Here is a 57,671-nt window from a genome sequence, read left to right as displayed (position 1 = left end):
CTCATCGTTAATATTCCCTAACCAAATTAAATCCCATCCTTGTTTTTCCATTATAGTATCCTCCTACTTTAATCTTAGACCTTGCGGTAAAGACGATACTCCACCCTCTAATTTATTATTAGCCCAATTATTAAGTCGTCTAACAAATGTATCATAGTCGCTAGAAGTATCTATTATTGCTAAAAATTCATTATGTGCTTTACTTGAGCCTAATGAAAATTGGGAGTCATTAACGGAAATCAAGTTTAAGCCTTGTTCCTTACAATATGCTTTAATTTCCTCTTCTTGATATTTCCAGCTATATCCATCACTTGCCTGCCCTTGAGTCGAGACCCGTATATACCCAACAACGTTCAACTTTTCACCCTCCCGTTACATAAATTGTAATTTTCGTAACGCTTTTTTTATGAATAGCGAGTATTATACGACCGTCTCTAGTAAAAATACAACCCAATTTTTGTCTGCCCTATTGCTAAACTAGGAACTTTCTTATGTAACCTAACGTTTATCGCCACGAACTTTGTCATTCTCGTTAGTTTTTCATCCATTCCCTGTCATAACTACCCCTGCCATATTATCGTACTTTTCTTACTATCCAAGTATTAAAACGATACTCCTTGATGGTACAACCATCATGAGCTTTCGATTTTCATGTAAATCATTTTCTTTTTGTCTCACTCAAAAATCCTCACTTTCTTTTTACTAGATTTATGTATCTGTATCGTTTAGCACTACGAGCTTTGTCATTGTTGTCTTTAGTTTGTGGTTTTGTAGTATAATAAGTCCTCTTTGAATGTAAAATGTAGTCTCACCTATTTATCTTATTATTTTCACAAACACAGTATTAAAACAGAATGCCTTGATGGTATAACCATCATGAGTTATGAATTTTCATTAGCATTTTTCATGTAGACCCAAGCATAAATTTCTCACAAAAAACAAAAAGCACCTGTTGCCTATTAGACAATCAAGTGCTTAAAGTAAATTAAATAAGTGTTACTAACTTAAGGGCATTATATCAAGGTTTAGATACTACCGACAAGTATCTATTCTGTTAACATATTTAGAAATTCTTCAAAGCTATTACTTACAATATATGTTATAGGATTTAAATCTGAAGACTCTTCATGATTCCAAACGCATACAATAGGCTCTTCAACATTGTTACGATAGTCTAAGCAAACAAAGTCACCTGCAAATAAAACAGCTATTGGTAGCAGTTCAGTACCTACTAAATTTTCATCAAAAACAATTCTTTCGTCTAGTTGTGTTCTAACTACTCCTATATCGTAATACTCATCATCTCTTTCCCCGGTTACTTTTAAAATACATAAAAACCTATCAATCGCATAAATATGGCTAATACACTTAAAACTATCCTTTATAGGAGTACTACCATTATATTTTTTTATAAATTCTTTATACGTCTCTGGTAAATTTATTCTCCACTTACCTTCCTTTTCAGAAAGCAAAGTATCGTCCGGCAAGGGATAAATTATTGAACCATCCTTAAATTCCATTTCTATACCTCCTCAATATTATTATCTTGGAGCGTCGGCCCACATACCTTTTGTCCTTCCACCATTATGAGGTGTAATATTATGAATACCAAAGGGGACTAGCTCCATTTTACCAGGAACCTCCGTATGATGCCACGTTATCCCTTTTCTTGTACCACCTATTTGTTCGTCTAACCACTTAAACTGTTCTTTATCCGATAACTTCCAAAATCTCTCTGGTAGCTGAACAGTCTCTTCTACAACACCTGCACTTGCAAAGTCGGCAAATCCATACCTCATACTATCTGCTTTTGTAACCTTTATTTCAGGAATATGTCCTTTTTCTATAGCCATTTCTTTTATCTTTCTTTTTTGAGCAGAAGACAAGCTATCTCCACCCGGAATAGTATCATCCCAAGACCAAGGTTTGTTTAAATCAACATGTTCTTTATATACTTTTGCATAGTCTTCAATGACTTCATCAAATTTCTTGTTACCATTTATAAAATCATCAATATTTCTTAAATTAGTTTCACTAACTCCCTTATCTTTAACCGTACCCTTACTAGTATTCTTTGCCTTTTCTCCACTTTTCAACAAATCAAGTCCAGTATCCGCAATCTTTATTGGTTTACCAAATGTAAATAGAGCTGCGGCTAATCGCTCGTTTACAGTAGAATCTGGACCAAACATAGTAACGAGGTCCTCAGTATAGAAGTCGAAGGCAAACATACCAATTGGTGCTAGTCCATCTGGTGTTCCAGATCCATTCCCACCAACAACTTTTCTCATTCCTTCAAAAGTATGTAGGTATTCACCTGTTAGCGGGTCGATTAGGGTATCTGAACGGTAGTTACCGAAATCAGGGTGTTTCGCCAACTCAGCATAAATCACCTTTAGTTCTTCATCTACTATATTTGTGTCATTTACTTTATCCTGCCTGTCGCTTTGTACGGACGACAATCTAGCAAAAGCTAATGTTTCAGGCCCAAAAAGAATACTTGGACGATGGATTAGTCCACCGTAGCCAAAACGAATTGGATTCGTGCTAGACATAAAGGTTTTGAACATCAAATTTAACTGACTTTCTTTAGATAGTTTGTTCGAAATTCCAGCAATCGATGTTGTATGAATTATCAGGTCAGTCTGAAACCTATTACGTGAAGTCAACTTCGCCCAGTGATTTTGTTGAAAGTCGATATCCGTAAGATTACTGTTAAACATTTCTTCCATGTTTTGGATCCATGTATCCATTGCATGCATGTCTTGCTCGAATGGTAGTAAAGCGGCTGTCTGGGTTGCATCAAATTCTTGTAGCCTACTTACTGTATCGTCCCTCTTTCTTTTCGCATTTAGAACACTTTCCTGTACTCCACTATCATTTAGATGTGGAAGGACCACGATATCACTTACCTGGTCCATAATACTGTTTGACTCATTTGTTAGATTTTCAGTCAGTTGTGCAATTGTAGTAAGCCCCTGCTCTACCTCACCTTCAAGAAATTGCTCGACGATATGACCAGACGTATCTGGTTCGAGTGCATATAGAGCGTTTTCCATTTGTTGAAGCACTTGCTTATAACCAGCGGCAGAAACGAGGAAGTATTGGAGTAAAGGTAGATGACATTCCGCATAGAAAGCCCGAATGGCATTACCTCCTTCTCCCTTAAGTTCGTCTTCCATCCCTACTAATCCTTCTACTGTACGCTGAATTGTTTCTACCTCGCTTTCAAGCCTGTCCAACATTGCTATACTTCGCTTGAGTCCATCTTGAAATAAATCTACGTCTAATATTTTCATAGGCACACCTTTAACTCTTCTTGTCTAGAGAAAAAATCAAAGTAATACCTGCCTACACCATTATATGATATCTTCCTTTCTTGAAACATTAAATTCCTCCTCATCCCCTTATTAGTATAATATTCCATTTTTTACACAGTAGGTAAAGGTGGAAGTATATAATTTTAGTAAAATGAATCGTAGGGCGGGTTAATATGACACCCAAAGCATTACTAATGTTTTAGAAGAATTTACATAATGATTTATAAATATCTACATAAGTAGGTCAAACTTCCCCCGATTAATAAAATAGCCATGGACTGCTATCATCCACGGCTGTTTTAATTTCTATTTAAACTGATAGGTTGATTTCCTACGTAGTTGTACTGTTCATGTTGTTAACTAAATAGATTAACAATATACCCTCTGGTGGTAACCAATTAAAATAACCCTGTGAAAGAAACAGACATCATTGTTTCTTTCACAGGGTAAGATTTTCATTCACTTAGTTCCTGCTCATTAGCAGTTTTTCTTTTAGGCAATTTTTGATGGAGTGTATCTATCGCCATTCTTGTTGTGTCCAAGTAGCCAATCGTTTGCTCGAATGTAGTTGTTGCAATACACATAAAGAGCATATCGATTACATGTAATTGTGCTAATCTGGAAGAGGTTGCTCCACTGCGAAATGTAGGTTCTAATGAAGTTGCAGTAAACAAATTTATTTCTGCCAAATCAGCTACTAGCGAATTACCGTAACGTGTTAAACTAATTGTTTTAGCACCAGCTTGCATACCAATTTCTAATATTTTTGCAACTTCATGTGTATTACCTGAAGAGGAAATACCAAAAATCACATCTTTCTTAGAAGCATTGGCAACTGCTGTCGCAGCTAAATGTACGTCTGGGTAATAGGAGCAATACTTATTAATACGCATAAATTTTTGCTGAACGTCCATTGCCGCAATGCCTGATGCTCCAACGCCAAATATATAAATATGGGATGCCTCTAAAATAACTTCCACTGCCTTTGTTAGTTGCACCATATCAATCATATTTGTTGTTTCTCGTAGTGACCTTATACTTTGCAGTGTTATTTTTTCGACCATCGTTTCAAAAGATTCATTTGGTTCAATATCGCGCAGGTCTTGACGTTCATTCTGTAAGTCCCCCGCAATTCTTAGCTTTAAGTCCTGAAAGCTATTCACTTGAAGTGACTTACAAAGTCTTATGACTGCCGCACTACTTGTGCCACTCACTTTTCCTAACTCTACGACTGTTAAGTTAATGGACTCTTTCGGAAACTTTAATATATATTCAGCAATTTTCCTTTCTGAGCCTGGCAGACGATCAATCATTTCCTCTAATATAGCTAATCCCGCATTCACCTTTTGTGTCATTGTACACCTCTAGCTCTTTATTTCTTTCGTAAAGAGTAAATAATCGCACTCTACTCATCCTTTTCTCCAATAGCCATGCGTACTTTACCATCTGCTTTTTTCAATAAATTTGCACCTTCTTCAGCAGTCGATCCAGTTGAAATCATCACTATTGCTTGTTTCACATTAAATTGTGTCTCAATGAGAGCTTTCTCTGCTTCTTCATATGTAATATTGGTTACTTCACAAACAATCATTTTTGCACGTTCTTTTAGTTTATAATTACTAGCATGCACATCGACCATTAAGTTTTTATATACCTTACCAGCTTGAATCATAGAAACAGTAGAAATCATGTTAACAATCATCTTATGTGCTGTTGCGGCCTTTAAGCGGGTAGACCCTGTTAAAACTTCAGGACCGGTTTCTACCTCAATGGCTACGTTCGCATATTGGCTAATTGTAGCCTGCTTATTGCTTGATAGACTAATTGTTTTAGCCCCTACTGATTGAGCATAAGCCAAAGCACCAATTACGTATGGAGTTCTACCACTTGCGGCGATACCAACCACCACATCACTTGAAGTAAGATCTAATTGCTTTAAATCACTTTTCCCTAGCTCTTGATCATCTTCTGCTCCTTCCACAGCAACCATAACAGCACTATGACCTCCAGCAAGCACAGCCTGAACCATTTGGGGTGATGTGCTAAAGGTTGGTGGACACTCTACTGCATCTAGTAAACCAATTCGACCACTCGTACCTGCTCCTACATAAAGCAACCTTCCATTATTTGAGAGACCTTTATGAACAATATAAACGGCATCCTCTATTTGGGGTAAAACTCTCTGAACTGCGAGTGCAACTGTTTGGTCTTCTTCGTTCATCGTTTTGATAATTTCTTTTACAGTCATGATATCTAGGTTTTTAGTTTTTGGATTGGCACGTTCAGTTCCTAGTTTTTCCAATCGATTCATTTATATCATACCTTTCATCGTTCTGTTCATCCATTAATTGTGTCCACGACCTAATTACTTCTTGCCGGAGTTCTGGGCTATGTTCTATCCCTTCACTAACTAATGCATTTAAATACGAACCTACAACTGGTGGTAGTGTAGGTACATACAATTTGTTATCAAACCCTCGCATAGCATGTTTAAATGTTTCAAGAAATAATTCATTTGAAAATAGCCCCCCACAAAGTACAATCGGAAACTCCTTCGCAATTTTTTCCTTGGTAAGAATAGTAGAAATAAGCTCCACTAATGCCTTAATCGCTTGCTGAACTATTTCAACAGCTGGTTGATATTTTTCTTCAGCTAAGTCTAAAACTGACATTGCTAGTGAAGCAATCGCTGTACGGGGATTCTCGTCGTCATAAACTGCTGGTACTAATTCATAAACATTTTGTAGATTGTAATGTTGTAAGACGATTTGTGTTAAGCGCTCATTTTTGGAAAGTTCCCCGTGCTGATCGTAATACGTTGTGACATAGCGAAGTGCTTCATTTCCTATATGATAACCGCTACCATCATCACCTAGTAAATAGCCCCAGCCGCCAGAACGTATGGTTCTAGCACCGTTATCCTGCACTAAATAAGCAATGGATCCTGTTCCCGCAATCACAACTAAGCCATTTAAGCTGAAAGTTCCACTTACTAAAGCAGGTAGTGCATCATTTGTAATTTGAATCCTACAGGGATGTGGTGAAAAATAGTCCATCATCCAGTCCTGCCAGGTTTTTTTATCGACATTCCGGTCACCACCAGCAGTACCAATATAAATTCCAGAAATCTCTTCTTTTTTTATCCCATACCGGTTCAACAAATCATTTAATAATTCAACAATTTGTAATCGTACCTTTTCAGGTTTTGTAGATTTGATATTAGACCCTCCGCCTACAACTGTGCCAATTATTCTGCCATTTTTATCGCCAATGACACAGTAGGTTTTCGTTCCACCTCCATCCACGCCGATTAGATAACTTTCACTTAACTGCACCTGCTGTCAGCCCCTCCATAAATTGTTTTGATGCAACAAAGAATAGTATCATCATTGGTAAAGAAGCTAATGTTAGGCCAGCGAAAAGCGATCCCCAATCGGCTGAATGTTCACCAAACAGTGACAACATGCCGACTGGTATTGTCATCTTAGCCTTTTCTGTTATAAAAATTAGCGGGAAGAAGAAGTCATTCCATGCAGCGATAAAGTTGACTATAACCACTGTGCCTAGTGCCGGTCGCATTAATGGAAGAAGAACACTCCATAGGACTCGTAGGTTTCCTGCTCCGTCCATTCTTGCTGCTTCCTCTAGCTCTGTAGGCATTGTCTTAAAAAATCCAGTTAATATAAGCACCGTTAACGGCGTTCCTGTTGCAATGTTCATAAATATAAGGGACCAAAGTGAATTGATCAGCCCTAAATCACGCATTAATATAAATAATGGTACAATACCTAATTTAATAGGGATCATCAGTCCCAATAAAAATATAAAGAAGATAGCATTGTTCCAGCTAAATTTAAAGCGTGCAATATAATAAGCCGCTAACGAGCAAAAAAGTACAACCAGTACAACAGATGTAACACTAACGATTACACTATTTATAAAATATTGATCAAACGGGACTTTACTCAATAATGTTCTATAGGTATCTAAGCTAAAGTGCGTAGGAAGACCTAAAGGATTCTTAAATATTTCTGCACTTGTTTTAAAAGAAGATAAAAACATTAAAAAGATTGGATACAAACTTATAGTAGCCACTGCGAATACAAGGACATAATAAAATGGTTTTGACCACATTGAACTATTCTTCATACTACTCACCCTTACATTTCTACTTCTTTTTTATTTGTAAACTTTAGGAATATCATTGTACATATTAATATGAAGAAAAATAACACTGCCGCTAGGGCAGAACCTAGACCTATCGCATCAGAGCTTCCAGATGTGGAGCTTCCAAATGCTAAGCGATAAAAGAATACCGCCAACGTATCAGTTGAATAATATGGCTCTCCCATCGACCCCTGCATAGCATAGACAAGTTCAAATGCCTCGAAGGACTGTATAAATGTCAATACCGTCATAATCATGATGGAAGGAATCATTAAAGGTAAATAAATTTTACGAATCATTGTCATTCCTTTAGCACCATCTAATTTAGCAGCTTCTATTAGCTCACCTGGAATACTTTGAAAACCCGCTAGAAAGATTAATACACCAAACCCTAAACCAAACCAACAATTTACTAAGATTATAGAAATCAATGCCGTATTTGGATCTCCAAGCCATGCTCGCTGTAATTCCTCTAGTCCTAGTTTGCCTAGTAACATATTTAGAGTACCGAAGTTAGGATTTAAAATAAGCTTCCACAAAAAACCGACCACAATTACGGATAATAAACGAGGTAGAAAGAAGGCAATCTTGAAAAACTCAGCACCTCTCACTTTTTTGTAAATGACAAAAGCAAGTATAAATGCCAAGCCATTCATAACAATCATTTGAAGTCCAAAATAGAGTAGATTATGCTTGAAGGCATTCGTAAACATGGATCCATATGGCTCTGTCGTAAATAATGTAACGAAATTATCAAAGCCAACAAAAGACTCTCGTGAAAAACCTTTGAATGAATAGAAGCTATACGTTAATGCAGCTAGTATAGGATAGAGCACGAACACGCTATAAATAATTAATGCGGGAATAGGGAAAAGGTGGATAGTCCACCTTTTCCCATTCTTTCTTCCCTTCTTTTTCAAAGCAGTTTGTACAGTTGTCATCATTCATGGCCTCCTTTTTTTGTTATTTAAAAGGCTCAAATGAGGTTTCTGCATTTTCCTGCAATTTTTGAGCTACTTCTGCTGGTGTAACTTCTCCTAAATACATCCCTTGTAATTCTGTTTCTAATACCGTTTTCGTAGTTGGGTCCCCACTTACAAAATTAATAACCCAATAATACGGTGTTGAATTAGATTCTACTGCTTTGCTTAACTCACTAAGAAGCTTATCATCTGAAGTGATCCCAGGAATTGCACTAATCATTTTGAACTCATCAACAAATAATTCACCAAACTCTTTTGTTGTTAGGAATTCTAAAAATGTTTTTGCCGCTTCCTTATTTTTTGACTTTGCATTGATTGCAAAAGATCCATCTACCCAAGTCGTTACTGTTTGGTTACCTGCTTTCGATGGCATTGGGAAAAAGCCATAGTCTAAATCTGCATTTAACTCATTAACGACTGGGATTTCCCAGCTTCCAAGTGGGAACATAGCCGCTTGTTCCATCGCAAATAATGTACGTATGTCGTCCATTCCTAATCCTTCAGAATTAGCAGGAAAATACTTTTTCAAATCATTCATCGCTTCTATCGATTCTACAAATGCTGGGTCTGTAAAGTCTTTATCACCAGTAACAAGTTTATCTGCAAATGTATTTCCATCTAACACCCCTGCCCCTACAATTCCATGTGTTAGAGATAGTAACCAACCTTCTTTAGTTCCCATAGCAATTGGCGTAATACCTGCATCCAATAGTTTCTCGTTCACTTCGATAAATTCATCCCAAGTTGTCGGTACTTCAAGTCCCTGATCCGCAAATATTTTTTTGTTATAGAAAAATTGTGTTGAACTTATGTTTAAAGGAACACCATATTGTTCCCCGTCAGTACCTTTAGAAGCTGCTAGATAATCCTCTGAATATTGGTCTAATCCATTAATGTCTGAAATTGGCTCAACGAATCCAGCTTCTGCTAGCTTTAATCCCGCTGCATATGGACGCAAGTGGAAAATATCCGGGCCCTCACCTGCTTGTAAGGACGTATTTAAAACTGTATTGTATTCCGTATTTTTAGTTGGATTAAATTCTACCTGAATGTCAGGGTTTGTTTCATTAAATAAAGCAATTACTTTTTCGTACTTTGCTACATCTTCTGTACGCCAACTACCTATTGTTAGTTTTACTTTTTCTTCTGAAGCCGTTTCCCCATTTTCACTAGTACCTTCATCAGTATCCGCTTTCGAATCATTCCCGTTATCTGAACAAGCTGCTAAAACGAAAGTTACTAGCATTGCAAATAAAAATAGAAGCAAATACTTTGTCATTTTTCTCATTTTAATACGCCCCTTTAATTTGAAATGTACATTCCATAAACTAAATCATGAACGCCTAGCCTCAGTTCTCTTACATGAGAGTGCCTACCGTAATGCACCGCATTAGTTAACAAAACTACAAATAATTTTTCGTTTGGATCCATCCAGATCGAAGTACCTGTAAATCCTGTATGGCCAAAAGAACCTAAACTCCACCTCCTACCACAAGATAATAACGGTTCAATACCAGACCAAACCTCAAAGCCTAAGCCTCGATGTTGGAATAATAGTGTATGACATAAATCCATCCATTCAGATGGTATAACCGACTGAGTTGATATACCAAGCCAAAATTTTGCGTACTGTACTAAATCCATTACATTGGTAAATAGTCCAGCACTTCCGGAAACTCCTGATAACAAAAATGCCTTTTCATCATGGGCCTCTCCCTGTACATATTGCTCCTCAACCATTTCAGTAGAGGCAATAATGGGCAGAAGTTCCTTCGATGGATTGAAACACGTGTTATCCATCAACCAAGGTTGAAATATTTCACTTTCTACAAACCTATCTAAGGATTTACCAGATACTTTTTGTATGATTTCCCCTAGTAAAATCATGCCTAAGTCACTATAAACCACTGCTTCTCCCGTCACATATTGTAGCCTTGACCGATAAACCTCGAGCAGTATATTTCTATTCTCACCTCGTTGAACCGGTGGGGTTAAATCCGCTGGCAAGCCACTATTGTGATGAAGAAGATGATAAACGCTAACAGAATCGTATTGAAAGTCAGGTAAAAATTTCTGCACAGGATCCTCTAATGCTATTTCGCCTTTCGCCAGTAACACCAAGATGGAGGGTAAGGTTGCTATTACTTTTGTTAAAGAAGCAACATCAAAAATAGTATCTTTTGTAATAGAATGGTAGCTGCCATCTCTAGCCTTATATCCACCACAGCTATGATGAAACAAAACTTCGTCATCACGTTGTACGTGTATGACAGCACCTGGAATCTTCTTTTCATCAACAAATTTTTGAATATACTCTTTTAGCATTACCCACCCCCCAATAATCAGAAATAACGGATAATTTAGTTATTTAAAATATTATACTATAAATATTAAATAATAGTGAAATTTTTTTTCATTGTCTTTTTTTAGTCCCTGTGTAAGAAACAAACATGAAAATAGAAACATTCACGTTTATTTGAATTAACGTGAATGTTTCCTACACAGGGACAAACTAAAAACCCCCAGAACAAGTTTTTTACTCGCTCCAGGGGTTTGTTTATATTTATTATTTTTTCAAATCTTCAATTGATGTGATGTCCATATATGCTGGAACAACCAAGCCAATTTTTACACCTGTCATGCTTGTGCCAAGGTCTTCAAATTTACCATCGAATTTTTCAGCATACGTAGCATGTGTTAATGGCAACCATCCAGCAAGTGATGCATCTGCACTACCGTCGGCAATAGCTGTCCACATTGGACCTGCTTCAACTTGAAGCATTGTTACGTCATATCCTAAGCTTGTTAATACGATGCTCATAACGTTTGTACTGGCGATTTCACTATCCCATGCAACATATGCAAGTTTAATCTTGTCGCCGTCGACTTTTTCAATACCATCTGTCCATGCTGCAACTTTCTCGGGATTTGCATCTACCCAAGTTTGTGCAGCTACTTCTGGTTTTTCACCGTCTTTAATAGCAATCATAACTTCACCCATATCATCCTCTGACCAGTTGAAATTGGAAAGGACTTGGTGAGCTTCTGGCATTTCTTCTTGTAATCCAGTACGACCAATTGTGTGAATTTCTTCTTCCCCACCATATGAACCTTTTGGATCTTCAAGATATTTCAAATCATATTCAGCGAATTTCCAGTGAGGAGTCCAACCTGTTACGACAATCGGCTCTTCCGCATCATATGCTTTTTTTAGAGATGCTGTCATTGCAGCACTTGAACCACTTACCAGGTCCCACTCATCTAATTCATAATCTGTAATAGCTCTTTCTGTTGCTTCCATAATTCCAGCTCCAGGATCAATACCTGTAATCTTGTAGTCAAGTGACTCTCCAACTGAACTTGCATTTGAATCCGTAGATGTTGAATCATTTTTCTCTTCTGTATCCCCACATGCTGCTAACCCAAGTGAAAGTAATGCAACTGCTCCTAGACCTGTTAACTTTTTTGCTAATTTCATATTGTATTTCCCCCTAGTTTTTTCTTTCTATTTCCAGCGTATTGCGTGATTCTATCTAAAATAATCGCAACGATTACGATAGATAGTCCAGTTTCTACGCCAACTCCTGTTTTCAATTGTGTAACAGAACGGTAAACTTCTTCACCAAGCCCCGGTGCACCTACCATCGAAGCTATTACAACCATTGATAGGGATAGCATTATACTTTGGTTCACCCCTGCCATAATCGTAGGTTTCGCTAGTGGAATCTGGATTTTAATCAACCGCTGCCACGTCGTTGAGCCAAATGCTTCTGTTGCTTCTATTAAATCTTTCGGTACTTGCTGAATACCTAACATCGTTAAACGAATTGTTGGAGGCATTGCGAAAATTACCGATGCTACAACTCCCGGTACGACCCCAATATTGAAAAAGAAAATTGCCGGTATTAGATAGACGAACGCAGGCATTGTTTGCATTAAATCCAATATTGGATTTACTACCTTTCGAACACCCGCTTTTTGAGAACTAAGAATCCCTATAGGAATACCAATCACTAGCGCGAAGATGACTGAAGTCAATACTAACGTTAGCATCTGAAGCATTGGGTACCAATATCCTAAATAATCGATGAATAAAAGGCCAATCAGCGAGAAGAAGGCAATCTTCCTCGTAGAAATTAGTCCCGCTATTAAAGCAAAGATGAAAGCTAATAATATAGAAGGAACTAAATCCAATATATCCACTGAACCTTCTACTACTCCTTCTAGTACATCAGCAAAACCGTCTAGACCTGTTCCAAACGTATCTACTAACCAATCAACTCCAGTATCAATCCAATCGGCAAAAGGTAGGCGAGGTAATAGTTCATTCATCTTAAATCACCTCCGTAATAGGTTGCTCTGCGGAATCCACTGTTCCATCTTTGTTAATGAACTCATTATCGCCAGATAATGCACCTATGAGTGCACCGCGTATAATAATTCCTTGCAGCTTTTGTTCTTCATTAATAACTGCTACAGGAATGCTTGCTGTTGAGACAACATCAAATAACTCTGTGAGAACCGTATCTGGTAAAATCATCGGAAGATCAGAAATAATGACATCATTCAGTGATTTCTCTGATTCGATTGCAGCTACAGTATCTTGCGCTGTAACAGCTCCTAATAAGCGATTCGCATTATCTACTACATATATAGAAGAAATACCTAATTGTTTCATCAGTCGAAGTGCTACACGAGGACCACGGTCAACTTTTACTGTGTCGGCTTTTTTCATGATATGACCAGCAGTTAGTACTTTAGATAAATCTACGTCTTCCACAAATCTTTCAACATACTCATTGGATGGACTCATCAGAATTTCTTCAGGAGATCCAATTTGAACAATTTCCCCGTCCTTCATCAGTGCTATACGGTCACCAATGCGAAGGGCTTCATCTAAATCATGTGTGATGAAAATTATTGTTTTTTGCATATCGTGATGAAGCTGAAGCAGCTCATTTTGCATATCTTTTCGAATAAGCGGATCTAATGCACTAAACGCTTCATCCATAAGCAAAATATCTGGATTATTCGCAAGTGCTCTAGCAAGACCAACACGCTGTTGCATACCTCCACTTAGTTGTTTCGGGTACTGTTCCTCGTATCCTGCAAGACCGACAAGTCTTAAAGATTCTATTGCTTTTTCGTTTCTTTCTTTTTTAGAAACCCCTTGGATTTCTAAGCCATACTCTGTATTTTCAACAATTGTTTTATGTGGAAAGAGGGCAAAATTTTGAAATACCATTCCAATTTTCTTCCTTCTTACATCACGAAGTTGTTCCTTATTCATCTGAACAATATCCTTACCATCTAGTAAAATTTTGCCCATTGTTGGATCTATTAATCTATTAAGCATTCTAACTAATGTTGATTTACCACTTCCGGATAAACCCATAATGACGAAAATTTCACCTTCATTGACATCAAAGGATACTTGTTTCACTCCAACAGTTGCACCAGTTGCTTTCAAAATTTCACTTTTTGATTTACCATCTTTCAGCAACTGTATTGCACGACCACTACTTTTACCAAAAATCTTTGTAGCGTCTTTTACTACTATTTTTTTATTTATATATTCTTCACTCATGCCTTCACTCCTCACCGTCCGAAACACACGAACCCTATTCATTATAGAGTGAACTTCATAAATTTTCAACAGTTTAAACTAAATTAATTGTTTGTACAGTAAAAACTGTACAATAAATATTTAAAAAAATTGCTTTTTGGGTAAGGATATAATACATTTAAATTTAGTTAGCTGGATTATGTGAACAAGGCTAATTTCAGTGGAGGGAACGTATATGGAGGACCATGAAAAAATAGATAAAGCACGGGAGAGAATTATAGAGACAATTGCCCAAAACATACATTTATACGGTTTGGTGCCTTCTGCAGGTAGACAATTCGGAACAATGTTTTTTCAAAATGAACCATTAACATTAGATGATATGACAGAAAAACTAGGCATGAGTAAAACAAGTATGAGCACTTCTGTCCGAGCGCTATCCGAACTAAAGTTAGTCGAACGTGCCTGGAAAAAGGGAGTTCGTAAAGATTTATATAAAGTGACAGATGATTGGCACCAAAGCTTCATCGATTTGTTTTCTATTAAATGGCAAAGATCAGTCACACTGCATACGGCGGCAATTAAAAAGTCACTGGCAGAACTTGAAGAATTATTACAGAATCCGGTCCTAAGTGAAGAATTACGTGAAGAGGTTCAAATAGATATTGATAAGCTTAAATACATGAAAGACTATTACAACTGGTTGGAACGCCTCATAGATGCTTTTGAAGACCAACGAATTTTCGATTTAGTTCCTAAGTTTGAGAATTCTAACGAAAATACTAAAAACTAATACAAGACCCCAAAACAGCTGCACTTTTTACAGTGCATACTATTTTGGGGTTTTTGTGTCCCTGTGTATAAAACAAACATGAAAATTTAAACATTCATGTTTGTTTGAATTAACGTGTTATTTTACAGATGTAGCTGGGAAATAACGACTTTTTAATCTAGTAGATGTTAACTCTAAGACAATTGCTAGGATTAGGATCATGTAAGTAATTAATCCGACCTCTCGCATATCAAAGTAGAATCCAGAAGCCATAAACAATTCGAATCCGATCCCTCCTGCACCTGCTGCGGCTCCCATTGCAACAGCTACAGAGAAATTGATTTCAAATCGTAAGAATGTCCAAGATAGTAAATAGGTGAACGTCGAGGGTAAGATAGCATGAGTTACGGTATGCCACCAGTTAGCACCAGTTGCAGTAAGCGCCTCCAATATCCCCTTATCTACTTCTTCAAAAGCCTCCGAAAATGCTTTTACTAAATATGCAATTGAGTGAAATAGCATTCCAAGAACAGCGGCTTCACTTCCTAACCCTGCTGCGATTGCAAAGATTAGTACCCATAAAACGGTTGGTACTGCGCGAACAAAGGCTACTAGAATTCGTACTGTTTTCGATATCCATTTGTTCGATAAATTAGTTGCTGCCATCAAGGCCAAGAAGAAGGCAATCACTGCTCCTAGAATTGTCGAAAGAAATGCTAATCCAAGCGTAATTCCTACTTGATAAAATGCCTCCCCCCATGTGAAGTGACTCAAAGCGGGTTCGAGGAACATCGTCTTCAAATTATATGCTGTTTCTGAAATTGCTTTAGTTAAATCTAAGCCAGAATAATTAAATGACATAAAAGCTAAAATAGTTAGTCCAAACAGAACAATCCCTGTCGCTTTCATGACGCGTTCTACTTTGTTGCCAGATTTAATCGAAATTCGACCATTTGACTTTTTTCTGATGTATATCGGTGTGGATGTTACTTCCATTATAGAATCACCTTCCGGATATGATTTGAAATCAGTTCTAGCATAATAACGGAAATGACGATACTAAGCGTAACAAGCGCCACTGCATGATAGTTAAGGGTTTTATAATAGAGGTCAAATGAGTATCCAATTCCCGTACCGGTTAAGATACCAACTAGTGTGGCACTACGGATATTTGTCTCGATCATAAACAAAATCCAACTGATCATTTGAGGCAAACATTGTGGAATAACTGCTTTATAGACAATTTGAAAGTAGGTAGCACCAGTGGCCCTCAAGGCTTCCACTGCACTTTGGCTAGCTTCATCGATAGATTCAATAAACGCTCTTGTTAAAAAGCCCAACGAGCCAACAAACAAAGCTAAGTACCCAGTCACTGAATTTTGACCAAAGGATAGAAGCAATATTAAAGCCCAAGCAACTACTGGAATATTTCTTGCCACCGATGCGATAAATCGAGCAAATGCACCGAGTAAATTACTTGTTCCAGTTGTTTTTGAACCCATTAACCCTAAAAAGAGAGAAAAGACTGTCGCAGTTGTGGTGGCTGCAATAGACATAAGAATAGTTTCCGCTAATTTCTCCAGTATTTTCGGGAGCCTTTCTAGCGTTTCTTGGGTAATAAATAGATTTGAAACTATCCAAGTAAAAGCATTTGGTAACGTAGCAATTCCATGAATGATATTAAAGTTCGTTATATCCGATGATAAATATGTCACGACGATTATAATCGTAGCAAAAATAATCGTTTGCCATTTCCGTTGGTTTCGCATTACTTTTTCATTCACTTTGATTACTCCTTACACAGTAACTAACTGTCTTTTTTCTACCGTTTTTGTGCCATAAATTAGATCAGTACTGTCTGTAGATAATCTATAGCTAGCACCGTCAAAGACGATGCCACCTTTACTTAAGCCGATAATACGATCAGAATAGCTTCGTGCAATTTCCACTTGATGCAAATTCACAATGCATGTAATGTTAAGCTCCATCGTAATCGATTTTAAATAATCCATAATCACTTTAGATGCATTGGGATCAAGTGAAGCAATTGGTTCATCACACAGAACAATTTTCGGCTCTTGGATGAGAGAACGAGCAATTCCTACACGTTGTTGCTGACCACCACTTAGCTGATCACACCGTTTATAAGCATGCTCTTCAATTCCTAATTTTTTTAGAAGGTAAAAAGCTTGCTCCTTTTCATCTTCTGTAAATTTCCCTAATATACCTTGAACAGTTGTTTTATATCCGAATCTACCATGTAGCACGTTCTCGATAACAGATAAGCGTGGGACAAGATTATAATGTTGAAAAATCATGCCAATGTTTGTACGCATTTTACGTAGTTCTTTTTTGTTCAAACTACCTACATCATTACCATCAAAAATTACTTTGCCTTCGTCGATTTCCACCATCCGATTTATACAGCGTAATAGTGTTGATTTTCCAGCTCCTGATGGCCCAATAATTGATACAAATTCTCCAGCTTCTACTTCAAAGCTAACATCGTTAAGAACTTTCGCATCTGCGTTATATGACTTTCCTAATTTCTCCACTTTAAGTAAGGACATTTATCTAAACTCCTTTAGCTAATTTAATGAATAAGAGCATGCATTTATACGTATGCATACTCTTATTTTGAATACCTTGTTTACTATTTTGAAAGTTCACGAATTGGATTGAACCAAGCATCTTCTACTTCCGCGAATCTTTCATTTCCTGACTTAAAGAATAATCCACTCTCTCCTGAATCCTTTGGAACAAAGATCTTTTCATTGTTTGCAATTTCATCAGAGGTAAATAATTCTATTAATTTATCATAATCCTCTTGACCTAGAGCTTCTAAATTTGCTGCAAATGGTGCGTTTAATACTGGTGTAACAGACATTAACAAAAATTCTTTCCCTGTAACAGTGTTAAAAGGCTCTGCGGCATCGTCTTTAACTTTATAAACAGACCCTGCTTTGTTCGCTTCACCGTCCACTACATCTACGTAGTTTTCTACACATGTATCACAGAAAGCAGCGACCTCTGAATTGTTACTTAATAGGTTTACTGCTGAACCCTGATGTGAATTTCCGAATAGTACTTGAGAGAATAGCTTGCCTCCCTCCATCAAGTCTTCTGCTACTAAATCTTCAAATCCTGATTTTTTTACATAGTGAGAAATAATGGATGACGACGGTACCACAAATCCCGATGTCGAGCTATTTGATACAAATGAAATACTTTTTTGTTCTAATTTATCTAATGAAAATTCTCCGTCTACCTTGAAATCATCTTGTGCATCTACATTTATAGCTAACCAACTATGGTACAATGCGTCATCTAATGTTCCTGATTCACCTGTTGGTACGACTAAAGGTTGAATAGCATCGTTTCCATTTTTAGCTTCGATATAACCTTGCGCTCCCATGAAAGCAAGGTCAGCGTTATTATTTATTAATGTTTCAATGGCAATTGCATAATCAGTAGTTAACTGATGTTCCACTGTTTTACCAGTAGCTTCTTCAATTACTCGTCCAATTTCATCACGTGAAGACTTCATATCCGAACCCGATTCATTTGGATACCAAGCGATTTTTATCACGTCATCCACTTCAGCGTTTTTCGCCCCAGCACTTCCTTCTGAACATGCAGATAACAATATAGCTACCACTAAAACCAGACTGATAATAGACCAATTTTTCTTCATTAATAATTCTCCTTTTCGCTAAATGAAATGGTAGTGCATTTAAAACCTGTTCGTACATGTATATTGAAACATAAATTATTTACCAATTGTGGAAATTTACAGTATCTTAGCAGACTATTAAACTTCTTTACATCTTGACAAGTATTATTTAGCTAAATCTTTCAAATAAAGGACTAACAATATCTCCAACTTCAATAGTGGCGCCATATGAGCCGTGAAAATCCGTGCCACCTGTCATAATTAGTCCATATTTTTCTGCTAAAATTTCTATCTTTTGATAATCTTCCGCAGTGTGATCTAAATGGTTTCTTTCAATTCCACCTAAGCCAACCTCTATTAGCTCGGGTATCAACTCATAGGTATTTAGCTGACCAGGGTGTGCAATGACTGCTATTCCCCCATCACCGACAATGGCTTCTATTGCCTCAAATACATCAATGTATTGGATATCTCCTGAAGCAACACCATTTCCTTTAAATAATTTTTTATATAGCTCTTTATATATTTCAGATGTATAAGGGGCTTCCGTTAAATTATGCATAATATGTTGCTTGTAAATTATGTCGGATGGCTTTGCAGATTCCTTAATCGCTGCAATTTCAAGTTCATATCCAGCAGCTTTTATTTGTTGTATTTGCCAAAGCGAATGTTCTTGCCTTCGCTTTAACAATGGATTACAAATAGCTTGGATATGAATTGCTTTAGGATGATAGTTATATCCGAGCACATGTACTTTACGATTTCTTTTAAAGTCAAAGGCGGAGATTTCGATACCAGGTATGACTTTAACTCCGTATTTTTTACCAAGTGCAAGAACTTCTGGGAGTCCCTTGACTGTGTCATGGTCAACAAAACTAATATGCGTGACACCTTGTAGGCTTGCTAGTTTCATCACTGTTTCAGCATGTTCCGATCCATCTGAATAGCGGCTATGAACATGTAAATCAGCTTTCATAGGTTATCGTCTCTTTTACAACTGTTTGCTGTCTTGACTGTATATCGTAAACCTTGTCACAAAGACCTTCCATGAATTCAATATCATGAAATATTCCAACTAAGGTTGTGCCTTTATTTTTCAGTTTTTCAATCATTTCACGGACTTTTACTTTAGATTGTTGGTCGAGACTTGCAGTTGGTTCATCTAGCAATAGTAAACGTGGATTTTTCACCGTTGCCATCGCAATATTTAGTCTCAGCTTTTCCCCACCGGAAAACGTATTAGGATAGCTATCCCATAGTTTTGGATCCATTTCGAAATGTGTTAGTGCCTCTCCTGACTCCTTCAGAGCAACTTCCTCGGATTCACCCATTTCTAGTAATGCATTAATAACAAGCTGGCGGCAGGTTGTTCTTGGCATAACATTTAAAAACTGGGATACATATCCTATCTCATATTGGCGTAAATAAAGCATTTTTCTTTCCGATATTGTTGCCAAATCCACTTGTCCAAAACGTGCCGAGTTATATAAAATATTGCCGGTATCCGGTAAATAGGAGCGGTAAATACTCTTCAATATCGTCGATTTACCACTGCCACTTTTCCCAACAATTCCAATGAACTCTCCAGCTTCTAAAGAGAAATTGATATGTTCGATTGCTGGCATTGTTTTCTCTAAGTGATGAATCGTGAATCGTTTGCCAAAATCCTTGATTTCTAGCATTGTCATTTCACTACCTCCTTGATTTACTATTTAATCCGGTAATGTGTTGTCGTTATTAATGCTCCGTTTACCATTGTTGTAGTCAGCATCGGATACCCATCTTCCATACGTTCAATCACTAAAATATCCGCTTTCTTGCCAGGTTTTATCGAGCCCAACTCATCGTCCATTTTTACTGCTTTAGCAGGATTTAACGAGACCATCATAAACGTTTTGTGCAAATCATTACCATGCTTCTCGTGCAGATCAAAGATTGCGTGTAGCAATGCTGCTGGATAATAATCACTACAAAGAATATCTACACAGTCGTTTGCAACTGCTTCAGCCGCCGACAGATTGCCGGAGTGTGAGCCGCCGAGAAGCACATTAGGAGCCCCCACAATTGTATGTAGCCCAATTTCCTTTGCTTTCTTTGCTACTTCAAGGGTTATAGGAAATTCACTAATTGTTGTTCCAAAGGATTTTACTAATTCTAACTTTTGAATTTTGTCATCGTCATGTGATGCAATCGCAATACCTTTTGAAATCGCAATGTCTGCTACTTCCTTTATTTTTTCACTTGTTAAAAATTCTGTACTTTGCCGCTCTGCAATTAACACATTGACGTCATCATCTGAAATGTCCCGGTACCCTTTTAATGTTTCACGATATACTTCAAGATTTCGATACTGACCTTGCCCTGGTGTATGGTCCATAAATGACAACAGATGGACTTTGCCATCCTCTATATTTTTTACAAGCGTGTCTATTTCATCTACATTGTCTATTTCAAACCGTGCATGCATGCGGTGACGGATTAAATGTAGTTCTTTATGCGTCGCGTCGATCGCATCTACCATTCGCTGAATATTATTCGGATTTCGCATTGGTTTATGGGTAAAAACATCTTCTCGATAAAATGACAGGGAATGAAACATCGTAGTGATTCCATGACTGATCAATATTTTCTCTGCTTCCCTCAAACTAATATTGAAGTCCATCATACTAGTTGGTCTAGGCGATGCTATTGTCTCAATATAATCCGAATGGATATCTATAAATCCAGGAGATATGTATCCCCCTCTTGCATCTATTAACTGCGCATCGGTATAGGTAGATACTGTTTCTTGGGGAATTATCGACTGAATTATTTCACCTTCCACTACAACCGCATACCCTTCCAAAATTGTTTCTTCTGTTATGATTTTCCCATTATGAATAATGTACAAAGTCACCGCTCCTCTATAATAATGAGTAAACTAATTGCTGTGTGTACTCATGCTGTGGGTCTTCTAAAACTTGATCGGTTAAACCTTCTTCGATAACTTTCCCGTTCAACAGCACGATGGTACGATCTGCAAGCATACGTATTACGCCTAAATCATGCGAAACAACAATCATACTAATCCCTAAATCTCGTTGGATTTTTTTGATTAAATCCAACACGTTAGCTTGCACGGAAAGATCCAATCCGGTAGTTACTTCATCTAAAAAGAGAATAGGAGGATTATTCGACAACGCCTTTGCAATTTGAACCCTTTGCTGCATCCCTCCCGAAAAGTTTCGCGGTTCTTCTTTCATGCGATGCAAAGGTATATGCACATTATTCAACAGTTTTTTACTCGTAGCTTCCATATTTGCAACATTGCGATTCCCTGCCGCAATTAATTTCTCCGCTATATTGCCGACAGAAGAGAAGTTCATTTTTAAACCATGGACAGGGTTTTGATAAACCATTCCATATACATGATTACGGATAGAGCGCTTTTGCTGGGAGGATAATTCAAAAACATTCTGCCCCGCTAATATAGAATCACTAATATACGCTTCTCCGGAAGTAACATCTGCATCGAAGTATAAGCATTGCATCATCGTAGATTTGCCACTTCCACTTTCCCCAACGATTCCTAAAATTTCTCCTGGGTACAAATCGAATGAAATATCCTGGCATGCATAAACTGTCCCGCAACTCTTACAGAAGTTTTTTTCTAAATTCCTATTCATAGGTTCAGAACAATCCTTGCACCCCGTTCCAAATTGCTTCCCCAGGTTCCTTACTTGGAGTATTGGCTTCTCATGCATAGCTAGTTTGCACCTCAACTTTCTCTTTCCTATTCAATTGATCCATACAAAAACTAGTGTCGTTGCATTGATGACTCTTTTCCCCTGTTTGTTGATCTATTATTTCATCTAAAAAGATATCTGTTGAACCACATAGGTGACACTTATGACCTTCAAAGGACTCCACAGTGAATGGATAGTCCTCAAAAGCTAGAGACTCCACATTCGTATAAGGTGGAACTGCATATATTTTCTTTTCTCGCCCTGCTCCAAGTAAGATTAAAGACTCTGATTGATGCATTTTATTGTTATCAAATCTAGGAATTGGGCTTGGTGCCATAACATATCGTCCATTTACGTAAACAGGGTGATCTGCAAATGTTGCCGTCCTTCCGTATTTCATGATTTGTTCAAATAACATGAGCCAAACACCGCTATAATCGTCTTCTGAATGCATTCTTTTCGTCACAAATTCCCTTTCTTCCACGCCTCGAAGTGGTTCTGGAGTCGGCACTTGTAAGACAATAATTTGATCTTTTGTTAAGGGAACTTCTGGTATACGGTGCCTTGATTGAATAATAGTTGCTTCTGAGGTTTCCTCTGTTAGCTCTACATTAGTGGTTTCATGAACTAACTTTTTTATACTAACTGCATTTACAGATTCGTCTGCACCCTGGTCAATTACTTTCAGCACATCCGACTTACCAATGATGGAAAGGGTAATTTGCAATCCCCCTGTACCCCAACCACGTGCAATGGGCATTTCTCTTGAAGCAAATGGCACTTGATAACCCGGTATTGCTACAGCTTTCATGATTGCACGGCGAATTTCTTTTTTAGATCCTTCATCGAAAAATGCAAAATGGGTATTAGCTTTCAACTGATTGCCCCCCTTTCTTCACTTGACGGATACTATCGAGTTTTGATTGGAACGTCACATAATGCGGTAGCTTCAAGTGGGAAATAAACCCTGTGGATTCTACAGAATCTATATGCAATAGCACAAATTCTTCATCATGTGTTGGAAAATCTGATTCTGGGTGCTCCAGGCATTGGTCTAAAATGCTCATAGCGATAGCTTTCGTTTCATTTTGCCCATAACAAATGCCATATCCAATTTCAAATTCCAGTTCATATTCGTTATTTTCATTTTTCACGTTCGTTGGAACAAAAGACTCAACTTCGGTTACTTTAATTTCACCAATATAAAACTCATCCTCGTCACTATGCTCCATCTCATTTGGATGCTGCACATAAATTGGGACAAATCCTACTCTAACTTCTCCGACAGTTGGGTGAACCTGCCCATATCCTCTTAATGATGCATAGCCTAGTGAAGTAACTGCACCAGTTTGTCCTCTTGTTAGAACTTGAAGCCTCTCACTACGCGTTGTTGGAAATTGTAAACTTCGCTTTGTAACATCTATAGGAGGGGTATTGTCTGCCTTGTACGTTTCAAAAAGTCCTTCTTCTCGCAAGTAATCTACTACTTTAGGAAAATAGCTTACTTCGTCTAAAGCTTCAATTTGTTTTAATTGATCTTGATAATTTTGTAGCCATTGTAGGTTATCTTCTAGATTTTCTTCTATTAATGTAAAATCTAGTAAGCGGTGTGTGTAATCATACGTTGCTCCTAATAATTGTCCACCTGGGATATCTTTAAAACTTGCTGAAATACGACGCTCTACAAACATCTTTTCAGGCTCAACTGTTTGACTGTAATAAGGACGGGGCAAAGTCGAACGATGAGCCCTCATAAGAAATACTGCTTCTTCCATACTTCCTTCCGCTTGCTTGATCGCAAGTGCTGCCAAGTATGGAGAATACAAGCTACTTTCTGACATAACTTGATCAACCATTCCCCGCATAGTCGACATAATCGTTTCTACATCAATTATTTCTTGACCTTTTAACCGTTCAAACTTTATGCGCTGAATAGATGCGTCAATTGCCTGCGTGCCGCCTTTTACCGGAACGTATCCCATTAGCTCACCCCCATAACACTGATTGATGTTGTTCTAGGAATGCAGACTACTTGAGCGTTTTCGTCTGTGAAAATCAAATCAATACCTAGTGGATATTCTTTCGTTTTTTCGTTTCTCGCATGCCACGCCGAGTGATCAAAGCTTGTATGCAATTGTGCTGTTTCCTGAATTCCAGGACCTCTCAAAGTCAATTCACCTTCACTAGATAATAACGTGCTTTCAATAATCCAAGTTGACGATAGCTGAGGATCAATGAGGGTGCCGTTTTTACAATTTTGAATAGCACTTTGTATAGCTGTTTCTGTATCTTCACGCAGCACAATGACAAAGTCTGCTTCGTTAATTGGTGCATATTTTGCAGATGTATATTCTGAAATTTTCTCGATTAACTCCTGCTGATCCTCTGAAAGAATGTGAAATGTAGTTTCTGCATCAAAAAATGTCATGGCACTTAAAATAGTTGCGTCGTAACAAGGAAGATTCATATCTACACGCTCTGCTATATCAGTTAGGGACGAAATGGTGCCTGGTCTAGACATACTGTGCAATATTAATCTGTAAACTTGCTGCAAATCATGTACTTGATCAAACGTCATACTATCTCTCCTATTGGTTATTTAGACTTCCATCGTTTCAAAATTAACTTTTGTCTCAAAAAGCTCTGCTTGCTTTTTTGCTCGTTCTTTTATAATTTGCTTTTCTGCTTCTATTAAATAGGTTTCCCACGTGATGGTTTCAGGTAATTCTGCTTTATATGCAGCATCGATAATCGCTAAATGTTGTGCAAGCTTGTCTTTCATGCCGACAACAATTCCTATGCCAATACGATTATTAATCTCTACTTTTGCTTCTGTTATTAAGACTTCTCCTATATAAAATAGTGAGTTTTTTGCTGTTTCTCGCATTTTAATCATGGTCAATCCGTATTGAGGAGCTACAATTTCTCTACATTCATAAGTATCTACAATGGATTCCGCCAACTTTTGCGCCAACTGGACATCACCTTGAATGAGAATCTCGGTTCTTCTTTTTCTTTTCATATGCATGAATCCTCCTTTGCAAATTCATCTTAACTTGTCGCCAAGTGCAAGTGTTTTAAGGTATCGTAAATGTTTCGTAAATGCTCTTAATAATTAATGAACAAATACGATTTCTTCTATGTAAGAAAACCAGGCAAAAAAAAAAAAAAACGCCCAGTCCTTCAAGAACTGGAACGTAGATATGGCGTTGATTGTAGCGAAGGGCGGGATAAGGGAGACAGATGAAAATTCACATGGAACGCGAAGTGGCGGGGAAGGTTCATCGCGTCGGTCTGAAACGAAAATCAGTGGTATTAGTCATTCTTTCCATTCCCGGCAGCTTTGTTTTCACGCTACATTTTTATATACTTTCTTTTAAACAAGGTTATGTTAGAGGCTTGGGATGATTTTTCGTGAGGTGGTTTTAGTTTGTGAAATGCTACACTTAAACTCCCATGAAAATTAAAAAATGCTCAAAATATACAAAATTGCATAACAAAAGAGACTCAGAATAAGCTTTTTTTAAAAAAAGGCTGAGCCTTCAGAATGTTTATATTAAGTTGAAAGGTAAATTAAGAATCAACTCCATTCTTGTTAGAATAAAGGCAGGCTGGTGCAATAACCAGAGTAGGATTAATCTCCCATGAGTGCTACTCGTATAGAGTGCGACAGTCTGTGATGCACCGTGGTCGTTGGAGTCAGACTAACGGATGGGCTCAATGGCACCATAGTTGATCGACCTTCTTCGCCAGCCGTAGTATCCTATACCCGTTTTTCCCATTTTCATTCTCTGTGGTGTAGCGCTGGTTTTGCGCTACATGAATGGCTAACGGGTGCTTTACTTCGAGTAGGAGTAAAGCATTTTTCCTTATTGAAATAAAGCAGCAGGTTAGTTTAAGAAGGAGTTTTTGGAAAGACACCGAATAGTTAACCAAAAGGGGAGGTATCTTACATTGAAGAAAATTTCTATGTACGTTTTTATCATCTGTTTAATTTTGTTGTTAGTTTCTTGTCAAAACAATAGTGGTTTTACATTCAAAGGCGAAGGCGAAAATTGGAATGGCGAACTAATTACTAAATACGATTTTTTTGGAAAAGAGATTCAGAGTGTAAAGATAACTTATAAAGGGGAAAAACCTGAAAAACTAATTATACCTAATTTATCTGTAGAAAGTCCAGACTTCTTAGGTTGGGGTATAGGTGAGATAGAATTAGATAAAAAAGGTATTTATTATGGTGAAGATGTTTTTGAATTGGAAACTAAGACTCCCTCTTCGTCTAAGATAACATTAACAATAGAAGGTGAAGAGTCTGAAAATATAACGTTAAGTTCAAATTCATAGTACACTAATTTATTTTTAAGCTAACCGGTGCTTTACTTCAAGAGGATGTAAAGCTTTTCTTCTTTTTGAACTAAAGAAGCAGGATAGTTGAATAAGAATAACTCAAAAACAAACTAATTATTAGAAGGTAATTCCAAATAAATATTGAATATATAAATAATCATTATTACAGGAGGTGTGTCAAATAATTAATTATTTAGAATTTGAAAAACCATTGGTTGAACTCAGAAAAAAACTTCACGAACTGCAAAATTTAGCGGAGACTAACCAAGTTGATTTATCAGTTGAAATTAATATGTTAAAACAAAGACTTGAAAAATTAGAAGAAGAAATCTACAGTAATATAACACCTTGGCAGAGAGTTCAAATTGCCAGACACCCTAAAAGACCAACAACCCTAGATTATATTCCATTATTATTTGATGGTTTTATTGAATTACACGGAGACCGCTATTTTGGTGATGACCAAGCAATAGTTGGTGGTATTGCCTTTTTTGATGAAATTCCAATCACTATAATTGGGCAACAAAGAGGAAAGATACAAAAGAAAATATACAAAGAAATTTTGGAATGCCCAATCCCGAAGGTTATAGAAAAGCACTAAGACTGATGAAACAAGCTGAGAAATTTAACCGACCTGTAATTACGTTCATTGATACAAAAGGTGCTTTTCCAGGAAAAGGGGCAGAAGAAAGAGGGCAATCACGTGCAATTGCAGAAAACCTTATAGAAATGGCTGGGCTAAAAGTGCCAATAATCTGTATTGTTATTGGAGAAGGTGCGAGTGGAGGGGCTTTAGCTATAGGAGTTGGAAATCATATACATATGTTGGAGAATACTTGGTTCTCTGTAATCGCTCCTGAATCTGCAGCAACTATACTCTGGAGAGATAGCACAAAAGGACAGGAAGCTGCTAATATAATGAAAATTACAGCAAATGATTTAAAAGAGTTAGGTGTAATTGACGAAATAGTCCCTGAGGTAAAAGGTGGAGCACATAATAACCTTGAGAAACAAGTATTGGCAGTAAGAAAAGTTATTAAAAACTCATTACTTGAATTTTCCACTTATTCGGCTGAAGATATAACCAATCATAGGTACAATAAATATAGAGTAATGGGAAAATATCACTCCTAGCAATATTAACCGACGCAAGAGTAAAAAGGAATCATCAAATTGATGGTCTTTATCTATAATATCTGAATATTTCGTCAAAGTTAAGTTGTAAAGATGTTGTGCTAACAGGGCAATTGAGTTAAATAATGAATTGGAGGGCGAATAGATTTGAACCGAGAGGGAATTGTTAAATGGTCATGGAGCCCAATGCTATATCGATAGCTCAGTCAAAGTTTGAGACTACATTAAAGCCATATGCTATTTATGCTGAAGATAAAATAGTTGGCTTTTTAGGTCGATAGAATATTTCCAAAAGAAAGGACCAAAGACTGGTCCTTTCTTTTTGTGCTAACGGGTGCTTTAGCAAAATATGGCCATCATTTTCGATGGTCTATTTTTATGTCCAAAATATTAAGTTGATCTTCGATATGCATTGTGAAATGTTACACTTAAACTAAAGGGGCAGCATTCCTGTTTGAAAGATGTTCGGGGTCTTGCAGAAAAAAGAGCCCTCTAGTATGATGCTGAGTGTCAACGACCATTGACCCATCATCTACAAGGAGGACTCCTAAATGCATTCTAAAGTGAATAACAAAATTAATCAAGTGACTGAAAATACACTCGTCGTTGGCATAGACATAGCAAAGCGCGTGCATTACGCCTGCTTTGTCGATGAACGAGGACGCGTGATAGAAAAGGCCTTTGCGGTACATCAATCAAAAGAGGGATTCGAAATTTTGTATGAAAAGATTCGACAAACGATGCTGGAAACACAGAAAACGGAAGTCATCGTCGGCATCGAACCTACAGGTCACTACTGGATGAACTTAGCTTATTTTTTAGATCAATACGGCATTCCACTCGTTATGGTAAATCCAATGCACGTCAAACGTTCGAAAGAACTGGATGATAATTTACAGACGAAGAATGATAAAAAAGATGCGTTAGTCATCGCTCGTTTAATGAAAGACGGTCGCTTTAGCTACCCTCGTTTATTAAAGGAGATAGAAGCTGAACTGCGCATCGGATCTACCTTACGTTCCAAGTTAACAGAGGATTTAGCTAGTATTAAAAATCGAATCAGACGTTGGCTCGATCGCTATTTCCCTGAATTTACTCAAGTCTTTTCTACTTTCGGAAAGATGGCACTTGTAGCACTAGAAAAAACACCAATGCCTCAGGAACTTCAAGGGAAAACAGCGGAAGAACTTGTCTTTCTCTACCGTCAGGTAGGGGGTATGAAAGCTCCACAGTTACCGAAAGCCAAACTACTGATTGAAGCTGCGACTAACTCAATCGGATTGACTGAAGGAGCACAGATGGCCAAACATGAAATTGCCACACTCCTACGTCAATATCGTTTATTAGAAACGGAAATTGAAGAAGTAAATAATCAATTAGCTGAAATGGCTAAAACAACGAATGAATATGACCTGCTCGCATCTGTTCCAGGTCTAGGAGATGCGACGATTTTAGACTTACTTTCAGAAGTAGGAAGCTTTTCACTTTATGAGAATCCACGCCAACTCATCAAACTAGCGGGATTAACATTACGTGAAAACTCTTCTGGACAACATAAGGGACAAAAACATATCTCCAAACGAGGAAGAAAGAAACTTAGATATATTCTTTTCAAAGTAATTGTTCCACTTATTCGTCACAACCAAGCGTTTAAACACTTACATGAATACTACAGAACACGGAAACAAAATCCCTTACGGGGCAAGCAATCGATGGTAGTACTCTGTGGTAAATTACTAAAGGTATTACATGGAATTTGTAAAAAGAAAGTTTATTTTAACGAGCAAGCTATGATGAAAGATCTTTACTGTCTCGGAGAGGCAGCGTAAGCATTTCCAATCAACGAACTATTAAAGGATGACACGGAGAAGCCGGCACTATAACTAACACTAAGACTATGAGTCCCCGGGGCAGCTTAGCTGACCTCTGCCTTATGAATAGACCGAACGAAGGAATGTAAGCGCACTGACGCTAAGAGACATGGGAGGGTACGTCGTCATAAGTTTCGCAGAGATCCATTGTGCATCACATAGTGGAGAAAAAGGCTAATGATTTCCATTAGTTTTAGCGAAGCGTACGCTCGATTTGGTAATAAAATCTATAAATTCAAGACTCTGTTTATTAAACGAAAGAAAAATATTTTTCTTAAATCACGAAGTGATGTAAACCGTTGATATCTCAATGTTTATAGAGGGAGTTTAGTTGAATAACGGAGTAACAAAACTAATGTCAAAAACGACTTATTGAAATGGGAGGGATATTTTGAAGACTCATAAACTACTTTTCGTTATGGTTGTTTTATTTTTATCAATAGTCGCAGGTTGTTCAAATAAAATAGTGAATGTAGAACAAAAAATTGAAGTTCAAAAGCGTATTGACGATGAAAACAATTATAAAGATTTCAAAGTAATTTCGGATAATGATGAAGTCCAAAAAGTGGAAGAGATAGTATTTGATATTGAATGGGAAAATGCAAAAGTACAGATGGAACATCCTGCTGATTATAGGTTTATATTTCAGTATAAAAATCCTAATATAGTAGCTAAAGCTGCGTCATATAAACTTTGGATAAGTCCTAATAATGACGTAGTCGAAATTGTAATGGAAGATGATGCATACGCTAAACTAAATAAGGAAAATTCAAGTATTTTAATTGAAATTTTAACGGGTGAAAACTTACCAAACTAAACACCCCTTGTTCATCTAACGGGTGCTTTACTTTAAGAAGGAGTAAAGCCTTTTTTCTTATTGAACTAAAGAAGTAGGGTTAGTTTAATAGGATAGGGTTTAACTATAGTTTGTGCTAACTAAATTTTTCTGAAAAATAGAAATAGGAAGGGAGGTTGTAAAATGGATAAAGAAAGTAAAATCATTATTTCTTCATTAAAAAATGAGTTAATTGAGGATATCATTCAGACAAATGATTATTTTAAAGTGTATGGTAGGGTTGTCCCCAGTTACAATCAGGAAAATGGTCTTATAAAGAAGTTCTTTTTGATGAAACTAGAGAAATACGTTTTCCAGATGACAAACTTGATTGGAGACAATATATAAACCGTGAGGATAAATCTTTGTTTTTAGCTTATATGAATAATACTTGCATAGGACAAATTAGAATAATAAAAGATTGGAATCGCTTCTGTTATATTGAAAACATTGCTACTAAAAAAGAATATAGAGGAAACGGAATTGGAAAGTTACTCTTAAATAAAGCGGAAGAGTGGGCAAAGCAAAGAAAACTTATAGGAATGTCCCTGGAAGCTCAAGATGATAATCTTGGAGCGTGCAGATTTTATGTGAAACAAGGTTTCATACTAGGTGGGGTTGACACATTAAAGCAGTCATATAATCCAAATATTGAAACCACTTTGTTTTGGTATAAGTTATTCAAGTAACGAGGTACTTTACTTCAAGAAGGAGTAAAGCCTTTTTCTTATTGAAGTAACGAAGTAGGTTAATGTAAGAAGGATTGCAGGAAATCATGTGCAATAAATAGAAATACTTACTTAACAAACTTTGTAAGGAGATAATACTTTGAACATTTTAACTTTGATTCTAAGTTATTTAATTGGCTCAATCTCATTTGCTTTAGTAATCAGTAAAATATTTTATAAGAAAGATATTCGTGATTACGGTAGTGGAAATCTTGGTGCAACTAATGCTTATAGAGTTTTAGGCATAAAAGCAGGAGTAATTGTTGCAATTGCTGATATTTCAAAAGGTACATTTGCTTGTTTACTTCCCCTAATACTTGGTTCTACAGTTAACCCTATTGTATGTGGTTTATTAGCCATATTAGGGCATATATTTTCTGTTTTTGCTAGTTTTAAAGGTGGAAAGGCTGTGGCGACAGCAACTGGAGTTTTCTTGTTTTTGACTCCTTTAGGTGTTTTTGTTGGCTTTGTTGTGTTTTTGTTAACTTTGCTATTTACTAAGTATGTATCACTAAGTTCAATGTTGGCTAGTATAGCATTATTCATTTACAGTCTTATATTTGAAGATAAAGTTATCATAGCACTTTCTCTACTAATAAGCGTATCAATAATCATTCTACATCGACAAAATATAAAGAGAATTGTAAATGGAACAGAGAATAAAATAGTTGAAAATTAGTGTTTACTTGTTTCACTAACGAGGTGCTTTAGTGAAATGTAGAGCTGATAATACAGCTCTCTTTTCTTGTTCAACTAAAGGTGCAGGTTAGTTTAATAAGGACATAATAAGAGCTCTGTATCAACATTTTAATACAGAGCTCTTATTTTTCATGGAGGAATTAATAATCCAATTGACGTAGAACCAATAGTAGTTCATCTCCATTTTTTATTCTTTTAAATTTATACCTTCGGATTCGGCTTTCAATTTTATTTTGCTCAGCATCTTTATCGCTGAATAGGTTTGCTATTTGAAGTATTGCTTCAGATAAAATAGTAACTATTCCCTCAGAACCTAATTGCAATCCTAAAGTTTCGGTTTCTGTTAGTTGTGATTCAGCATATTTATCTATTTCCTTTTTATATTCACCCTTGATTACAATATAATTTTCTTTGTTTTTAAAAGCTAATAGTAAATCTTCTACATTAAATACTTCAAAATATGGATTTTCTTGTTCTAGCTGTAATAACTCTTCTAAAACAATCCCCTCCCTCTTCTCGACTGTTTTAGCAATCGCTTGTATCGTTTTAACTGAATAACTGCTTACATTTTTATTGTTCACACTCGCAAGCTGTTGCTGACTTGTTCCAGTTTCTTTGAATACGTCGTACCGTTTCTTTCCGTTTTTTTGCAAATAAATATCTAAAAGGCTCATTTATACATCACCCTCCCATTTAAATTATTTTTTACTAAATTATACTTTAGTATATGTATACGCTCAAAGAATTGCAACAGAATTAATATTTTGAATATTAATGCGATGGCTTATTTAATTTGATTGTGAAATATTGTACTTCGGATGCTTTAGCAAAATATGGCCATCCGGGTAGTGATCCCTTAAAGTTAGAGTTTATTTATGCAGCTAATTGGCTGGCATGAGTTCGGTATTTTACCGGACTCATGTCGGCCAGTTTTTGTTTAATTCGATCGTTGTTATAATAATTGATATACTTTTCCATTTTCTTTTGTAACGCTTCGTAGGACATCATTCTTCCCCGTAATACATTTCTTGTTTAAGTAAGCCAAAGAAGTTCTCCATTGCCGCATTGTCGGCACATGTTGCCTTACGAGACATGCTTTGGAAAATCTTGTTTTGCTTTAATGTTTTCACCTGCGAATTATGTTGGTAGTGCCAGTCTTGATCCGAAAAGTTTAGTTCAATAAAATAGATTTTGATAATTTCAACTGGGAAATTTATTCGAAAATGGAACCTCAACTGGTTTTAAACGTACTCAAGTAAAACCGCAGATTAGTTTTATAAAAGATTCATGATGAAAAATTACACAGTTTAAAGGGGGAAGGATTATGAAAAAATGTCTGTTTATATTATTAGTTTTGATTATTTTTACTATAACGGGGTGTTCAAAAGATGGATTATCAGGTGAAAAGCCACCAGAAGTCACTATAAATATTGGAAATGAAAGCTATGAAACAAAGCTAGGTACTTATTGCTGGAATGATGGATGTGTTGATACTGCTGGACCTGTTGAACTCATGAAGGGGAAAGAGCCTATTAAAGTGAATCCAGGAGAGAAAATATCTTTTTTAATGGAATATGAACCAAAACCAAATGAATTTCATCTGATGCAGGTTAATGAAAGTAATGAAAATGAAGTCTTGATTGAAGAAAATAGCTTTTCCGCACCTACTCGAAAAGGAGTTTATTATTATTCTTATGGCGTATGGTGGATGGATGATAAGGAAGAGAACTTATCTCATGGGGATGCTTTTTATGCATTTGTTCTAGAAGTAAAGTAATTTCACTAACGGATGCTTTACTTCAAGAAGAAAAATAAATCCTTTATTCAACTTGAAACATAGCCTTAAACAAAAAAAACAGATAGTGGACAATATCGTCCTTTACCTGTTTCAATCCATTGATATATCATATTTGAACTTATCACTTCGGTAGAGTATTTTTGTATGTTCTAGTACTTTATTGGAGGCGACATCTATGCAGTCACTTTCAACTACAATGAGTGGAACCATGCTTTTACAAGATAACAATTGTTGTTCATCTGAGGTGGGAAATGTAATACTTAGCAAGCTTTTTTTACTTATAAATTTCTTATAACCCAATTCTCGATAGTAAGTAAACATTGACTCGATCTTTGGTCCATCTTCCAAAATTTTCGGAAACATCTTTTCACTAACAAAGGAATAATGAATTGCAATTGGTTCCCCATCTATATAGCGAATTCTACCCACTTTATAGACATCTACCTCTGCCTCTATATTTAAACTATTATAAATTTGTTCATTATAAGCGACTTTTTCACAAACAATATTATCCGTTTTTAATTTATACCCGGCTTGTTTCATCTTATCCGTGAAACTTGTTTTTCCAGTTAGGTGTAATTGAATCTGCATCGATTCCTCTTTCAAATATCTTCCTTTGCCTTGCTTAGAATAAATGTATCCTCGTTCTTCTAATTTCGTAAGTGCATTTCTTACGGTCATTCTAGGTACTTTATATCTTTTTGCGAACTCATTTTCGGAAGGGATTTTCTCCCCATGTTCAATTGACTTTGAAACTATTAGATGCATAATATCATCTATAATTTTTGTTTCCATATCCAATGATATAATAATCGCCTCCCCATTGAGTCCCTGTGCAAGAAACAAACATGAAAATATAAACATTCATGATTGTTTGATTTAACATGAATGTTTCTTACACAGGGTCAATCATCAATATCTCTTTTATATCCTCTTCCGTCATATTAGAAAGGGTATCTTGTCCCGAATGAATTACTTCGTCAATCATGCTTTTCTTTTTGTGTTGGAGTTCGTTTATTTTTTCTTCTATGGTACCTTTTGCAATTAAACGAATGATGTGTACTTCGTTTTGCTGTCCCATTCGATGAGCGCGGTCTGCCGCTTGCTGTTCGACTGCAGGATTCCACCATAGATCGTATAATATAACGGTGTCTGCTCCAGTTAAATTTAACCCTGTCCCACCAGCTTTTAGTGATATGAGAAATAGATTTCCTTCTCCGTTGTTAAAGCGATCACATAGCTCCACGCGGTCGGCAGGCGGTGTTTGCCCATCTAAGTAAAAATAAGGAGCTCCTTTTCGTATCAATTGTCCCCTAATTATGCCTAGCATTTGAGTAAACTGAGAAAAGATCAGTACTCGTCTACCTGATATTCGACATTCTTCTAAGATTTCCATCAACTGTTCAAACTTTGCCGAACTTCCTTTGTAGCCATCAACAAAGAGACCTGGATGGCAACATAGCTGACGAAGTCTTGTTAAGCCAGCCAATATTTTTATACGATTTCTTTGGAGATTGCCTTTCTTCAAATGCTTCAGTGTATCATGTTTTAGTTCTGCCAAATAAGCAGCATACAATGTTTTTTGCTGGGCTTGTAGGTCGGAAAAGAGCATTGTTTCAATTTTCTCTGGCAATTCCTTCAATACATCTTTTTTCATGCGACGTAATATAAATGGACGTACTCTTTTGGCAATATTATCTCTACTTAATTCACTAAAGGCCCTTCTGCCAGGCAATAAAGCAGGAAATACTACATGGAAAATAGACCATAGTTCGTCTAATGCATTTTCGATTGGTGTTCCTGTAAGTGCAAACCGATACTCTGCTTGGATCATTTTTACAGATCTTGCCGTTTTAGTTGCCGGGTTTTTAAAGGCTTGTGCTTCATCTACAAACAATGTATGAAAAATTCGATTCCGGTATAGTTCTGTATCCATTCTTAAAGACGGATACGAGGTGATTATAACGTCAGTGTTTATTGATGATTTCCATAATGCATTTCTTTCGACCTTGTTACCGTCTATTACTTGTACTTGAATATGTGGTGTAAATTTCTCTAGCTCGTTTTTCCAATTATAGATGAGCGAAGCAGGGCATACGATAAGTACAGGTAGTTGTCGATCACGAACGTCTGTAAGTACCGATTCGATGAATGCAATACTCTGTAACGTTTTTCCAAGACCCATATCATCGGCCAGTATTCCACCAAATTTATATTTTGCTAGTAGCTGGAACCAACGGAAACCCACTTTTTGGTAATCTCTAAGAATATTTGTCAAAGGAATCGGTCCATCTAAGTTTATATTCTCTGGATCATTTAAACTTTTCATAAGCTTGGCAAAGTTTTCACCAGAATCTACAATTTCACTTTGCTCTAAAGAGTCGATTATTTGCATTCCCTTTATTAGCGGGACACGAATTTCTTCTTGAATAGTATCACTCGATATCCCCATATCGATCATAAAGTTTGATAACGCCTGAAACTCAGGTGTTTCCAGCGATACTAAATTGCCATTTGGAATACGGTAAAATTTGCGTTTTTCTTCTACAGAGGCCATAAGCCGTTGAATTTCTTTTTCCGGAATGCCATTTAGATCAAACTTAAACTCTAACCAATCTGTCCGTTCCTTCACTTCAACTCTTATCCTAGGGCCTATATATCCCCTTTGGACACGCATCTTCACCGCAGTCGAGGCATATATTTGGACCCATTTCTCCATACTCGAAACTACGTGATACAAAAAGTGATATTCTGCTTCCTCATCAAATAAGAAAAAACCACCCGGTGTTTGCGTAAACCCACTCTCTCTTAATAGATCGATGATGTGTTGTTCTTTATCCAACTGCCGTCTAATTCCAGGGTAGTGCATGATCTCTTGTTCTATTTCTTCACAAGGATTGATAACAAGATGCCCGTAATGGAATTCCAGCCCAGCGAGAATTCGATGTTTAACACGATCCAAAAACAGCTTTACTCGAAGTGGAGTTTCTCCGATTCTTTTGGAAATAGATTCTGCTATATGTACATATCCGAGCTTCATAAGCCCAGGTATGGTTTTCTCCATAAAATGATCTATTTGCCCCTCCGAGATGACCAACTCATGTTTTCCAGACTGATCGAGCATCTCTTTTAATTCTGCTAGTCGAATGCATTCAGCTGGAGGAAGTTTATATAAAATACCTTCTGAAAATGCATATCCATAGTCTTTCAATACTATGACTCGGTCAAGACCTGCCACATTTAGTTGATAATTGGTCTTCTTCGTTTCATCAAAGGCAAAACGGATTGGCAGGTCTTTTCCGAAGTGTACACCATCATACATTTTTCCTTCGTGCTTGAATTTAACCAATGGTACATTAGTTAATAAAGGAAGTAGTTGGTCCCAATCCGATGCTGAAATGAGTAAAATATCTGATTGTACTACTTGCTCGTGCTGACCTTTTAGCAATAGTTGAAGAACTGTATCAGTTTCTTTTGGAAAGCTATAGATTTCCTGCGCATAGTACTGTCCTGGTGCATATTCAAATGGTTCTTTTTTTTCAATACCTCGAAGAAAATCCTTAACGTTAGAAATACTATGTAACTTATTTGGACCTACATTTAACTGAATGCCAAACCCATTATCCCCTGCTACTAATGGTAATGGAGTGCATATAAATTCGACATGTAACGACTGTCTTTCATCAAAATGCAGCTGCTTTGCGGTTGGATGCACTGCACTACTTTCAAACAAATCGAGCATTCTTGTAGCTAAACGTTCCTCTGTTTCCTTTTCTTCTACTACAAATAGGACCGCTGCAATATGATGACAATACGTTTTAACAAAACCAACCGGTGGGCAAGTACAAGTACCTCCTACCTTACCATCCGAATCTGCCACCACCATGACCTCAACATCATCTACTGCATGCACAATGGCTTTGATGATCGACTCATTTGGTTGAAAAGATTGAACCTGCACTTTTCCTGCTTGAAAATAGGATTTACCTTTTTTAAAGGCTGTTACACCACATAATTTCTTTATTTTTGCTTCATTCATCGAAAAATTCATTGCATATCCTTTCTCGATCCTTAAATCAAGAATATCTTTTGATCGCATAATTTGTTTTACTTTATTTTAGCATATACCTAAACTTTCGACCTTTTCTCAAATAAAAGCCTTAGAAACTCCAATGGTTTCTAAGGCTTTTCCTAATATTTCGGCTTTGGTAGCGGAGGTTTCGCTCTTACTCGTCATTCCTATTGAATTAAGAAGTTATTTTAATGACCTCTATAAAATGTAATTGATGCCCTTCTTTTTCGTAAATAGAGAAGTTGTATCCATTAAGCTCAATCTGATTATCCATTAATAGATCCATATCTTGTGTGTAATACCAACCTCCGATAGTATCAATATCAGGATTTTCTAACTCAATTCTTAAAAGTTTTGCTACATCATCTATCAATACCTTTGAATGGATAATATAATGGTCATCCTTTAGTTTACGAATGTCCGCAACCTCATCTTCGTCAAATTCATCACGAATTTCTCCAACGATTTCTTCTAGAATATCTTCTACTGTTACAAGACCAGACGTACCTCCATATTCATCCAATAGAATTGCCATATGCGTACGTTCCTTTTGCATTTTCAATAACAAATTATTAATCGGAGTCGTATCAATCGTATTAATGACAGGGTTTGTAAATCTTTCTATCGTAAACGTTTCAGCAGTGACACGGTTGCTCATCCCCTGCGTTAAAAAATCTTTTATATTTATAAACCCGATAATATTATCTCGATCTCCTTCATAAACAGGATAACGCGTATATCGTTCTTCTGAAATGAGTGTAAGCACATCATGGAATGTTGCATTTTTTTCAAATCCAATGATTTCAGTACGAGGCACCATAATTTCACGAGCAATACGATCGTCAAATTCAAATACATTATTCACATACTTCAACTCATTTTGATTAATTTCACCACTTTTGTAACTTTCCGCTAGTAATAGGCGCAGTTCTTCTTCTGTATGAGACAATTCATGTTCAGAAGCCGGCTTCATACCAAATAGACCTACTAAGACACGCGCAGAACCATTTAAGAACCAAATAAATGGATACAAAATTTTATAGAAAATCATTATTGGTTTAGCAAAAACAAGAGTCACCGCTTCTGCCTTTTGAATCGCGACCGTTTTAGGTGCTAATTCACCCACCACCACGTGTAAAAATGTTGCAATGGCAAATGCGGCACCAATTGTAAAGTAGTGGATATTATCTGTACTAATACCAATACTTTCGAATAAAGGATGCAAAATAAATTCGAATGTCGATTCACCTACCATACCAATACCAAGTGCAGTTACAGTAATCCCTAACTGACAAGCTGATAAGTATTCATCTAGATGTGTGGTTACATGTTTTGCTGCAAGTGAGCCTTTACGACCTTCAGCCACTAGCTGATCAACTCTCGAATGTCGAACTTTTACAATGGCAAACTCTGTTGCAACGAAAAATCCAGTTAATGCTAGTAAAATAATAAATATCGTTAAATTTAATACGGTCAATAAGTCGTCTTACTACTATAGTAGTAAGACTTCACCTCCTATGTGATAAGTAGAAGTAAAGATTGCATAAGAGCAACGCTTTCAGTTGAGATCTTTTGTTTGATATTGTGTTGTGTAGTTTCTTCTTCTGTATTAATTTGCTCAAGCAAATGAGAAACTTCTTTTTCCAAATACTGCATCTGTAAGCGTAGCTCCTGAATATCTACTTCTTCTATTTGTTCCTTTTCAAACTGTTTTTTGATAGCTTCCAGAGACATACCTGAAGATTTTTTTTCTTCAATTATTCGTAATTTCTCAATCGTTTCTAAAGGATAGTAACGATAATTCGAAGCAGAACGTTCAGCTTCTAACAAACCGAGCGTCGTATAATAATCAATAGTACGTCTAGTAATACCTGTTTTCTCTGCTAATTCACCAATTTTCAGTTTTTCGATCCCAATTAGATCACTCCAAACCATAACGTTATAGTTTTAGTATAATAATAGTTAAATATAATTGCAATTATTTAGTGCAACTATATTTAAAACATCAATAAATAGAGCTTTCTTTTAACATTTACCGACTTTTGTTTACGGCAGACTCTAATGGGTAAATTAAACATAATACTAAATAACATATGGAGGTATAAACAAATGGCACATAAAAAGTTTGTGGGATCATTTCTAACAGAACAGGAAGTACTAGATAAAATCAACGAACTTAAACTAGAAGGTTATGTAGAAGAAGATATTTATGTCGTAACAAATCACAAGGAATCGCTTTCGATTGTCCGTGGACAAACAGGCGTGGAGCTGGAGTCTGCTGGGGGCAGCTGGTTAGATAAATTCAAGGCATTTTTAACCGGGGATGAGCCTGTACGAGCAGCTTTTAGTCAAATGGGATTTAGTGATGAGGATTCTGAACGCTATTACAGTGAATTGAAAAATGGAGGTATTCTCCTTTATGTGGATAAGAATTACGGCACCGTTTACGATGAATATGCCAAAACCCAATCAGACTCATCTTATGATGGAGATAATTTAGAAGGCACTGGTGAATCAATACGTGCGAAAGATGTAGAGAATCGATTAAATCAATATCCACTAAGTGACCGCGGTGAACGTTAATTTCATTAATACACTCGAACTAAAGGAGTCATTCCTATGAAAAAACTATTTACTGCACTCTTAGGAGTAACCTTATTAGTGGGATGTTCAGATGATGCATCCACTGATACCGAATCAAAAAAAATACCAATAGTAAAGGAAGTAAATGATGCGTTAAATGATCTTCCCGAGTATGATTTATTGGCTCAATATATTGATTTGTCTACATATGAGGCAGATATAGAAAGCGATAATAATGGAACACGCGTCATTTACTTTGAGGATGAAGAAGGACAAAAAGGTTACAAGAGTGTGTTTGTAAAAAAGTCCAACCATTTAAAGCTGGTTAGTTTAGATAATGATGGATTGGTTTACGATAATATAATTCAATAACTAGAACTATCCCCAAACATAAGCAATAACTGTTTGGGGACTTTGTTTATAAACTGAGCAAAACTTCTATTTCCCAGTTCTCGTTTTTTTAACTATTTAATGGTAAAATTAGTCCTATAAAACATAGGAATACAAAGGGGATGCTTATGAACATTAATGTTAATTTTTCAGGGGACTTTACACAACTTGTAACACCAGAAGTTACGAATAGATTAGAGGCAATTCAACAGGGGATACATACAAAATCAGCAACCGGGGCAGAGTTTTTAGGCTGGGTTGATTGGCCGAGTAGTATGAGTACCGATTTTCTACAAGATATCCAAAAAACAGCCGAACAAGTATGTTCTAATTCGGATGTGCTAGTCGTTATTGGAATTGGTGGATCATACTTAGGATCCAAAGCAGTAATAGAAGCACTATCATCACCATTTGAGAAAAAAGAAGGTTTGGAAGTTGTTTTCGCTGGTCATATGGTTAGTGGGGAATATTTGAAGCAACTGATGTCTTACTTAGATGGAAAAGAAGTATCATTAAATGTCATTTCTAAGTCAGGTAAAACAACTGAGCCAGCCTTAGCATTCCGATTTTTACAGCAATACATGGAAAAACGCTATGGAGATCAGGCAACATCTCGTATTATCGTGACAACTGATGAAGAAAAAGGTGCACTTCTATCACTTGCGATAGAAAAGGGATATAAGCGCTATGTCGTGCCAAATGACATAGGAGGAAGATATTCAGTATTTACTGCTGTTGGTTTACTACCTATTGCAGCAGCAGGCTATAACATCGATAAATTAATTGCCGGGGCTAGAAATGCGGAACAGGAATTCAGTACAGTAGATACAAAAACCAATAGCGCTATTCAGTATGCTATTATCCGCAAACATTTATATGATGCAGGATACCCAGTTGAGATTATGGCTACCTTTGATGAAAAACTTCGCTATATCCAAGAATGGTGGAAGCAATTGTTCGGTGAAAGTGAAGGCAAAGATGGTAAAGGGATTTTCCCAGCATCCGTTGTCTATTCGACGGACTTGCATTCATTAGGACAATACATTCAAGACGGAAAACGCATGTTATTCGAAACTTTTTTAACTATCGAAAATACGAATGAAGACCTAACTGTTTTTGAAGCAGAGAACGACGGCGACGAATTAAACTATTTAAGTGGATTAACACTTCACAAGTTCAACCACGCCTGCCATGAAGCAACTGCTAGCGCTCACTTAGCTGGCGGGGTTCCACAGGTTTCCTTGTCCATCGAGCAAATCGACGAAGAGCATATTGGTCATTTGTTGTACTTCTATATGATTTCTTGTGCCTATAGTGCATATTTATTAGATATTAATCCATTTGATCAACCCGGTGTGGAAGATTACAAGAATAATATCTTCAAAATCCTTAAAAAACCAGGTTATTAATGGTTGGTAGGGGGAACCAATACTTAACCCCCCCTTTCTGTTACTATACAAGAAAAAATGGTCAAAAAGATGAAATCTGTTTCTATCGTTTTCAGAAGGCAGTGGACAGACTTGCTGTATTATAACTGAGTGAATTTTTAGGGATGCTGGTTGATGATGACATCAAACCAGCATCCCTTTTATCGGTCATCTTATGGGGTTTGTCTGTCCGTCACTCTCCTACAAATCTTAGAAACAGGCAAGTGCATTTTTGGATAACTAGAGAAAAGATACTTTCCTATTCACAGAGTAGGAGCTCTCGAAGATACAATTTCGTGAGCTATTCTGCTTCTATATTTAATAAACACTTATTATTTCACTGCATAAAATATTTTCTTTCCTCAGAATTAATTCACGCTCTTGAATCAGTCAAGAAGGCACTTGAAAATAAGAGTATCTACATGCTTTAGTAAGTAAAGAAAAAATGAACTCGGAAATGTTTCATCAAGCTCATTTTTCTGTACAAAGTAACCACGTACCTCAACATAGCCCTACCTTATAAAATTATTTTTATCTAATTTTCCACGGTCGAATTTTTCCAACCATAAAGTTCATTCTCTTTAATGTAGTTATAGCAACTTGTCGGTAAGAGGTATTTCGCTTCCCCACCTATAGCAAATTCATCACGAATATAGGTAGAACTGATTTCCATGGCGATACCCTTATCAATTAAGTGAAAAGTGCTTCCATCGTCGTTATTGCGTAGCAAAGGAGAACTACTTATAGCTTTCAACATATCAATACCATCTCTAGCCATGACAATGAACTTATTTTGACTCACCAATTTGTCTGCGTTACCCCACTTACCATCCCCGATATCTACTAATAAGTCTGCTCCCATAATGAAATATAAATCATCCTCTGGATATATTTTCTTTAAATGCTCCATCGTCTCGTAGGTAGATATTTTCCATGCATCTTGCTTCATTTCAAAATCATCTAAAATGAATTTTTCGTCTGATTCAATAGCCTTTTCCAGCATATTCCACCTATGTTCATCCTCTGTTTTCATCGTTTTGTCTTTTCTTTTGTTGGAGCAAGGTAAAAAAATGACCTTATCTAACTTGCAACGATTCGCTATGGTGCTCGCCGTAAAAAGATGTACATTTGTAATAGGGTCGAAAGATGACCCGTAAATCCCTATTTTAGCCATACGGTTTCCTCCAAGTATTCAAAATTAGTTGTGCTGTTTATCCATAAGTTCTCTATAGAACTGAAAAGCTTCTTTCATGTGAAGGAGACAGACACGCTAAAGCATATATTATTCAAGTCGCCATAATTTTATCGCGTTCTCAACTCTTCTACTTTTTCTTTCACCTGTTCAATATTAGCCATTTTGTTATCCCAACATTTTTGGCTTAAATCGACTGGGTATTCCTCAGGATTTAGAAGGCGTTTATATTCATCCCATAGGAACAATAGGTTTTCTTTTACGTCCTGTTGGATCTCTAAGATTCCAGGCAATTCGTACACCAGTTTACCGTCAATAAATATATCGTGGTGAAGTTCTTTTGCTACATAATTTGTCACGAACTTACTGATATACGTATGAACCGGATGGAACATTTTCAATTTTTCTTCTTGTTCTGGTTTTTCATCATCCATAGCGATGTAATCACCTTCTGACTTATTACTAGTCAAATTGATAATGCGGTAGACCTTTTTAAGTCCAGGTGTGGTAACTTTCTCTGGGTTCCCTGAAATCTTAATGGTATCTACCATTTCCCCATGATCATCTTCAATGGATACCAGTTTGTAAACTGCTCCTAATGCAGCTTGATCATAGGCAGTAATTAATTTAGTACCGATTCCCCATGCATCAATTTTAGCTCCTTGATGCTTTAATTGAGAAATAGTATACTCATCCAAATCATTAGATGCTACGATTTTTGTTTGTTCAAAACCAGCACTGTCTAACATCTTTCTAGCTTCTTTTGATAAATAAGCCAAGTCACCACTGTCGAGTCGAATCGCTTTGAAGTTGATCTTATCCCCTAGCTCCTTTGCTACTTTAATAGCAGTAGGAACCCCTGATTTTAATGTGTCATAGGTATCCACTAGGAAGGTGCAATCTTTATGTCTTTTTGCATACTTGTGAAATGCGGTATATTCATCTCGATAAGCTTGAACCATTGAATGAGCGTGTGTGCCGGATACAGGAATACCGAATAATTTCCCGGCTCTTACGTTACTAGTTGCTTCAAATCCTCCGATAAAGGCTGCTCTTGTTCCCCAGATAGCTGCATCCATCTCTTGAGCGCGTCTAGTTCCGAATTCCATAGCGGTTTGATCACCAATCACTTGTTTCATTCGAGAAGCCTTTGTGGCGATTAACGTTTGATAATTGACAATGTTTAGTATAGCTGTTTCAATCAATTGCCCTTCTGCTAAAGGAGCCTCGATACGTAGCATAGGCTCATTATGAAAGACCAATTCTCCTTCTTTCATTGAACGAATCGTTCCAGTGAATCTCAGCGTTTGAAGATACGCTAAAAAGTCTTCTTCGTACCCTAGTTCATATTGAAGGTACTCAATATCACTCTTGGTAAACTGGAAGTTAGAGATGTATTCGACAATTCTTTCAAGGCCGGTAAACACCGCATATCCGTTCCCGAATGGTAGTTTTCTAAAATACACTTCAAAAACAGCTTTTCTGTTGTGTATATTGTCTTCCCAGTAAGTTTCTGCCATATTGATTTGGTACAGGTCGGTGTGTAATGCAAAGCCATCATCTTTATAAATTTTCGTCATGTTAAACCCTCCAATTCATTTTAATACCATTAAGTAACAGCTACTTTTTTCTATCTGATCTCTGCACCTATGCTATTTTGAAAATGACCTAAAGCCCATTCGTGACCTAGCTGATTGAAGCTTGCGACAGCATCTTTATAAACGACTACTTTAAACCCTTTGTTAAAAGCGTCCACTGCCGTATGAAGCACACAAATGTCAGTACATACACCAACAAGATGAACTTCTGTAATTTGTCTTTCCCGAAGCTTTAACTCTAGGTCTGTACCAGCAAACGCAGAATACCTAGTTTTGTTTATCCAGTAGACTTGAGCATTAGTTTTATTATTTTCGTATAGCTCTTTGAGTCTGCCAAACAGCTCTCTGCCTTTGGTTCCATCTATATTGTGAGGGGGAAATAACTTAGATTCAGGGTGGTAGTTGTCATCCTTTTGGTGTGTATCTATAGCGAACACCACGAATTCCCCATTCGATATAAAATCTTCGGTTACCTTTACAATAGCTCCCTCAATGTCCTGACCCGGTTTACCACAAGTTAATGCACCGTTGTCTGCAACAAAATCCACTGTGTAATCAATGTTTATCAATGCTTTTTTCATCATTCATCCGCTCCTTCATTCATTCATTGTTAACTGCCTAACTGTTAATCATTAACTTTTTAGTAGTTTGCGTTATAGATGGAAACGAAAGGATCGAAATCGGTAAATTGATATAACTGTGCCTTGTTTTTCGACCATCTATTTGATTTTTTTAACTCCCCTTTGACCATTACTTTTTCTATAAATGGTAAAGACGGTGCTTTTCTAAAAAATTGAGCGTCTAGTTTAATCCATGCGTCATCTAATACAGTTAATAATACGCCTTGTAATTCCGACAACACGAATTCACTTGGTAAAAAGTTCTTTGCTAATGTAGTGAGGGCCATGTCTTTTTTAATAATCCAAATTGCATCACTGATTATTTGTTCATGGTCGAAAGCAAGATCCAACTTGTCAATTTCTTCTAACGTGAATAATTGAACATCTGATGCATCGTCTGCTGCTTTTCGTTTGATTAATTGATCTTCAGGTACGATAGCGTAATGCGCATTGGAGATAATCCAAGCGCGTTTGTCACGACCAGGTTTGTCGTACGTGCCGAAGTGTTTTATCTTGAGTTCTGTTACTCCAGTCTCTTCTTCCAACTCTCTCGAGGCTGCCTCAAATGCAGTTTCATCTGGTTGAACAAATCCGCCTGGTAATGCCCACTTACCGCCTTCTACATTGGGTTCTCCCTCTGCATCCTTCACTGCTCGCTGTATCAACATCAGCTTCAATTCTTTTACTGGTGGTTTGTGTTTTTCTAATTCAGTTGAAATGATAGTAAATACGGCAATATCGCTAGTGTAACCTCCTGGTGTTTCATATTTGTTTGTATCGTAATTCTCCAGCATTTCTTCTTCCGTCTTGTATTCTCCCATTATTTCTACCTGCCCTTCTGTCTTGTTGCAAACTTATGTTAATATTTTTTATGACTTTTTCTTTTTAATTAACAATTAGTTAACTGTTAATATTATTATATGCTCTAACCTTTTTTAATGCAAGTAAAAAAAAAAGATTATTTGCATTTTTTTACAGCTTTTTATAAACAAAAAAAGTGTGCATGATATATGCACACTTTTTTACTTATTTTGTTGAATCTATTACAAGCATCGCTGCTCCTAGCATTCCTGCTTCATTGCCAAAAGTTGCACGGCTCACTTGAACGGGTTTTAGCTTCAATGGTTCAACTTTTGCTAGAAGCTCTTCCCACCAGAAATCAGCAGAGTCAGATACTCCACCTCCTATAACAACACAATCCATATCGAGGACTGCTTGAAGACTAGAGATAACAATCGCAAAGTCAGAAAGGAAACGCTCTCGAACCGCTATTGCTCCGGCATGCCCATTGGCAGCTAAACGGAATACATCATGAGGCTTCGCCAATTCATTGGTTTCCGCATTGATAACATTTCCCTCTTGGATAAGTCTCTTGATAGCTGTTCCAGATACATACTCTTCACTACAGCCAGGTCTGCCACAACCGCATACTATACCATTTGGATATAATATTAAGTGACCAACCTCGCCACCACCACCGTTTTTCCCATTCATCACTTTTCCATCAAGTACTATGCCCCCTCCCAGTTTTGTTCCGACTGTTAGACAAACTACTTGATTGAATCCTGCTGCTGCACCAAGTCTAGCTTCTGCTAGAGCAGCACAATTGGCATCATTATTTATCTCCACGGGGAGCCCTGTTGCGGCTTCAAGTAATGCTTTTACGGGCGTCCCTTGCCATCCTGGCATTTCTTTTTCAAACGTGATGACCCCCGTCGCTGCATCTACCATCCCTCTAGTTCCAATGCCCACTCCAGCTATGTCGGGAACATCGTTCATCATAGCAAGAACCTGTTCCTCTAAGTAAGGATATAAAGGCAACAGAGTTGGTATCGTTTTATCAACTAGAACTTCACCCTGTTCATTTACGACACCCATTCGTATTTTCGTTCCCCCAATGTCTACTCCCAGTACTTTTTTCAATTCTCTATCTCCTTTTTATAAGCGACCACAAAGGCTTCATATGGACGAATTTCTACTATTTTTTCATTTATCTGTACCTTATCATAGTTCGATATAATGAGTCCAAGTGATTTTGATGGCACGTCACAGATTTCCCATTCTAGTTGTTCAGTTTGACCAGAAAAGTTTGTAACAACTAACCACTCTTCATCAGCAGACTGCCTTTTATAAACAAACAAGTTTGGATGATTAGCAAGTAAAAGTTGAAAGCTACCATTTGTAATAATATCGTGCTGCTTTCTGAGTTTTATTAGCTTTTGATACGTATAAAAAATAGAAGAAGAATCATTTATAGCTTGTTCGACGTTTATCTCTTTTGTATTGGGGTTCATTCGGATCCACGGAGCACCTGTCGTAAAACCTCCATCTGGTGTCCATTGCATAGGAGTTCTTGCATTGTCCCGACCTTTTCCATAAATACTAGACATAATTTCGTCATGCAAAATTCCCTGCTCCATCTTTTCTTTATACATATTCAATGTTTCAATATCTCGGTAATCGTCCAGACTCGGGAATTCCACATTTGTCATTCCAAGCTCTTCCCCTTGGTAAATATACGGGGTGCCTTGTAGCATATGTAGACAAATCGCTAACATTTTAGCAGAAAGCTCCCGGTATTTTCCATCGTTACCAAAACGCGACACAACCCGTGGTTGATCATGGTTGTTCCAATATAAGCTATTCCAGCCCACTTTATGAAGACCATGCTGCCATTTTTCTAAATTTCTTTTTAACTCAATTAGCTTTAATGGTTGAACGTCCCACTTTCCATTTGGTCCACTATCTAAATCCATATGTTCAAATGTAAATACCATATTTACTTCGTTATTGTCTGGATTAGTGTAAATACACGCATCTTCGGTTGTTGCTCCAGGCATTTCTCCAACAGTGACCACATCATATTTACTCAACACTTTGTCATTCATCTCTCTCAAGTAAGAGTGTATTTTCGGTCCATTCATGAAATACGGGCTTCCATCTCCATATAATTTGTTTGGTTGAACAGCACCATCAGGTAGCCTCATATCCTTCGAGATAAAGTTAATGACATCCATGCGGAAGCCACCAATCCCTTTTTCTAGCCAATAAATCATGAGTTGGTACACGTCCTCCCTAAGAGGCTCATGCTCCCAATTTAAATCTGGCTGCTTCTTGGAGAACAAATGAAGATAATAGGAATCCGTCTGCTCATCTTTCTCCCAAGCAGAACCTGAAAAAACGGATTCCCAATTATTAGGCGGATGATCAGCCTTCCCATCTCTCCAAATATAGTAATCTCGATACTTAGAATCTTTGGAAGCTCTCGACTCCACAAACCATTCGTGCTCATCAGAACTGTGGTTAACAACTAAATCCATCACAATACGAATTCCTCGTTTCTTGGCTTCCTCTATGAGCTTTTCCATATCTTCCATTGTCCCAAATTCCTGCATAATCGTACGATAGTTTCGAATATCATAGCCATTGTCATCATTTGGGGAATCATAGACAGGGCTTAACCAAATAACATCTATACCTAGCCTTTCAATGTAATCTAACTTGGAGATAATCCCTTGAATATCTCCAACACCATCACCATTCGAATCCATAAAGCTTCTTGGATATATTTGATAAACAACACTTTTTTTCCACCAAGGATTCATTTGTTCGCCCATTTTTCCACCGCCCTAAATGTAACTTAATAGAGTTATTTTAATCTTTCCGCAATAATTATGCAAGCGCTTGCATTAGTGTGTTTTATTCTAATTTTATTCATTACAAATTCTAGTCTAGTTCAGATTGCTCTAAGAAATGGGTAAACTCAATATGTGTACCTCCCCCTGAGGAAGAACGTCCATTTTCATTTCCTTCAGGATACGTAATTTGATCCGAGCTATTGTATGTGTTCCAACCAAAATAATACGGTGCGGCTGTTGGAGAAACGTTTAACGAATTAATTACAGAAGCCCACTCCTTAGAAAGTTTCATACTTCCATAAAGATTCTCTGATAAGGTAATCTCTTGCTCTAGTTGCACACCTGGTTCGTAGTGTACTTCACCATAATTAACTTCAAATCCTCTTTTATTTATTAAGTAGAACTTCATATAATTCACTTGATCTTGAGGTGGGTAGTTCCAAATAGCATGGTAAGTTGTCGGGTCCTTACTATTTATCTTCCAAACTCGTATATCCCCATCTGTCGATACAAAAACCTCATGCCATTTACGATTGCTCCACTCCCATAAACTAAACCCATACATTTCATGCTCTGCAATAAAGGGAACAAACACGTGGCGATCATCTAAAAAAACAGTATCTTGAATTACACTATTAGAAACTATCGAAAAACTATTACTCATCTCTTCAATTAGTTGATTGTCCGTAGGAAACGAGGTTGGTTTCGAAGTGTAGTACCAGAAACTAACAAAAACTATAATAGTACCAATTACTATAAAGACAAGTAATTTTGGCTTCTTCATTTATTCCCCTCCTCTAACAAGGGATGCTCCGTCTGAAAATAGTATTGCTTATCCTGTGTAGTTATTAATATTCCTTTACCCTTTTCCTCTATATAAACAGTAGTATGAAGCCCACTTCCCCATTTTGGAAGAGTATTCGCTAGCATATAAGGAAAGCGTTCAGTTGTTTTATCTTGTTCCATGACTGTCTCGTTGTACCAACTATCACTGAAGTAATTTTGTTGCTTAGCACCTTGTATTAAGTCTATTGCGTTTTCTTTAAGAATAGTGCTTTCGTGTGCCGTTGGATGCGTATTAATAATATAGGCATCCTCCACATTTGAAATATATGTACTTGGGTCAACTGGCGGATAAAGTAGATAATTTATCAGTACTCCAACCAAAAAGAGTATTAATAAAATAAAATTAGCCCCAAATCCCAACCATGCAAACATTCGGTACTTTTGCCAGGTTTCTTTATTTTTACTTAACAACGCATATAATATCCATACTCCAAGAGGAAGAATAGAAATCTGTGCTACATGACCAAAAACATCCAATTTAATTGAAAACGTAAAAAAACCTGCGAGAATAATTATGATTACTTTCCAAAACACAGGCTTTTCTAATTGCCTTTTATATAAACGTGAGGCTATTAATCCAATTATTATCCATCCAATAAGAACCATTACACTTTCAACAAATTCACCATTCCACCAAATAATAACTCACTCTTTTCTTCTATTATATGTTCTTTAATTCTACAGGACTTCCAATATTTCCTTCTTCTTTACACTTGCAACAGTTACGTTCGACGTGCCAGACATACGAGACCATGGAACCTAAAAAAGACCACAACATAATAGTTTTGGCCTTTAAATATTTTCATTCCTCTATGGAGTACATTAAAATCATTTCTATTAAAACAACAAAACCAAAAATAATTGCTAGTTTACTTTTTCCTGCCACAAATAGTGCAGTGGTTGCAAGTGCAAATACTATTATTTGAAGCAATATTCGAATAGGAATAGTCACCGCGAAAGTAGCTTTCGGAGCAATGAAAATCCCCCAAAATATTGCAACTAATAGTGGTGTTCCTATTCCAAATACAGTATTGATGAACCAGCCTTTGTTCATGTGAAAGCCCCAGTAAGAAAAAGCACCAAGCGCAAAAAGTTCCATAGCAAAAAATAATCCAAATACTATATATTTGAATACCATCATACCTACTGACCTCCTAGCTTTCTCTCCATACTTTTTACGTATTCCTCTAGTTGATCGGAAGGTTGAAACACAGTATTTCCGTGACATACTTCTAGTTGTTTTGGATTTAGTTGGCTTATTATACTAGCACTTGCTACAGCCTGCTCCATGTCTGCAGTGAAAGTAGCCATAGGCTGCTTAAGCTTTCCTTTTTTAGAAGTGAACAAATCACCAGCTAACAATACTTGGTCCTGTTCATGGTAATACACGACATGACCTGGGGAATGACCAGGGGTGAAATACGGGGTAAGTGCCCCCATTTTCTTTAGTTTTGTTAGGCCGTCCTCTAATAAAGGACTAACAATTGTTTTCGGAAGATTATTCTCCAACTTTTTACGTTTTGGGTAAACGACATCACCCTGCATATAGGGGATTTCTACTGGATGTGCATACACTGGGACTTCATACTTTTTCAAAATTCCCTTTACTGCCCCGACATGATCTGAATGTCCATGTGTTAGAAGGATTCTCTGTAAAGGACCGACGTTTAGTTGTTCCATAAAGTTAATGATTCCTTTTGTCATCATCGGCATTCCTGCATCTATTAATGTGATGCCTTCCTTTTCAGCTACTACCCATACATGAATAGGAATGATCATCCATGTTTTCAAACTCCATATATGCTCAGAAATCTTTTTCACCTTCATCGTCATTGCCCCTTACTTTAATTTTTCTTGAAAGCCTATAAGCAAAACTTCTATCGAAAGGTTAAACGTCGGTATCAATCTTTCCATTAGTACATCGAGCGGTTCATGCTGATAGGAGTATGTACTTAATACTCCATTCAGTTGGTAATAAAAAATTCGAGAAAATGCTAAAAGCTGTTCCTCATTTGAAATGGAGAGATTTTCTTGAATAGTAGATTTCAATAGTTCAAATATCGATATTCGAAGTTGATTGATTTGTAATTCAGGCTTTTCATCCACCCTAGAGGATTTTGCATTGAAAAAAATATCATACATATTACGGTTTTTTAAACAAAAGAAAATATATTCTAAACTTATTTCTTTAAGCTTACTTTCCGATGATATTGAATCTCCCTTTGAGATATCCTGCAATTTTTGATGTAGTTCGTGCAATGGCGGCAAAGATAGCTGGTGAAGTAATGTTTCTTTGTCTTTAAAATATAAATAAATCGCTGTATGTGAACAGCCAGCATCCTTTGCAATTTCTCGTATTGTTACTGCATCATACCCCTTTTTCGCAAATAAGTTTGCCGCAGAATCCAATATTAACTTTTTCGTTTCTTCTGAACGTTGCTCCTGTTTACTCTTCATGTTATGCAACCTCATTTCACTTTAACTAACCAATGGTTATATTATAACCATTGGTTAGTTAAAGTGTCAATGTATTTGAAAACAAGTCAAGAAACCTCAATACAGGCAAAAAAACACTCGTTCTTTTTTAATAGAAACCTAGACATCCCGTTGGTTTCCGCTCCGAGCGGACGCTTTCCGTGGTCACGGCTTCAGCCTGTTAAGCCCTTAGTTACTATCAAAAAACACCCCCAACCATTTGAAATAGTTAGAGGTGCTATTATTTTATATGCAGTTAGGAGGAATAAAGTGCTATATCCCAATTGATCGTTGTAGTTTGTCTTTAATAGTCGGTATGTCTTGTGCATTGATCGTTAATCGAATGAATTTCTCGTCCATTTCAAATGCCTCTGCTAACAGTCCACCTAGCCCTCTTGCTCTTCGGTCAACCTGCATTAAAATGTCAGCTGATTGGGAGGACTGGGACAGAAATAGGATTTCCAGCTCATCAAGTTTTGATCTATAGGCACCGCTGACCGGAACAAATTCAAATTCTTGTACAAATGGATATTGACTGCCTAATTTATAAGAGGCTTTCTCACATTCAACTTTCCGTAATTTAAATCCAAGTTGTTCAATCGCTTCTAAAATATGTGTAGCTAGTTTTGTTGGCCGTACGTTAATATAATCTTTATCTGTAGGGTCTACACTATTTTTGATATCTAACCCTGTGCTAACCCATACACGGGTGTTACCATAAGTGACTGGTGCATCTTCAGGAAGCGTTAGCGAAAAGGGAATTATTTTCTTTTCATTTGCTTCAATTGTAAAGGGCTCAGTAACTTTAAATTTTTGAATGGCCGCTACATCCGTGTATTTTCGATCATTCGATTCACGAATATATGTTGTATTTACCGTTAAGTAAATCGCATCAATCTGTTGTTCTAAATTTCCGCCACTGACTTCCACTACACCCTGCATGATTTCTCCAGCAGTAAACTCTGATTTTTCTAGTTTCGTGTCTACTTTAGCCCCGCCAACCCCTACACTTGCTAATACTTTATTGAAAAATGACATATACATTCTCCTTTGATTTTAATAACATTTTTACGCTTTTACATTGTAATAGGTTTCACTTTGTTATAAAAAAAGAATCTGCTACATACTTGTCAGCTGTTCAACAATGTTCAGGGCTAGTATAGACGCTTTAGTTTTTCTTATTATCGATAAGGAATATGCGATAGTTTAATAGGAACAGTTGGGTATCCTACATTTTTCAAATAATAATTGATACTTCTTGCTGTGAATTCATTGGTTCCGGAAGGACCGATAATGATTTGATTGACAGGAAGCCTATTGTCATTTTGAAGTACTTTGTTATGCGTCTCTAACTCAATATATGGCAAAATAATATTATCTCGTGCACGGAATTTGAGTTCATGCTGATACGACATACTCTTGGAGTTCGTCACAATAATTCGCCATTCCTTTTCCTCTGAAAAAGTAGCATGTTTAAACAGTGGGAGAAAGTATCCAATCGTTCTTGCCACTTCCTTTGGAGAGAACTGTGGTTTCACTCCACTTAGCTCTAAGCTAAGGAGCGAGACGTTTATAATTCTGCGAATAATTCTTTCTTGTAGCTTATGATCGTATATGACCTTTCTAGGAAAAAAGTTTTCTTCACTTAAATGAAAAGAAACATCAAATAAGGATGAAAAGTCAAAGCCAATAGAGATTCCATGCTGACTTCTGCTATATCCTCGCCACTGACTTAGTAGGTCTCCACTTTCACAAAATGACACTACAAAAATATCCGTATCCTGTTCTTCTAGAATCGTAAAAACTTCTTCTAAATAAGCTCTTCTAGGATTTTCTACCGGTAATTCTTGAATGAGCTTTTGTACGATACTTTCACAAACCTCTAACCCATGACTATATTCTTTCGAGTCATTCATAAACTTTATATGCGAAGCCCAAAAGGTTTTATTGCTAATTATTCCCTGCGCTCCTTCTAAATTTGTATAATGATATAAAGCTTTAATATTTTTGGTAAAGTATTTTTTGAATTCCTTACTGATTAAAGGGATAAGAGCTTTCATATCGATTTTTGAAATAGGGTTTTGCTCAGACATTTCAATAGCACCTCCTATACTTTTATAGTATCACTTCCCTGTTTTTATGTACAAAACTGGTAATTCGAAACTGGATCAGCTATATAAACGAGGATTATTATTCTTGAAAGTGTCGAAAACCCGGTGTTTACTGGACATTTTTATATACTTTCTTATCTTGTAAGAAAAACCAAGAAAATGACATCCCCGGTCCTTTTAGATCAAAACCTATTTATTTTGGGTTTTGTATACACTTCATCTAAAAAAACCAGAAATGGAAAGATTTCAATCTTCCATTCTGGTTTCTAGATACCACTTGATAAGGTCATGAGGTTTCATCGGTTTTGCAAAATAATATCCCTGAAAAATTGGATTTTTACTAGTGTTCGTTAAGAAATTTACTTGCTCCTTTGTTTCTACTCCTTCGATGACTACATTTAAGTCTAAAGATTCACCTAATGTAACAATAGCTTGGATAATAGCTGAATCTTTAGCCGAGGTCGGCACATCATCTATAAAAGATTTATCTACTTTTAAGGTTGATATCGGCATTTGCTTTAAATAAGAAAGTGATGATACTCCGGTACCAAAGTCGTCTAATGCGACAGAGAAGCCTTCTCTTCTAAATGCTCCTACCGCACGCATAGCTTCTTCCATATTCTCAACAAAGCTATTCTCTGTTATTTCTAATTCTATTTTCGATGGTTCCAGACCATAGTCATTCAGTTTCTGTGTTAATACCTTTAATAGTAGCGGTGAAGTTACATACTCGCCTGGTATATTAATAGCAATTTGCTGAAAGGAAATATCCTGTTGTTTCCAGTTAGCTATTTGTTGACACACTCTGTCTATTATCCAATCCGTCACTTTAATCATACGATGATATTCCTCTAAAATAGGAATAAAAACAGCTGGTGATAGAACTCCATACTTCGGATGGTCCCATCTTAATAATGTTTCAAGCCCTACAATGTTTTGTGAATTTAAACGAACCTTCGGCTGGTAAACAAGAAACAATTCATCATCTCTCATAGCTCGGTTTATGTCTTCTGCTATTTCGCGTTCAAATGTATACGTATGAATATTAGAGTCATAGTAAACAATATCATGATTGTACGTAATGGATGGATAGTTTAGAACTGCTAGAACATTTGTGTAAATATTAGAAGCATCACCCAAATGATCTGTCTCAGATATTGCACATACGCCATATGAAAAAACTTCTTGATCCTTTACGAGTATAGGTTGACGGAGAACATCTGATATTTCCTTCAAAGCCACTATTAGTTGTTTTGAACTATCCACATCCCTAGTTAGTAGAGCAATGCGATGCCCCTCAATTCGATAAATCTCTGTTTTTGACGGTGTTCTAGACTTGAAAAGATGTACTAAAGCAAGAATCACATCATCGCCGAAGGAATAGTCAAACTGTCTATTAATATATTCTAAATCATGTATATGCCAAACCGCTAAAACTTTAGGTGATTGAAGTTTTTTCTCAAACAATCGACGATTTGGTAATTGAGTTAATGCATCATAATAATTTGCTCTGTACTGGATGTAACGGTCTATCAAACTCGATAGTAATAATATACCCAAAAGCATAGCCATTCCCACTGTCACAATAACTGCTAGTCCATACATTTCTGTCATATGAGAATGAACTAAGTGTAATTCATACCCCTCTGGAATATAAAAGTTCATAGCAGCCATGCCCGTGTAATGCATACTTGAAATAGCCAAACCCATGATCAAGGATATTAAAAGCTGAATTATATAATTTATTTTATAGGATTGGACAGTTGAAAAAATGTAGACTGCAATTATAGAAACAAATATGGCAATACAAATAGAGGTTACAAACAGTAAAGGATCATAAGTATAAACAACATCCATTTCCATTGCATACATTCCTATATAATGCATAGAGGAAATTCCTGTCCCCATTGCAATCCCAGCGAAAGTATAAGACCAAAAGTTTCGTTGTGGAAGATTCGCCAAATAGAAAGCTATAAAAGATGCTAGCATAGCTGGGATAATTGAAATTAGCGTAATAATATTATTGTAACTCATATTTACCGGTAACGAAAAAGCCCCCATCCCTACAAAATGCATAGACCATATACCAAATCCTAAACTGAGAGAGGCTAGCAATAACCAGAAATTCTTATGAAAAAAACTATTTTCTTTCGCTCGTTTATTCAATGACAGTGCTGTATAGGATGCCACCACTGCAATAACTATTGAAAATAATACTATTAACCCGGAATATTCACCATTTATCTCCATATATGAATTATTCACAGGACTATTGTTATTAATATTGAATATATTCTCCACCCCTCTCTATCCTTTAGACTATATCACATCTATTCCTTAGTCATAAATTAAGCAAAATTTTAAAAAATTATCATTTTTATAATAACCAAATATACCTATTTAAGAGGAATAAAGAATACTGAAAAACAGTTTGCAACATGATCATCTATGCTTTAAATAATGAGAAGACTGGCCTCGTAATAGCAAGTAGCTTCCGCCTGTTAACATTTAAAATTTCTAAAAAAAAACACAGAAACTAGTTAAAGTTTCTGTGCTTCGTTTTGTTCATTGTTACTCTCACTAATTAGACTTGCTAATACATGAACCCTCAGTATGATTCCCTTAATGGTTTGTTCTTCATCCGTAACGACGATTGGATATTTCGAGTCTAATACGTACGGTATAATATCTTGAACATATTCATCAGGTTGTACGGTTTTAACTTCTGTGGACATGACTTCTTGTAATGTTTTTTTCTCTTTCAGACCATCAATTGCTTGGTCAACCGTTACAATTCCTTGCAGCTGGCGTTTGCGATCTGTAACGAAAGCACTTGAGATACCACTTTCTCGCATAACTTGGATAGCTACATTAAGTCCATCCTTTAAGGAGACTAAGCCATATGGTTTGGACATGATATGCTCTGCCTGAAGAATTTTAGAGCGATCAATATCCCGAATAAATTCCGAAATGTAGTTGCTAGCCGGTTTTTCCAAAATTTCTTCCGGTGTGCCAATTTGTTCTACTTTTCCATCCTTCATCACCGCTACACGGTCACCAATTTTAAATGCTTCATTTACATCATGTGTAATGAAGATAAT

At 36.7% G+C, this 57,671-nt stretch carries 55 protein-coding genes and 4 pseudogenes (2 of these 59 only partly in view); 12 read left to right on the top strand and 47 right to left on the bottom strand.

The features are described 5' to 3' along the window. The 14 genes from MKY60_RS01735 to MKY60_RS01670 form a co-directional block, all read right to left on the bottom strand. Positions 1–51, bottom strand: the start of a protein-coding gene (locus tag MKY60_RS01735) for an immunity 22 family protein (RefSeq protein WP_340928352.1). 315 nt of this gene lie to the left of the window's left edge; only the first 51 of its 366 coding nucleotides appear in the window; its start codon is at positions 49–51; its stop codon lies beyond the left edge, outside the window. 12 nt (positions 52–63) lie between these two features. Then, complete coding sequence (locus tag MKY60_RS01730) at positions 64–357, bottom strand: recombinase family protein (RefSeq protein WP_340878808.1); 294 nt, start codon at positions 355–357, stop codon at positions 64–66. A 689-nt stretch (positions 358–1,046) separates the two neighbouring features. Continuing rightward, a complete protein-coding gene (locus tag MKY60_RS01725) occupies positions 1,047–1,520 on the bottom strand; it encodes an SMI1/KNR4 family protein (protein WP_340928351.1) in 474 nt (157 codons plus the stop codon). Positions 1,521–1,541: 21 nt separating this feature from the next. Further along, positions 1,542–3,299: a T7SS effector LXG polymorphic toxin gene (locus MKY60_RS01720; RefSeq protein WP_340931058.1), complete on the bottom strand. Its 1,758-nt coding sequence runs from the start codon at positions 3,297–3,299 to the stop codon at positions 1,542–1,544. A 476-nt stretch (positions 3,300–3,775) separates the two neighbouring features. Then, entirely contained in the window at positions 3,776–4,675 is a 900-nt protein-coding gene (locus MKY60_RS01715) for a MurR/RpiR family transcriptional regulator (protein ID WP_093495252.1), read from the bottom strand. A 50-nt stretch (positions 4,676–4,725) separates the two neighbouring features. Beyond that, the gene (gene murQ / locus MKY60_RS01710) at positions 4,726–5,631 is read right to left on the bottom strand and encodes an N-acetylmuramic acid 6-phosphate etherase (protein WP_340878804.1); all 906 of its coding nucleotides are present in this window, start codon (positions 5,629–5,631) and stop codon (positions 4,726–4,728) included. After that, entirely contained in the window at positions 5,603–6,655 is a 1,053-nt protein-coding gene (locus MKY60_RS01705; RefSeq protein ID WP_340928350.1) for an N-acetylglucosamine kinase, read from the bottom strand. Before MKY60_RS01705 ends, murQ begins: the two co-directional genes overlap by 29 nt. Continuing rightward, entirely contained in the window at positions 6,642–7,469 is an 828-nt protein-coding gene (locus MKY60_RS01700) for a carbohydrate ABC transporter permease (RefSeq protein ID WP_340928348.1), read from the bottom strand. Before MKY60_RS01700 ends, MKY60_RS01705 begins: the two co-directional genes overlap by 14 nt. A gap of 11 nt (positions 7,470–7,480) precedes the next feature. Further along, the gene (locus MKY60_RS01695) at positions 7,481–8,428 is read right to left on the bottom strand and encodes a carbohydrate ABC transporter permease (protein ID WP_093495421.1); all 948 of its coding nucleotides are present in this window, start codon (positions 8,426–8,428) and stop codon (positions 7,481–7,483) included. Between the two features lie 22 nt (positions 8,429–8,450). Then, on the bottom strand, positions 8,451–9,758 hold the full coding sequence (locus tag MKY60_RS01690) for an ABC transporter substrate-binding protein (protein ID WP_340928346.1): 1,308 nt from the start codon (positions 9,756–9,758) through the stop codon (positions 8,451–8,453). 14 nt (positions 9,759–9,772) lie between these two features. Continuing rightward, positions 9,773–10,795: a serine hydrolase domain-containing protein gene (locus MKY60_RS01685; protein ID WP_340928345.1), complete on the bottom strand. Its 1,023-nt coding sequence runs from the start codon at positions 10,793–10,795 to the stop codon at positions 9,773–9,775. Positions 10,796–11,036: 241 nt separating this feature from the next. Beyond that, the gene (locus tag MKY60_RS01680) at positions 11,037–11,948 is read right to left on the bottom strand and encodes a glycine betaine ABC transporter substrate-binding protein (protein ID WP_241597767.1); all 912 of its coding nucleotides are present in this window, start codon (positions 11,946–11,948) and stop codon (positions 11,037–11,039) included. Further along, complete coding sequence (locus tag MKY60_RS01675) at positions 11,945–12,802, bottom strand: ABC transporter permease (RefSeq protein ID WP_093495258.1); 858 nt, start codon at positions 12,800–12,802, stop codon at positions 11,945–11,947. The genes MKY60_RS01680 and MKY60_RS01675 overlap by 4 nt, the downstream gene beginning before the upstream one ends. A 1-nt stretch (position 12,803) precedes the next feature. Further along, a complete protein-coding gene (locus tag MKY60_RS01670; protein WP_241597769.1) occupies positions 12,804–14,057 on the bottom strand; it encodes a quaternary amine ABC transporter ATP-binding protein in 1,254 nt (417 codons plus the stop codon). 214 nt (positions 14,058–14,271) lie between these two features. Between MKY60_RS01670 and MKY60_RS01665 the strand changes: the two genes are divergently transcribed. Beyond that, positions 14,272–14,829 (top strand): GbsR/MarR family transcriptional regulator, encoded by a 558-nt coding sequence (locus tag MKY60_RS01665; protein ID WP_090565116.1) that lies wholly within the window; start codon positions 14,272–14,274, stop codon positions 14,827–14,829. 117 nt (positions 14,830–14,946) lie between these two features. On the opposite strand, the gene MKY60_RS01660 is transcribed toward MKY60_RS01665, so the two are convergent. From MKY60_RS01660 to phnG, 12 genes are all read right to left on the bottom strand, one after another. After that, complete coding sequence (locus MKY60_RS01660; RefSeq protein WP_093495260.1) at positions 14,947–15,804, bottom strand: ABC transporter permease subunit; 858 nt, start codon at positions 15,802–15,804, stop codon at positions 14,947–14,949. Beyond that, entirely contained in the window at positions 15,804–16,592 is a 789-nt protein-coding gene (gene phnE / locus MKY60_RS01655) for a phosphonate ABC transporter, permease protein PhnE (protein ID WP_340928343.1), read from the bottom strand. The genes MKY60_RS01660 and phnE overlap by 1 nt, the downstream gene beginning before the upstream one ends. 12 nt (positions 16,593–16,604) lie before the next feature. After that, positions 16,605–17,378, bottom strand: a complete 774-nt coding sequence (gene phnC, locus MKY60_RS01650) for a phosphonate ABC transporter ATP-binding protein (RefSeq protein WP_340928340.1) — start codon at positions 17,376–17,378, stop codon at positions 16,605–16,607. A gap of 83 nt (positions 17,379–17,461) precedes the next feature. Continuing rightward, on the bottom strand, positions 17,462–18,502 hold the full coding sequence (locus MKY60_RS01645) for a PhnD/SsuA/transferrin family substrate-binding protein (RefSeq protein ID WP_340878800.1): 1,041 nt from the start codon (positions 18,500–18,502) through the stop codon (positions 17,462–17,464). Positions 18,503–18,650: 148 nt separating this feature from the next. Further along, a complete protein-coding gene (locus MKY60_RS01640; RefSeq protein ID WP_241597774.1) occupies positions 18,651–19,457 on the bottom strand; it encodes a PHP domain-containing protein in 807 nt (268 codons plus the stop codon). Next, the gene (locus MKY60_RS01635; RefSeq protein ID WP_090565128.1) at positions 19,447–20,169 is read right to left on the bottom strand and encodes a phosphonate C-P lyase system protein PhnL; all 723 of its coding nucleotides are present in this window, start codon (positions 20,167–20,169) and stop codon (positions 19,447–19,449) included. Before MKY60_RS01635 ends, MKY60_RS01640 begins: the two co-directional genes overlap by 11 nt. A 20-nt stretch (positions 20,170–20,189) precedes the next feature. Then, positions 20,190–21,371: a phosphonate metabolism protein PhnM gene (gene phnM, locus MKY60_RS01630; RefSeq protein ID WP_340928338.1), complete on the bottom strand. Its 1,182-nt coding sequence runs from the start codon at positions 21,369–21,371 to the stop codon at positions 20,190–20,192. 13 nt (positions 21,372–21,384) lie between these two features. Then, positions 21,385–22,224 (bottom strand): ATP-binding cassette domain-containing protein, encoded by an 840-nt coding sequence (locus MKY60_RS01625; protein WP_340878799.1) that lies wholly within the window; start codon positions 22,222–22,224, stop codon positions 21,385–21,387. After that, entirely contained in the window at positions 22,217–23,083 is an 867-nt protein-coding gene (locus tag MKY60_RS01620; RefSeq protein ID WP_241597781.1) for an alpha-D-ribose 1-methylphosphonate 5-phosphate C-P-lyase PhnJ, read from the bottom strand. The genes MKY60_RS01625 and MKY60_RS01620 overlap by 8 nt, the downstream gene beginning before the upstream one ends. Then, positions 23,073–24,188 carry a carbon-phosphorus lyase complex subunit PhnI gene (locus MKY60_RS01615; protein WP_241597782.1) on the bottom strand — a complete coding sequence of 372 codons (1,116 nt, stop codon included), beginning with the start codon at positions 24,186–24,188 and terminating at the stop codon, positions 23,073–23,075. Before MKY60_RS01615 ends, MKY60_RS01620 begins: the two co-directional genes overlap by 11 nt. After that, the gene (phnH, locus tag MKY60_RS01610) at positions 24,188–24,784 is read right to left on the bottom strand and encodes a phosphonate C-P lyase system protein PhnH (RefSeq protein ID WP_340928334.1); all 597 of its coding nucleotides are present in this window, start codon (positions 24,782–24,784) and stop codon (positions 24,188–24,190) included. The genes MKY60_RS01615 and phnH overlap by 1 nt, the downstream gene beginning before the upstream one ends. A 21-nt stretch (positions 24,785–24,805) precedes the next feature. After that, the gene (gene phnG, locus MKY60_RS01605; RefSeq protein WP_241597796.1) at positions 24,806–25,228 is read right to left on the bottom strand and encodes a phosphonate C-P lyase system protein PhnG; all 423 of its coding nucleotides are present in this window, start codon (positions 25,226–25,228) and stop codon (positions 24,806–24,808) included. Between the two features lie 932 nt (positions 25,229–26,160). On the opposite strand from phnG, the gene MKY60_RS01600 reads away from it, so the two are divergent. From MKY60_RS01600 to plsY, 7 genes and pseudogenes are all read left to right on the top strand, one after another. Next, positions 26,161–26,550: a hypothetical protein gene (locus MKY60_RS01600; RefSeq protein ID WP_340928332.1), complete on the top strand. Its 390-nt coding sequence runs from the start codon at positions 26,161–26,163 to the stop codon at positions 26,548–26,550. A 175-nt stretch (positions 26,551–26,725) separates the two neighbouring features. Then, positions 26,726–27,687 (top strand): annotated as a pseudogene (locus MKY60_RS01595) (acetyl-CoA carboxylase carboxyltransferase subunit alpha). Between the two features lie 176 nt (positions 27,688–27,863). Continuing rightward, positions 27,864–27,959, top strand: a pseudogene (locus MKY60_RS01590) (GNAT family N-acetyltransferase); the annotation flags it as partial. A gap of 279 nt (positions 27,960–28,238) precedes the next feature. Then, positions 28,239–29,516: an IS110 family transposase gene (locus MKY60_RS01585; protein ID WP_340928331.1), complete on the top strand. Its 1,278-nt coding sequence runs from the start codon at positions 28,239–28,241 to the stop codon at positions 29,514–29,516. 433 nt (positions 29,517–29,949) lie between these two features. Further along, positions 29,950–30,375 (top strand): hypothetical protein, encoded by a 426-nt coding sequence (locus MKY60_RS01580; protein ID WP_420877850.1) that lies wholly within the window; start codon positions 29,950–29,952, stop codon positions 30,373–30,375. A 162-nt stretch (positions 30,376–30,537) separates the two neighbouring features. Beyond that, a pseudogene (locus MKY60_RS01575) lies at positions 30,538–31,082 on the top strand (GNAT family N-acetyltransferase). A gap of 139 nt (positions 31,083–31,221) precedes the next feature. Next, positions 31,222–31,800, top strand: a complete 579-nt coding sequence (gene plsY, locus MKY60_RS01570; RefSeq protein WP_241597801.1) for a glycerol-3-phosphate 1-O-acyltransferase PlsY — start codon at positions 31,222–31,224, stop codon at positions 31,798–31,800. Positions 31,801–31,960: 160 nt separating this feature from the next. Here plsY and MKY60_RS01565 read toward each other — a convergent pair whose 3' ends face one another. Together MKY60_RS01565 and MKY60_RS01560 are read right to left on the bottom strand one after the other, a co-directional pair. Beyond that, a complete protein-coding gene (locus MKY60_RS01565; RefSeq protein ID WP_241597803.1) occupies positions 31,961–32,494 on the bottom strand; it encodes a hypothetical protein in 534 nt (177 codons plus the stop codon). 199 nt (positions 32,495–32,693) lie between these two features. Then, positions 32,694–32,986 (bottom strand): annotated as a pseudogene (locus tag MKY60_RS01560) (transposase); the annotation flags it as partial. A gap of 158 nt (positions 32,987–33,144) precedes the next feature. Here MKY60_RS01560 and MKY60_RS01555 point away from each other — a divergent pair. Beyond that, entirely contained in the window at positions 33,145–33,597 is a 453-nt protein-coding gene (locus MKY60_RS01555; RefSeq protein ID WP_241597805.1) for a hypothetical protein, read from the top strand. 111 nt (positions 33,598–33,708) lie between these two features. On the opposite strand, the gene MKY60_RS01550 is transcribed toward MKY60_RS01555, so the two are convergent. From MKY60_RS01550 to MKY60_RS01535, 4 genes are all read right to left on the bottom strand, one after another. Further along, the gene (locus tag MKY60_RS01550) at positions 33,709–34,413 is read right to left on the bottom strand and encodes a GntR family transcriptional regulator (RefSeq protein WP_241597808.1); all 705 of its coding nucleotides are present in this window, start codon (positions 34,411–34,413) and stop codon (positions 33,709–33,711) included. Between the two features lie 100 nt (positions 34,414–34,513). After that, entirely contained in the window at positions 34,514–37,669 is a 3,156-nt protein-coding gene (locus tag MKY60_RS01545) for a DEAD/DEAH box helicase (protein WP_340928330.1), read from the bottom strand. A gap of 196 nt (positions 37,670–37,865) precedes the next feature. Next, positions 37,866–39,167, bottom strand: a complete 1,302-nt coding sequence (locus tag MKY60_RS01540) for a hemolysin family protein (RefSeq protein ID WP_241597815.1) — start codon at positions 39,165–39,167, stop codon at positions 37,866–37,868. A 38-nt stretch (positions 39,168–39,205) separates the two neighbouring features. Further along, a complete protein-coding gene (locus MKY60_RS01535) occupies positions 39,206–39,625 on the bottom strand; it encodes a MerR family transcriptional regulator (RefSeq protein ID WP_093495276.1) in 420 nt (139 codons plus the stop codon). 174 nt (positions 39,626–39,799) lie between these two features. Between MKY60_RS01535 and MKY60_RS01530 the strand changes: the two genes are divergently transcribed. The 3 genes from MKY60_RS01530 to MKY60_RS01520 all read left to right on the top strand — a co-directional run bounded on the left by MKY60_RS01530 (position 39,800) and on the right by MKY60_RS01520 (position 42,072). Beyond that, positions 39,800–40,273, top strand: a complete 474-nt coding sequence (locus tag MKY60_RS01530) for a general stress protein (RefSeq protein WP_269915761.1) — start codon at positions 39,800–39,802, stop codon at positions 40,271–40,273. Positions 40,274–40,309: 36 nt separating this feature from the next. Further along, positions 40,310–40,645, top strand: a complete 336-nt coding sequence (locus tag MKY60_RS01525; RefSeq protein ID WP_241597820.1) for a hypothetical protein — start codon at positions 40,310–40,312, stop codon at positions 40,643–40,645. Positions 40,646–40,791: 146 nt separating this feature from the next. Beyond that, on the top strand, positions 40,792–42,072 hold the full coding sequence (locus MKY60_RS01520; protein WP_241597821.1) for a glucose-6-phosphate isomerase: 1,281 nt from the start codon (positions 40,792–40,794) through the stop codon (positions 42,070–42,072). A 553-nt stretch (positions 42,073–42,625) separates the two neighbouring features. On the opposite strand, the gene nadD is transcribed toward MKY60_RS01520, so the two are convergent. The 15 genes from nadD to MKY60_RS01445 form a co-directional block, all read right to left on the bottom strand. Further along, positions 42,626–43,264, bottom strand: a complete 639-nt coding sequence (gene nadD, locus MKY60_RS01515) for a nicotinate (nicotinamide) nucleotide adenylyltransferase (RefSeq protein ID WP_093495280.1) — start codon at positions 43,262–43,264, stop codon at positions 42,626–42,628. 128 nt (positions 43,265–43,392) lie between these two features. Next, entirely contained in the window at positions 43,393–44,862 is a 1,470-nt protein-coding gene (locus MKY60_RS01510; protein WP_093495281.1) for a nicotinate phosphoribosyltransferase, read from the bottom strand. A gap of 50 nt (positions 44,863–44,912) precedes the next feature. Next, positions 44,913–45,461: a cysteine hydrolase family protein gene (locus MKY60_RS01505; protein WP_093495424.1), complete on the bottom strand. Its 549-nt coding sequence runs from the start codon at positions 45,459–45,461 to the stop codon at positions 44,913–44,915. A 59-nt stretch (positions 45,462–45,520) separates the two neighbouring features. After that, positions 45,521–46,321: an NUDIX domain-containing protein gene (locus tag MKY60_RS01500; RefSeq protein ID WP_093495282.1), complete on the bottom strand. Its 801-nt coding sequence runs from the start codon at positions 46,319–46,321 to the stop codon at positions 45,521–45,523. A 205-nt stretch (positions 46,322–46,526) separates the two neighbouring features. Beyond that, a complete protein-coding gene (locus MKY60_RS01495; protein ID WP_340928327.1) occupies positions 46,527–47,423 on the bottom strand; it encodes an ROK family protein in 897 nt (298 codons plus the stop codon). Next, the gene (locus tag MKY60_RS01490) at positions 47,420–49,117 is read right to left on the bottom strand and encodes a glycoside hydrolase family 13 protein (protein WP_340928325.1); all 1,698 of its coding nucleotides are present in this window, start codon (positions 49,115–49,117) and stop codon (positions 47,420–47,422) included. Before MKY60_RS01490 ends, MKY60_RS01495 begins: the two co-directional genes overlap by 4 nt. A gap of 109 nt (positions 49,118–49,226) precedes the next feature. Then, the gene (locus MKY60_RS01485) at positions 49,227–49,922 is read right to left on the bottom strand and encodes a hypothetical protein (RefSeq protein WP_340928324.1); all 696 of its coding nucleotides are present in this window, start codon (positions 49,920–49,922) and stop codon (positions 49,227–49,229) included. Further along, positions 49,919–50,590, bottom strand: a complete 672-nt coding sequence (locus MKY60_RS01480) for a hypothetical protein (protein WP_340928322.1) — start codon at positions 50,588–50,590, stop codon at positions 49,919–49,921. The genes MKY60_RS01485 and MKY60_RS01480 overlap by 4 nt, the downstream gene beginning before the upstream one ends. Positions 50,591–50,786: 196 nt before the next feature. Further along, positions 50,787–51,125, bottom strand: a complete 339-nt coding sequence (locus MKY60_RS01475) for a YrdB family protein (protein WP_340928320.1) — start codon at positions 51,123–51,125, stop codon at positions 50,787–50,789. Positions 51,126–51,127: 2 nt separating this feature from the next. Next, the gene (locus MKY60_RS01470; protein ID WP_093495288.1) at positions 51,128–51,811 is read right to left on the bottom strand and encodes an MBL fold metallo-hydrolase; all 684 of its coding nucleotides are present in this window, start codon (positions 51,809–51,811) and stop codon (positions 51,128–51,130) included. Between the two features lie 12 nt (positions 51,812–51,823). Continuing rightward, a complete protein-coding gene (locus tag MKY60_RS01465) occupies positions 51,824–52,441 on the bottom strand; it encodes a TetR/AcrR family transcriptional regulator (protein ID WP_241597838.1) in 618 nt (205 codons plus the stop codon). Positions 52,442–52,732: 291 nt separating this feature from the next. Next, positions 52,733–53,497, bottom strand: coding sequence for a sporulation protein (locus MKY60_RS01460; RefSeq protein ID WP_241597839.1), 765 nt, complete (start codon positions 53,495–53,497; stop codon positions 52,733–52,735). 143 nt (positions 53,498–53,640) lie between these two features. Beyond that, positions 53,641–54,552 carry a DUF2971 domain-containing protein gene (locus tag MKY60_RS01455; protein ID WP_090569850.1) on the bottom strand — a complete coding sequence of 304 codons (912 nt, stop codon included), beginning with the start codon at positions 54,550–54,552 and terminating at the stop codon, positions 53,641–53,643. 264 nt (positions 54,553–54,816) lie between these two features. Further along, entirely contained in the window at positions 54,817–56,871 is a 2,055-nt protein-coding gene (locus MKY60_RS01450) for a bifunctional diguanylate cyclase/phosphodiesterase (protein ID WP_340928316.1), read from the bottom strand. 239 nt (positions 56,872–57,110) lie between these two features. After that, positions 57,111–57,671, bottom strand: the final stretch of a protein-coding gene (locus tag MKY60_RS01445) for a quaternary amine ABC transporter ATP-binding protein (protein ID WP_340928314.1). The gene runs 651 nt beyond the window's last position; the window shows 561 of its 1,212 coding nt (coding positions 652–1,212); its start codon lies off the right edge, out of view; its stop codon occupies positions 57,111–57,113.

Origin of the sequence: Psychrobacillus sp. FSL K6-1415 (assembly GCF_038003185.1) — a bacterium.
Lineage (GTDB): Bacteria > Bacillota > Bacilli > Bacillales_A > Planococcaceae > Psychrobacillus > Psychrobacillus psychrodurans.
This window is presented reverse-complemented; position numbering and strand designations above follow the sequence as displayed.

What these genes read in the sequence shown, in the direction of transcription:
- MKY60_RS01545 (WP_340928330.1), bottom strand. Translation starts at nt 37,669, where the DNA reads ATGAATTTTTCGATGAATGAAGCAAAAATAAAGAAATTATGTGGTGTA.
- MKY60_RS01460 (WP_241597839.1), bottom strand. Translation starts at nt 53,497, where the DNA reads ATGTCATTTTTCAATAAAGTATTAGCAAGTGTAGGGGTTGGCGGGGCT.
- MKY60_RS01720 (WP_340931058.1), bottom strand. Translation starts at nt 3,299, where the DNA reads ATGAAAATATTAGACGTAGATTTATTTCAAGATGGACTCAAGCGAAGT.
- MKY60_RS01715 (WP_093495252.1), bottom strand. Translation starts at nt 4,675, where the DNA reads ATGACACAAAAGGTGAATGCGGGATTAGCTATATTAGAGGAAATGATT.
- MKY60_RS01565 (WP_241597803.1), bottom strand. Translation starts at nt 32,494, where the DNA reads ATGAGCCTTTTAGATATTTATTTGCAAAAAAACGGAAAGAAACGGTAC.
- phnG (WP_241597796.1), bottom strand. Translation starts at nt 25,228, where the DNA reads ATGAAAAGAAAAAGAAGAACCGAGATTCTCATTCAAGGTGATGTCCAG.
- MKY60_RS01725 (WP_340928351.1), bottom strand. Translation starts at nt 1,520, where the DNA reads ATGGAATTTAAGGATGGTTCAATAATTTATCCCTTGCCGGACGATACT.
- MKY60_RS01585 (WP_340928331.1), top strand. Translation starts at nt 28,239, where the DNA reads ATGCATTCTAAAGTGAATAACAAAATTAATCAAGTGACTGAAAATACA.
- MKY60_RS01615 (WP_241597782.1), bottom strand. Translation starts at nt 24,188, where the DNA reads ATGGGATACGTTCCGGTAAAAGGCGGCACGCAGGCAATTGACGCATCT.
- MKY60_RS01685 (WP_340928345.1), bottom strand. Translation starts at nt 10,795, where the DNA reads ATGCTAAAAGAGTATATTCAAAAATTTGTTGATGAAAAGAAGATTCCA.
- MKY60_RS01660 (WP_093495260.1), bottom strand. Translation starts at nt 15,804, where the DNA reads ATGGAAGTAACATCCACACCGATATACATCAGAAAAAAGTCAAATGGT.
- phnH (WP_340928334.1), bottom strand. Translation starts at nt 24,784, where the DNA reads ATGACGTTTGATCAAGTACATGATTTGCAGCAAGTTTACAGATTAATA.
- MKY60_RS01670 (WP_241597769.1), bottom strand. Translation starts at nt 14,057, where the DNA reads ATGAGTGAAGAATATATAAATAAAAAAATAGTAGTAAAAGACGCTACA.
- MKY60_RS01480 (WP_340928322.1), bottom strand. Translation starts at nt 50,590, where the DNA reads ATGGTTCTTATTGGATGGATAATAATTGGATTAATAGCCTCACGTTTA.
- murQ (WP_340878804.1), bottom strand. Translation starts at nt 5,631, where the DNA reads ATGAATCGATTGGAAAAACTAGGAACTGAACGTGCCAATCCAAAAACT.
- nadD (WP_093495280.1), bottom strand. Translation starts at nt 43,264, where the DNA reads ATGGCTAAAATAGGGATTTACGGGTCATCTTTCGACCCTATTACAAAT.
- MKY60_RS01455 (WP_090569850.1), bottom strand. Translation starts at nt 54,552, where the DNA reads ATGTCTGAGCAAAACCCTATTTCAAAAATCGATATGAAAGCTCTTATC.
- MKY60_RS01525 (WP_241597820.1), top strand. Translation starts at nt 40,310, where the DNA reads ATGAAAAAACTATTTACTGCACTCTTAGGAGTAACCTTATTAGTGGGA.
- MKY60_RS01665 (WP_090565116.1), top strand. Translation starts at nt 14,272, where the DNA reads ATGGAGGACCATGAAAAAATAGATAAAGCACGGGAGAGAATTATAGAG.
- MKY60_RS01635 (WP_090565128.1), bottom strand. Translation starts at nt 20,169, where the DNA reads ATGACAATGCTAGAAATCAAGGATTTTGGCAAACGATTCACGATTCAT.
- MKY60_RS01500 (WP_093495282.1), bottom strand. Translation starts at nt 46,321, where the DNA reads ATGGGAGAATACAAGACGGAAGAAGAAATGCTGGAGAATTACGATACA.
- MKY60_RS01645 (WP_340878800.1), bottom strand. Translation starts at nt 18,502, where the DNA reads ATGAAGAAAAATTGGTCTATTATCAGTCTGGTTTTAGTGGTAGCTATA.
- MKY60_RS01490 (WP_340928325.1), bottom strand. Translation starts at nt 49,117, where the DNA reads ATGGGCGAACAAATGAATCCTTGGTGGAAAAAAAGTGTTGTTTATCAA.
- MKY60_RS01550 (WP_241597808.1), bottom strand. Translation starts at nt 34,413, where the DNA reads ATGGAAACAAAAATTATAGATGATATTATGCATCTAATAGTTTCAAAG.
- MKY60_RS01520 (WP_241597821.1), top strand. Translation starts at nt 40,792, where the DNA reads ATGAACATTAATGTTAATTTTTCAGGGGACTTTACACAACTTGTAACA.
- MKY60_RS01530 (WP_269915761.1), top strand. Translation starts at nt 39,800, where the DNA reads ATGGCACATAAAAAGTTTGTGGGATCATTTCTAACAGAACAGGAAGTA.
- MKY60_RS01700 (WP_340928348.1), bottom strand. Translation starts at nt 7,469, where the DNA reads ATGAAGAATAGTTCAATGTGGTCAAAACCATTTTATTATGTCCTTGTA.
- MKY60_RS01680 (WP_241597767.1), bottom strand. Translation starts at nt 11,948, where the DNA reads ATGAAATTAGCAAAAAAGTTAACAGGTCTAGGAGCAGTTGCATTACTT.
- MKY60_RS01485 (WP_340928324.1), bottom strand. Translation starts at nt 49,922, where the DNA reads ATGAAGAAGCCAAAATTACTTGTCTTTATAGTAATTGGTACTATTATA.
- MKY60_RS01640 (WP_241597774.1), bottom strand. Translation starts at nt 19,457, where the DNA reads ATGAAAGCTGATTTACATGTTCATAGCCGCTATTCAGATGGATCGGAA.
- MKY60_RS01510 (WP_093495281.1), bottom strand. Translation starts at nt 44,862, where the DNA reads ATGACGAAAATTTATAAAGATGATGGCTTTGCATTACACACCGACCTG.
- MKY60_RS01465 (WP_241597838.1), bottom strand. Translation starts at nt 52,441, where the DNA reads ATGAAGAGTAAACAGGAGCAACGTTCAGAAGAAACGAAAAAGTTAATA.
- MKY60_RS01690 (WP_340928346.1), bottom strand. Translation starts at nt 9,758, where the DNA reads ATGAGAAAAATGACAAAGTATTTGCTTCTATTTTTATTTGCAATGCTA.
- MKY60_RS01675 (WP_093495258.1), bottom strand. Translation starts at nt 12,802, where the DNA reads ATGAATGAACTATTACCTCGCCTACCTTTTGCCGATTGGATTGATACT.
- MKY60_RS01555 (WP_241597805.1), top strand. Translation starts at nt 33,145, where the DNA reads ATGAAAAAATGTCTGTTTATATTATTAGTTTTGATTATTTTTACTATA.
- MKY60_RS01505 (WP_093495424.1), bottom strand. Translation starts at nt 45,461, where the DNA reads ATGAAAAAAGCATTGATAAACATTGATTACACAGTGGATTTTGTTGCA.
- MKY60_RS01475 (WP_340928320.1), bottom strand. Translation starts at nt 51,125, where the DNA reads ATGATGGTATTCAAATATATAGTATTTGGATTATTTTTTGCTATGGAA.
- phnC (WP_340928340.1), bottom strand. Translation starts at nt 17,378, where the DNA reads ATGTCCTTACTTAAAGTGGAGAAATTAGGAAAGTCATATAACGCAGAT.
- MKY60_RS01695 (WP_093495421.1), bottom strand. Translation starts at nt 8,428, where the DNA reads ATGACAACTGTACAAACTGCTTTGAAAAAGAAGGGAAGAAAGAATGGG.
- MKY60_RS01625 (WP_340878799.1), bottom strand. Translation starts at nt 22,224, where the DNA reads ATGCATGAGAAGCCAATACTCCAAGTAAGGAACCTGGGGAAGCAATTT.
- MKY60_RS01470 (WP_093495288.1), bottom strand. Translation starts at nt 51,811, where the DNA reads ATGAAGGTGAAAAAGATTTCTGAGCATATATGGAGTTTGAAAACATGG.
- MKY60_RS01535 (WP_093495276.1), bottom strand. Translation starts at nt 39,625, where the DNA reads ATGGTTTGGAGTGATCTAATTGGGATCGAAAAACTGAAAATTGGTGAA.